The 56,630-nt window shown below is 49.7% G+C and carries 56 protein-coding genes and 1 pseudogene (2 of these 57 running past the window's edge); 30 read left to right on the top strand and 27 right to left on the bottom strand.

What is annotated here, in order from left to right:
• Positions 1–156, bottom strand: the beginning of a protein-coding gene (locus tag ACLD3P_RS05690; RefSeq protein WP_366540699.1) for a reverse transcriptase. 156 nt of this gene lie to the left of the window's left edge; only the first 156 of its 312 coding nucleotides appear in the window; its start codon is at positions 154–156; its stop codon lies beyond the left edge, outside the window.
• Here ACLD3P_RS05690 and ACLD3P_RS05685 point away from each other — a divergent pair.
• On the top strand, positions 60–326 hold the full coding sequence (locus ACLD3P_RS05685) for a DUF333 domain-containing protein (RefSeq protein ID WP_001200680.1): 267 nt from the start codon (positions 60–62) through the stop codon (positions 324–326). The genes ACLD3P_RS05690 and ACLD3P_RS05685 overlap by 97 nt on opposite strands.
• A gap of 43 nt (positions 327–369) precedes the next feature.
• On the opposite strand, the gene hslJ is transcribed toward ACLD3P_RS05685, so the two are convergent.
• Together hslJ and ldhA are read right to left on the bottom strand one after the other, a co-directional pair.
• Positions 370–780, bottom strand: coding sequence for an META domain-containing protein (gene hslJ, locus ACLD3P_RS05680; RefSeq protein WP_411006421.1), 411 nt, complete (start codon positions 778–780; stop codon positions 370–372).
• A gap of 110 nt (positions 781–890) precedes the next feature.
• Positions 891–1,880 carry a D-lactate dehydrogenase gene (gene ldhA, locus ACLD3P_RS05675; protein WP_000762206.1) on the bottom strand — a complete coding sequence of 330 codons (990 nt, stop codon included), beginning with the start codon at positions 1,878–1,880 and terminating at the stop codon, positions 891–893.
• Positions 1,881–2,146: 266 nt separating this feature from the next.
• On the opposite strand from ldhA, the gene ACLD3P_RS05670 reads away from it, so the two are divergent.
• The 4 genes from ACLD3P_RS05670 (at position 2,147) to ACLD3P_RS05655 (ending at position 5,898) form a co-directional block, all read left to right on the top strand.
• On the top strand, positions 2,147–4,783 hold the full coding sequence (locus ACLD3P_RS05670) for a YdbH family protein (protein ID WP_023224037.1): 2,637 nt from the start codon (positions 2,147–2,149) through the stop codon (positions 4,781–4,783).
• Positions 4,783–4,974: a YnbE family lipoprotein gene (locus ACLD3P_RS05665; protein ID WP_000784063.1), complete on the top strand. Its 192-nt coding sequence runs from the start codon at positions 4,783–4,785 to the stop codon at positions 4,972–4,974. Before ACLD3P_RS05670 ends, ACLD3P_RS05665 begins: the two co-directional genes overlap by 1 nt.
• Before the next feature lie 7 nt (positions 4,975–4,981).
• On the top strand, positions 4,982–5,305 hold the full coding sequence (locus tag ACLD3P_RS05660) for a YdbL family protein (protein WP_000760345.1): 324 nt from the start codon (positions 4,982–4,984) through the stop codon (positions 5,303–5,305).
• A 143-nt stretch (positions 5,306–5,448) separates the two neighbouring features.
• On the top strand, positions 5,449–5,898 hold the full coding sequence (locus ACLD3P_RS05655) for a GFA family protein (RefSeq protein WP_001518898.1): 450 nt from the start codon (positions 5,449–5,451) through the stop codon (positions 5,896–5,898).
• Here the strand turns inward: ACLD3P_RS05655 and azoR are convergent.
• Positions 5,895–6,500: an FMN-dependent NADH-azoreductase gene (gene azoR / locus ACLD3P_RS05650; protein ID WP_000048924.1), complete on the bottom strand. Its 606-nt coding sequence runs from the start codon at positions 6,498–6,500 to the stop codon at positions 5,895–5,897. The genes ACLD3P_RS05655 and azoR overlap by 4 nt on opposite strands.
• Positions 6,501–6,700: 200 nt before the next feature.
• On the opposite strand from azoR, the gene hrpA reads away from it, so the two are divergent.
• From hrpA to cybB, 3 genes are all read left to right on the top strand, one after another.
• On the top strand, positions 6,701–10,603 hold the full coding sequence (gene hrpA, locus ACLD3P_RS05645; protein WP_411006422.1) for an ATP-dependent RNA helicase HrpA: 3,903 nt from the start codon (positions 6,701–6,703) through the stop codon (positions 10,601–10,603).
• Positions 10,604–10,666: 63 nt separating this feature from the next.
• The gene (locus tag ACLD3P_RS05640) at positions 10,667–11,467 is read left to right on the top strand and encodes a YdcF family protein (RefSeq protein ID WP_411006423.1); all 801 of its coding nucleotides are present in this window, start codon (positions 10,667–10,669) and stop codon (positions 11,465–11,467) included.
• Between the two features lie 116 nt (positions 11,468–11,583).
• The gene (gene cybB, locus ACLD3P_RS05635) at positions 11,584–12,114 is read left to right on the top strand and encodes a cytochrome b561 (RefSeq protein WP_000527279.1); all 531 of its coding nucleotides are present in this window, start codon (positions 11,584–11,586) and stop codon (positions 12,112–12,114) included.
• A 271-nt stretch (positions 12,115–12,385) separates the two neighbouring features.
• On the opposite strand, the gene ACLD3P_RS05630 is transcribed toward cybB, so the two are convergent.
• The 6 genes from ACLD3P_RS05630 to ACLD3P_RS05605 all read right to left on the bottom strand — a co-directional run bounded on the left by ACLD3P_RS05630 (position 12,386) and on the right by ACLD3P_RS05605 (position 18,047).
• Entirely contained in the window at positions 12,386–13,048 is a 663-nt protein-coding gene (locus ACLD3P_RS05630; protein WP_131046305.1) for a class I SAM-dependent methyltransferase, read from the bottom strand.
• A gap of 463 nt (positions 13,049–13,511) precedes the next feature.
• Positions 13,512–15,062, bottom strand: a complete 1,551-nt coding sequence (locus ACLD3P_RS05625) for a glycosyltransferase family 39 protein (protein WP_131046306.1) — start codon at positions 15,060–15,062, stop codon at positions 13,512–13,514.
• A gap of 136 nt (positions 15,063–15,198) precedes the next feature.
• Positions 15,199–15,879 (bottom strand): amino acid ABC transporter permease, encoded by a 681-nt coding sequence (locus ACLD3P_RS05620; RefSeq protein WP_076935273.1) that lies wholly within the window; start codon positions 15,877–15,879, stop codon positions 15,199–15,201.
• Positions 15,876–16,607 carry an amino acid ABC transporter ATP-binding protein gene (locus ACLD3P_RS05615; RefSeq protein ID WP_076935272.1) on the bottom strand — a complete coding sequence of 244 codons (732 nt, stop codon included), beginning with the start codon at positions 16,605–16,607 and terminating at the stop codon, positions 15,876–15,878. The genes ACLD3P_RS05620 and ACLD3P_RS05615 overlap by 4 nt, the downstream gene beginning before the upstream one ends.
• Positions 16,608–16,631: 24 nt before the next feature.
• Positions 16,632–17,279, bottom strand: coding sequence for an amino acid ABC transporter permease (locus ACLD3P_RS05610; RefSeq protein ID WP_076935271.1), 648 nt, complete (start codon positions 17,277–17,279; stop codon positions 16,632–16,634).
• A 6-nt stretch (positions 17,280–17,285) separates the two neighbouring features.
• Complete coding sequence (locus ACLD3P_RS05605; RefSeq protein ID WP_131046307.1) at positions 17,286–18,047, bottom strand: transporter substrate-binding domain-containing protein; 762 nt, start codon at positions 18,045–18,047, stop codon at positions 17,286–17,288.
• A gap of 909 nt (positions 18,048–18,956) precedes the next feature.
• Between ACLD3P_RS05605 and ACLD3P_RS05600 the strand changes: the two genes are divergently transcribed.
• The gene (locus ACLD3P_RS05600) at positions 18,957–19,301 is read left to right on the top strand and encodes a DUF1294 domain-containing protein (protein WP_000281190.1); all 345 of its coding nucleotides are present in this window, start codon (positions 18,957–18,959) and stop codon (positions 19,299–19,301) included.
• 120 nt (positions 19,302–19,421) lie between these two features.
• Here ACLD3P_RS05600 and sseJ read toward each other — a convergent pair whose 3' ends face one another.
• Positions 19,422–20,648: an SPI-2 type III secretion system effector SseJ gene (sseJ, locus tag ACLD3P_RS05595; RefSeq protein ID WP_131046308.1), complete on the bottom strand. Its 1,227-nt coding sequence runs from the start codon at positions 20,646–20,648 to the stop codon at positions 19,422–19,424.
• Between the two features lie 424 nt (positions 20,649–21,072).
• Here sseJ and ACLD3P_RS05590 point away from each other — a divergent pair, with 424 nt between their 5' ends.
• Entirely contained in the window at positions 21,073–21,789 is a 717-nt protein-coding gene (locus tag ACLD3P_RS05590; RefSeq protein WP_001527697.1) for a hypothetical protein, read from the top strand.
• Positions 21,790–21,917: 128 nt separating this feature from the next.
• On the opposite strand, the gene ACLD3P_RS05585 is transcribed toward ACLD3P_RS05590, so the two are convergent.
• Positions 21,918–22,319, bottom strand: coding sequence for an effector protein (locus tag ACLD3P_RS05585; RefSeq protein ID WP_131046309.1), 402 nt, complete (start codon positions 22,317–22,319; stop codon positions 21,918–21,920).
• A gap of 522 nt (positions 22,320–22,841) precedes the next feature.
• Between ACLD3P_RS05585 and ACLD3P_RS05580 the strand changes: the two genes are divergently transcribed.
• The 3 genes from ACLD3P_RS05580 (at position 22,842) to ACLD3P_RS05570 (ending at position 26,061) form a co-directional block, all read left to right on the top strand.
• Positions 22,842–23,117: a metal/formaldehyde-sensitive transcriptional repressor gene (locus tag ACLD3P_RS05580; RefSeq protein ID WP_001120770.1), complete on the top strand. Its 276-nt coding sequence runs from the start codon at positions 22,842–22,844 to the stop codon at positions 23,115–23,117.
• A gap of 31 nt (positions 23,118–23,148) precedes the next feature.
• Positions 23,149–24,267: an S-(hydroxymethyl)glutathione dehydrogenase/class III alcohol dehydrogenase gene (locus ACLD3P_RS05575; protein ID WP_131046310.1), complete on the top strand. Its 1,119-nt coding sequence runs from the start codon at positions 23,149–23,151 to the stop codon at positions 24,265–24,267.
• Between the two features lie 168 nt (positions 24,268–24,435).
• Positions 24,436–26,061: a methyl-accepting chemotaxis protein gene (locus ACLD3P_RS05570; RefSeq protein ID WP_024797925.1), complete on the top strand. Its 1,626-nt coding sequence runs from the start codon at positions 24,436–24,438 to the stop codon at positions 26,059–26,061.
• Between the two features lie 60 nt (positions 26,062–26,121).
• Here ACLD3P_RS05570 and ACLD3P_RS05565 read toward each other — a convergent pair whose 3' ends face one another.
• Positions 26,122–27,045: a LysR substrate-binding domain-containing protein gene (locus tag ACLD3P_RS05565; RefSeq protein WP_000414259.1), complete on the bottom strand. Its 924-nt coding sequence runs from the start codon at positions 27,043–27,045 to the stop codon at positions 26,122–26,124.
• Positions 27,046–27,337: 292 nt separating this feature from the next.
• Here ACLD3P_RS05565 and ACLD3P_RS05560 point away from each other — a divergent pair, with 292 nt between their 5' ends.
• The 5 genes from ACLD3P_RS05560 (at position 27,338) to ACLD3P_RS05540 (ending at position 34,098) form a co-directional block, all read left to right on the top strand.
• Positions 27,338–28,681, top strand: coding sequence for a VOC family protein (locus ACLD3P_RS05560; RefSeq protein WP_024797926.1), 1,344 nt, complete (start codon positions 27,338–27,340; stop codon positions 28,679–28,681).
• A 48-nt stretch (positions 28,682–28,729) separates the two neighbouring features.
• Positions 28,730–30,238, top strand: a complete 1,509-nt coding sequence (locus ACLD3P_RS05555) for a carboxylesterase/lipase family protein (RefSeq protein ID WP_411006424.1) — start codon at positions 28,730–28,732, stop codon at positions 30,236–30,238.
• Positions 30,239–30,457: 219 nt separating this feature from the next.
• On the top strand, positions 30,458–32,113 hold the full coding sequence (locus ACLD3P_RS05550; RefSeq protein ID WP_001081947.1) for a glucan biosynthesis protein D: 1,656 nt from the start codon (positions 30,458–30,460) through the stop codon (positions 32,111–32,113).
• A 195-nt stretch (positions 32,114–32,308) separates the two neighbouring features.
• Positions 32,309–32,884: a YceI family protein gene (locus ACLD3P_RS05545; protein WP_001024319.1), complete on the top strand. Its 576-nt coding sequence runs from the start codon at positions 32,309–32,311 to the stop codon at positions 32,882–32,884.
• A gap of 11 nt (positions 32,885–32,895) precedes the next feature.
• On the top strand, positions 32,896–34,098 hold the full coding sequence (locus ACLD3P_RS05540) for a lactate oxidase (protein WP_411006425.1): 1,203 nt from the start codon (positions 32,896–32,898) through the stop codon (positions 34,096–34,098).
• Positions 34,099–34,144: 46 nt separating this feature from the next.
• Here the strand turns inward: ACLD3P_RS05540 and aac(6') are convergent, their stop codons facing one another.
• The 8 genes from aac(6') to ACLD3P_RS05500 all read right to left on the bottom strand — a co-directional run bounded on the left by aac(6') (position 34,145) and on the right by ACLD3P_RS05500 (position 40,142).
• Positions 34,145–34,582: a cryptic aminoglycoside N-acetyltransferase AAC(6')-Iy/Iaa gene (gene aac(6'), locus ACLD3P_RS05535; RefSeq protein WP_000354847.1), complete on the bottom strand. Its 438-nt coding sequence runs from the start codon at positions 34,580–34,582 to the stop codon at positions 34,145–34,147.
• Positions 34,582–35,373, bottom strand: coding sequence for a DeoR/GlpR family DNA-binding transcription regulator (locus ACLD3P_RS05530; RefSeq protein ID WP_023197658.1), 792 nt, complete (start codon positions 35,371–35,373; stop codon positions 34,582–34,584). The genes aac(6') and ACLD3P_RS05530 overlap by 1 nt, the downstream gene beginning before the upstream one ends.
• Before the next feature lie 15 nt (positions 35,374–35,388).
• Positions 35,389–36,021 (bottom strand): ribulose-phosphate 3 epimerase family protein, encoded by a 633-nt coding sequence (locus ACLD3P_RS05525; protein ID WP_023195772.1) that lies wholly within the window; start codon positions 36,019–36,021, stop codon positions 35,389–35,391.
• Between the two features lie 11 nt (positions 36,022–36,032).
• Positions 36,033–36,470, bottom strand: a complete 438-nt coding sequence (sgcA, locus tag ACLD3P_RS05520; protein ID WP_000606454.1) for an SgcA family PTS sugar transporter subunit IIA — start codon at positions 36,468–36,470, stop codon at positions 36,033–36,035.
• A 131-nt stretch (positions 36,471–36,601) separates the two neighbouring features.
• On the bottom strand, positions 36,602–37,408 hold the full coding sequence (sgcQ, locus tag ACLD3P_RS05515; protein ID WP_000118615.1) for a BtpA family protein SgcQ: 807 nt from the start codon (positions 37,406–37,408) through the stop codon (positions 36,602–36,604).
• A 13-nt stretch (positions 37,409–37,421) separates the two neighbouring features.
• A complete protein-coding gene (gene sgcC, locus ACLD3P_RS05510) occupies positions 37,422–38,735 on the bottom strand; it encodes a PTS sugar transporter subunit IIC SgcC (protein WP_000460835.1) in 1,314 nt (437 codons plus the stop codon).
• Positions 38,736–38,745: 10 nt separating this feature from the next.
• A complete protein-coding gene (gene sgcB / locus ACLD3P_RS05505) occupies positions 38,746–39,027 on the bottom strand; it encodes a PTS sugar transporter subunit IIB SgcB (protein ID WP_000976132.1) in 282 nt (93 codons plus the stop codon).
• Positions 39,024–40,142: a M42 family metallopeptidase gene (locus tag ACLD3P_RS05500; protein WP_000144623.1), complete on the bottom strand. Its 1,119-nt coding sequence runs from the start codon at positions 40,140–40,142 to the stop codon at positions 39,024–39,026. The genes sgcB and ACLD3P_RS05500 overlap by 4 nt, the downstream gene beginning before the upstream one ends.
• Positions 40,143–40,358: 216 nt before the next feature.
• On the opposite strand from ACLD3P_RS05500, the gene rimL reads away from it, so the two are divergent.
• Complete coding sequence (gene rimL / locus ACLD3P_RS05495; RefSeq protein WP_000229306.1) at positions 40,359–40,898, top strand: 50S ribosomal protein L7/L12-serine acetyltransferase; 540 nt, start codon at positions 40,359–40,361, stop codon at positions 40,896–40,898.
• Here rimL and ydcK read toward each other — a convergent pair.
• Positions 40,895–41,875, bottom strand: coding sequence for a YdcK family protein (gene ydcK / locus ACLD3P_RS05490; RefSeq protein WP_000170584.1), 981 nt, complete (start codon positions 41,873–41,875; stop codon positions 40,895–40,897). The two genes, rimL and ydcK, sit on opposite strands and share 4 nt — an antisense overlap.
• 106 nt (positions 41,876–41,981) lie before the next feature.
• Here ydcK and tehA point away from each other — a divergent pair, with 106 nt between their 5' ends.
• The 3 genes from tehA (at position 41,982) to ACLD3P_RS05475 (ending at position 44,402) form a co-directional block, all read left to right on the top strand.
• Complete coding sequence (gene tehA, locus ACLD3P_RS05485) at positions 41,982–42,995, top strand: dicarboxylate transporter/tellurite-resistance protein TehA (protein ID WP_001243996.1); 1,014 nt, start codon at positions 41,982–41,984, stop codon at positions 42,993–42,995.
• On the top strand, positions 42,982–43,578 hold the full coding sequence (gene tehB / locus ACLD3P_RS05480) for a tellurite resistance methyltransferase TehB (RefSeq protein WP_000218278.1): 597 nt from the start codon (positions 42,982–42,984) through the stop codon (positions 43,576–43,578). The genes tehA and tehB overlap by 14 nt, the downstream gene beginning before the upstream one ends.
• A 155-nt stretch (positions 43,579–43,733) precedes the next feature.
• Entirely contained in the window at positions 43,734–44,402 is a 669-nt protein-coding gene (locus ACLD3P_RS05475; protein ID WP_017441324.1) for a DUF3313 domain-containing protein, read from the top strand.
• Between the two features lie 53 nt (positions 44,403–44,455).
• Here the strand turns inward: ACLD3P_RS05475 and ACLD3P_RS05470 are convergent, their stop codons facing one another.
• Positions 44,456–45,634 (bottom strand): benzoate/H(+) symporter BenE family transporter, encoded by a 1,179-nt coding sequence (locus ACLD3P_RS05470; RefSeq protein ID WP_078057583.1) that lies wholly within the window; start codon positions 45,632–45,634, stop codon positions 44,456–44,458.
• A gap of 91 nt (positions 45,635–45,725) precedes the next feature.
• On the opposite strand from ACLD3P_RS05470, the gene ACLD3P_RS05465 reads away from it, so the two are divergent.
• Together ACLD3P_RS05465 and ACLD3P_RS05460 are read left to right on the top strand one after the other, a co-directional pair.
• Positions 45,726–46,262 carry a helix-turn-helix domain-containing protein gene (locus ACLD3P_RS05465; protein ID WP_000369547.1) on the top strand — a complete coding sequence of 179 codons (537 nt, stop codon included), beginning with the start codon at positions 45,726–45,728 and terminating at the stop codon, positions 46,260–46,262.
• Positions 46,263–46,340: 78 nt separating this feature from the next.
• A complete protein-coding gene (locus ACLD3P_RS05460) occupies positions 46,341–48,305 on the top strand; it encodes a peptidase U32 family protein (protein ID WP_023218168.1) in 1,965 nt (654 codons plus the stop codon).
• Here the strand turns inward: ACLD3P_RS05460 and ACLD3P_RS05455 are convergent, their stop codons facing one another.
• Together ACLD3P_RS05455 and sifB are read right to left on the bottom strand one after the other, a co-directional pair.
• Entirely contained in the window at positions 48,306–48,536 is a 231-nt protein-coding gene (locus tag ACLD3P_RS05455; protein ID WP_000956438.1) for a DUF2554 family protein, read from the bottom strand.
• Between the two features lie 271 nt (positions 48,537–48,807).
• Complete coding sequence (gene sifB / locus ACLD3P_RS05450; protein WP_131046317.1) at positions 48,808–49,758, bottom strand: SPI-2 type III secretion system effector SifB; 951 nt, start codon at positions 49,756–49,758, stop codon at positions 48,808–48,810.
• A 516-nt stretch (positions 49,759–50,274) separates the two neighbouring features.
• Here sifB and ACLD3P_RS05445 point away from each other — a divergent pair.
• The 5 genes and pseudogenes from ACLD3P_RS05445 (at position 50,275) to patD (ending at position 55,088) form a co-directional block, all read left to right on the top strand.
• Positions 50,275–50,673, top strand: coding sequence for a hypothetical protein (locus ACLD3P_RS05445; protein WP_024797933.1), 399 nt, complete (start codon positions 50,275–50,277; stop codon positions 50,671–50,673).
• 32 nt (positions 50,674–50,705) lie between these two features.
• A pseudogene (locus ACLD3P_RS05440) lies at positions 50,706–50,938 on the top strand (hypothetical protein).
• Positions 50,939–51,197: 259 nt separating this feature from the next.
• Positions 51,198–51,968 (top strand): M15 family metallopeptidase, encoded by a 771-nt coding sequence (locus ACLD3P_RS05435; protein WP_131046318.1) that lies wholly within the window; start codon positions 51,198–51,200, stop codon positions 51,966–51,968.
• A 135-nt stretch (positions 51,969–52,103) separates the two neighbouring features.
• Entirely contained in the window at positions 52,104–53,528 is a 1,425-nt protein-coding gene (ycdR, locus tag ACLD3P_RS05430; RefSeq protein WP_076935257.1) for a GntR family transcriptional regulator YdcR, read from the top strand.
• A 114-nt stretch (positions 53,529–53,642) separates the two neighbouring features.
• On the top strand, positions 53,643–55,088 hold the full coding sequence (gene patD / locus ACLD3P_RS05425) for an aminobutyraldehyde dehydrogenase (protein WP_000158093.1): 1,446 nt from the start codon (positions 53,643–53,645) through the stop codon (positions 55,086–55,088).
• Positions 55,089–55,192: 104 nt separating this feature from the next.
• Here the strand turns inward: patD and yncL are convergent, their stop codons facing one another.
• Entirely contained in the window at positions 55,193–55,288 is a 96-nt protein-coding gene (yncL, locus tag ACLD3P_RS05420; RefSeq protein ID WP_001103198.1) for a stress response membrane protein YncL, read from the bottom strand.
• A 198-nt stretch (positions 55,289–55,486) separates the two neighbouring features.
• Between yncL and ACLD3P_RS05415 the strand changes: the two genes are divergently transcribed.
• On the top strand, positions 55,487–55,660 hold the full coding sequence (locus ACLD3P_RS05415) for a GhoT/OrtT family toxin (RefSeq protein WP_000171943.1): 174 nt from the start codon (positions 55,487–55,489) through the stop codon (positions 55,658–55,660).
• Positions 55,661–55,704: 44 nt separating this feature from the next.
• Here the strand turns inward: ACLD3P_RS05415 and srfC are convergent, their stop codons facing one another.
• Positions 55,705–56,630, bottom strand: partial view of a virulence-associated effector SrfC gene (gene srfC, locus ACLD3P_RS05410; protein WP_411006426.1) — the end only. Its footprint extends 1,219 nt past the window's final position; only the last 926 of its 2,145 coding nucleotides appear in the window; the start codon falls outside the window, past its right edge; it ends in the stop codon at positions 55,705–55,707.

Here is a 56,630-nt window from a genome sequence, read left to right as displayed (position 1 = left end):
TTTCTGCTGCCTATTATTTAGGGCGGTGTCGTTTGGATGAATAAACAGAGGGGAGAGAAATGCGCGCAGCGTTTTGGGTGGGATGTGCCGCGTTATTATTGTCGGCTTGCAGTAGCGAGCCTGTTCAGCAGGCAACTGCGGCGCATGTTTCGCCAGGGATGAAAGCGGCGATGTCCAGCGCCGGCGAAGCGAATTGCGCTATGATTGGCGGTTCGCTTTCAGCGGCCCGGCAGCTTGATGGTTCAGTAATTGGTATGTGCGCGCTACCCAACGGCAAACGTTGTAGCGAACAGTCGCTTGCCGCCGGAAGCTGCGGGAGTTATTAAGCGCGGCGTTTCGCCTGACGCGTATAACTTTTCACTTAATGGCTTAGTGCGCTAAATCCGCCAGTTTATACATTAGCGTTGTTTCTGCCGTCGCCAGCGTTAATTGGTTCGCGGTTAAATCGACCTGTGCGCCTTTGCTGAAGAGCTCGCTGAGGGTACCGTCCAGCGCATTAAGCTGCTGATCGGCGCACATCATTCGGGTCATCGCTAAATTTTTCACTTTTAATTCGCCGTCCGACAGTTTTCCTTCGCCGGTGAATTGATTGCACATTTTGCCAGATACCGTCATGTCCTCGCCAAAGCTGAGCTCCGGGCCGGTGACCGTTTTACCGTTTACGCTTTCCAGAACAAAGCGGTGGTGCTCCAGTTGCTCGCGTTTGACGGACACTTTTCCACTGCTCACGCACCCTGTGATTATGATGCTCAGGGCGACCAGCGTGACGATTTTCTTCATTGATATTCTCTGTAATCTGATAGTTAACACTGACTATAGTAATGATATGACCGGATAGATCTTCAGGGGTTATCCGAAAATGCTCCCCTGAGCGCAGGGGAGCGACAGGATTAGAACAACGCGTTCGGGCAGGCTTCGCCCTTCTCAAGCTGGCTTAAGTTTTGTAGCGTGGTTTCAGAAATGCTAATCAGCGCTTCTGCGGTCAGGAATGCCTGGTGCCCCGTAAACAGTACGTTATGGCAGGCCGACAGACGGCGGAAAACATCATCCTGAATAACATCGTTTGATTTATCTTCAAAGAACAGGTCGCGTTCGTTTTCATACACATCCATCCCCAGCGAGCCGATTTTCTGATTCTTCAGAGCTTCGATAGCCGCCTGGGAATCAATCAGCGCGCCACGACTGGTATTAATGACCATAACGCCATTTTTCATTTGATCGAATGCCGCATGGTTCAGCAAATGGTAGTTTTCCGGCGTGAGCGGGCAGTGCAGGGAAATGACATCCGATTCGGCAAACAACGTTTGCAGATCCACATACTCGACGCCGAGGTCAAGCGCGGCGGTGCTGGGATAGGGATCAAACGCCAGTAAACGCATTCCAAAGCCTTTCAGGATACGCAGCGCGGCGACGCCGATTTTACCGGTACCAATGACGCCAGCGGTTTTTCCGTGCATGGTAAAGCCGGTCAGTCCCTCAAGGGAAAAGTTAGCGTCACGGGTGCGTTGATAAGCGCGGTGAATACGGCGGTTCAATGTCATCATCATGCCAATCGCATGTTCAGCGACGGCTTCCGGAGAATAAGCCGGTACGCGCACCACCTGCAAACCGAGCTCTTTAGCGGCATCCAGGTCGACATTATTAAATCCGGCGCAACGCAGCGCGATGTATTTCACGCCGTGTTTTTTCAGCTCTTCCAGTACCGGTCGGCTCCCGTCGTCATTCACGAAGATACAAACTGCTTCACATCCGTTGGCGGTTTTCGCCGTTTTCTCGGTTAGCAGAAAATCAAAAAACTCCAGTTCAAAACCGAACGCTTCGTTCACTTGCTGTAGATATTTCTTGTCATACTGTTTGGTACTATAGACGGCGAGTTTCATATGACCTTCTCCAGTGATGTTAGAATCACACAAATATGCTTAAAATTATCTTACAAAAAATCAAAAATAATTGATAGTCATACATATAATGAATAATTTTAGGTTATCATTCTCCACAACGCCTCAAATAGCCGGAGGGCGCCCCTGCAACAGGCATAACGCATCACCCGCTTGCAACATGAACTATTAGGCTATGTACGGGCAATCATGCCAAAATAAAGAGATAGCCAACTGAATTTTTCGTTAAATCAGGAAATTAATGGCCCATGAAGGGTAAATATAAAGCCGCCCTTGCGCTACTGTTACTGCTGATTCTTGTCCCTCTGACGCTACTGATGACCCTCGGGCTGTGGGTTCCCACTCTGGCGGGAATTTGGCTACCCGTCGGTACCCGTATCGCTCTGGAACAAAGTCCACGCCTGACACGTCATGGGTTAGTGATTCCCGATCTTCGCTATCTGGTCAATGATTGTTCGTTAGCGCATATTACCCAGGCGGAACTGACGCATCCCAGCCGTTGGTTGCTGAATATTAAAAGCCTCAAACTGGATGCCGCGTGCCTGGCGAAACTGCCCGCTACGGAAGCCTCTCCCGCCGCGCCGCGTACGCTGGCGCAGTGGCAGTCAATGCTGCCCAATACCTGGATTAACATCGATAATGTCATTCTCGCGCCCTGGCCGGAATGGCAGGGCAAGCTGGCGATCTCTATGACGCCGGTCATTCAGCAGATACGTTATCAGGGCGAAAAAGTAAAATTTCAAGGGCAGCTACGCGGTCAGGCATTGACGGTGAGCCAACTGGAGATCGCCGCGCTGGCCAACCAGCCTCCCGTTAGCCTGGCGGGGGAGTTTATGTTGCCGCTGGTACCGGATGGCCTGCCGGTCAGCGGTCATGCGGCAGCGACCTTGCGTCTGCCGCAGGAACCGTCGCTGGTGGATGCGGAACTGGAGTGGCGTGATAACGCCGGACAGCTCATCGTGATGGCGCGAGGTAATCCTGACCCGATTCTCGATCTCCCCTGGGCGGTAACGCGTCAGCGGCTTACCATCAGCGATGGCCGCTGGAACTGGCCATATCAGGGATTCCCCTTGAGCGGACGTCTGGCTTTTAATATCGATAACTGGCAAGCCGGGCCGGATAATGCACGAGTCAGCGGACGCCTGAATATTCTGACCCAGGGCGATGCCGGTAAAGCGAACGCTGTACTGACTATCGGCCCGGGAAAACTCAGCATGGACAGCAGTGAGATGCCTCTACAGCTTACCGGCGAGGCTAAACAGAAGGATTTAATCTTTTATGCCGTATTGCCCGCTATGTTCCGCGGCAGTCTGGCCGATCCGCAGCTCACCTTTGCACCTGGCGCATTGCTACGCTCGCGCGGACGGGTGATTGATGCGTTAGATATTGATGAAATTCGTTGGCCGCTGGCGGGCGTTAAGGTGACGCCGCGCGGCGTTGATGGTCGATTACAGGCTATTTTACGGGCGCACGAAAATGAGATGGGCGATTTCGTTCTTCATCTTGATGGCCTGGCGAATGATTTTCTCCCTGATGCTGGTCGCTGGCGTTGGCGCTATTGGGGGCAAGGAAGCTTTACACCAATGCGCGCCCGCTGGGATATTGCCGGACAGGGCGAATGGCATGATAACACCATCAGGTTGACCAGTTTGTCCACCGGCTTTGATCAGTTGCACTATGGCGCAATGACCGTCACATCGCCAAGACTGGCGCTGAATAAACCTATTGTCTGGGTTCGCGACGCCACAACGCCGTCGCTACAGGGCGCGCTGTCTCTGGAGGCGGGAAAAACCGTATTTACCAGCGGGAGCGTGCTGCCGCCTTCTACCATTAATTTTAGCGTTGAAGGGCGCGAGCCAACCCTGTTCCAGTTTAAAGGCGACCTTCGGGCGGGGGCGATAGGGCCGGTACGGCTGAATGGGCGCTGGGATGGCGAACGCCTTCGCGGACAGGCCTGGTGGCCGAAGCAGTCGCTTATCGTTTTCCAGCCGTTGCTTCCACCAGACTGGAAAATGACGCTGCGCGAAGGCTCACTGTATGCGCAGGTGGCTTTTTCCGCCGCACAGGGGCAGGGGTTTGAAGCAGGTGGACACGGCGTGTTAAAAGGCGGTAGCGCCTGGATGCCGGATAACAAAATCAACGGCGTCGATTTCATTCTGCCATTTCGCTTCCACAACGGCGCGTGGCAATTGGGGACGCGCGGGCCCGTCTCGCTGCGTATTGCCGGGATAGTCAACCAGGTCACGGCGAAAAATATCACTGCTGATTTACAGGGCGGTTATCCCTGGAGCGAGTCGAATCCATTACTGCTAAGCGATGTCAGCGTAGACGTGCTGGGCGGTCAAATCATTATGAAACAGTTGCGAATGCCGCAGCACGACCCGGCGCTTTTGCGGGTGCAAAATATTTCATCCAGCGAATTGATTAGCGCCATAAATCCAAAGCAATTCGCCATGTCTGGTCCGGTCAGCGGCGCGCTGCCTCTGTGGCTGAACAATGAAAAATGGATAATCAAAGATGGCTGGCTTACGAATCCCGGGCCAATGACGTTGCGTATCGATAAAGATACTGCGGATGCGGTGGTGAAGGATAATGTCACGGCAGGCTCGGCGATTAACTGGCTACGTTATATGGAGATTACGCATTCGTGGACGAAAATTAACGTTGATAACCTGGGCGTACTAACGATGCAGGCGGCCATTACCGGCAAAAGCCGGGTAGATGGTAAAACCGCGATCGTTAACTTGAACTATACCCATGAAGAAAATGTGTTTACGCTGTGGCGCAGTTTGCGTTTTGGCGACAATTTACAGGCATGGCTTGAACAAAATACAGCGTTGCCGCAACCTCCTTGCCGGAAAGACAAGGACTGTGAGGATAAATAATGAAAATGAGTATTGCCATGCTGTCAGCGCTTGCGTCATTTATCGTGGTGGGCTGCACGCCACGTATTGAAGTCGCCGCGCCGGAACAGCCGATTACCATCAACATGAATGTAAAGATCGAGCATGAAATACATATCAAAGTCGATAAAGACGTTGAAGAACTCCTGAAATCACGCAGCGATCTATTCTGAGGCCATAATGAAAAAGTATTTAATACTATGGGTGCTGACGCTGAGCTTGCTCACACCTTCTGTGTGGGCCTTAACCCTGGACGAAGCGCGCACGCAGGGCCGGGTCGGGGAAACGCTGAATGGCTATCTGGTGGCCTTAAAGAATGATGCCGAAACCCAGAAGCTGGTGCTTGATATCAATCATGCCCGCCGCGCCAGTTATCAGCAGTTAGCGGATAGCAATCATCTTCCCGTGGACGAGGTGGCGAAGATGGCAGGGCAAAAACTGGTTGAGCGCGCCAGGCCGGGAGAATATGTCCAGGGAATTAATGGCAAATGGATGCGTAAATAACCGCTTCCCGACAATTTTTTTACCGCAAAATGCATTTTTATATTGGTAATTTCTGAATATGAAGGTCGTATTTATATTAGGCGAACCGGAAACGCCATTTCTATACTGTTGACTGGTATCACTATTCGCGAGAGTAACCAGGTATGACGTCTGAAAAATTATCTGCTGCCTGCCATTGTGGCAGCGTCGTGTTTACCGTTCAACTTAGCGATGGCTTTCATACCGCCAGACGCTGCAACTGTTCGTTTTGTCGGATGCGCGGAGCGGTGGCAGTGTCTGCGCCGCTATCGGGTATTAAAGTGCTAAAAGGGCAGGATAAGCTTACCGAATATCGCTTCAATACGGGCAAGGCGGTGCATTTTTTCTGTTCGGTATGCGGGATATATACTTTTCATCAGCGCCGATCCAATCCCGATCAATATGGGGTCAATGTGGCGTGCATCGAAAATGTGTCGCCTTTTGATTTCGCCTGCGTTGAAGTCAATGATGGGGTAACGCATCCCAGCGATGGGGGCAGTAGCGGCGTGGTAGGATATTTGCGCTACGAACCTAAGAAGTCACCTCCCGTCGAAACGGGAGGCAAAAATATTTAAGCGGCTACTACGCTGTCAATCGCGGCTTTTGCATCGGCCTGGGCTTTAGCCGCCACTTCCGGCCCGTAGGCGATGCCTTCGGCAAAGACAAAATTCACGTCGGTAATACCGATAAAACCAAGGAACACTTTCAGGTAAGGCGCAATCAAATCCGTCGGGGTGTCTTTATGGATACCGCCGCGGCTGGAGAGAACCACCGCGCGTTTACCGGTTACCAGACCTTCCGGGCCTTTTTCGGTATAGCGGAAAGTGATACCGGCGCGGGCAATCAGATCAAAGTAGTTTTTCAGCTGCGTCGGGATATTGAAATTGTACATCGGCGCCGCAATAACGATGACGTCGTGGGCTTTCAGTTCAGCAATGAGTTCATCAGACAGCGCCAGAGCGTCCTGCTGACGTGGCGTTAAAGGCGCATCGCCCGGACGCATCGCGCCCACCAGCTCGCCATCCAGCACCGGAACAGGGTTGGCCGCCAGATCGCGGACAGTAATTTCATCTGCGACGTGTTTTTCGCGCCATTGTTCAATAAAATAGTCAGTCAACTGACCAGACTGAGAGTACCCTGCCAGAATACTGGATTTAAGAACTAATACCTTGCTCATGGGTGTTTCCTTTTATGTGTTTGAAGGGGCGAGCCCCGTTGCTTGTTGACACTTTATTCACAAATATGTCGCAGGGATAGCGCAATATATCGAACCCTTTGTTCGAAATTATTGAACAACACAAAAAAAGCCCCAATGTGGTACTCTATACCTATCATTTAAAACGATTTTAAACAGGCAGAATGCTGCCCAAGAGCTTTATGACTGAACAATCTATGTTGACGCTTCAGGTGTTACAGCAGCGGCTGGATGCACTGATGCTGCGCGACAAACAGCGCTTTGCGCGCCGCCTGCATGGCGTAAAGAAAGTAAAAAATCCTGATGCGCAACAGGCCATTTTCCAGACGATGGCGAAAGAAATTGAACAGGCTGCGGCGCAGGTCGCCCTCCGCGAAGCGGCGCGCCCCTCAATCACTTATCCGCAAAATCTGCCTGTTAGCCAGAAGAAACAGGACATTCTGGAAGCGATCCGCGATCATCAGGTGGTGATCGTAGCAGGAGAAACCGGTTCCGGTAAAACCACCCAGTTGCCGAAAATTTGTATGGAACTGGGACGCGGAATTAAAGGACTTATTGGACATACTCAGCCGCGTCGCCTGGCGGCGCGCACCGTCGCTAACCGCATTGCCGAAGAGTTGCAAACGGAGCCTGGCGGCTGCATCGGCTATAAAGTTCGTTTCAGCGATCATGTCAGTAGCAACACCATGGTCAAACTGATGACGGACGGTATCCTGCTGGCGGAAATCCAGCAGGACAGGCTGCTGATGCAGTACGACACCATCATTATTGATGAAGCGCATGAACGAAGCCTGAATATTGACTTCTTGCTCGGCTATCTGAAAGAGCTTCTGCCGCGTCGCCCCGATCTGAAAGTGATTATTACCTCTGCGACCATCGACCCGGAACGCTTCTCGCGCCACTTTAATAACGCGCCGATTATCGAAGTCTCTGGCCGAACGTATCCCGTAGAAGTTCGTTATCGCCCCATCGTGGAAGAGGCTGACGACACTGAACGCGATCAGCTACAGGCAATTTTCGACGCTGTTGATGAACTGGGGCGTGAAAGTCCCGGCGATATCCTGATTTTTATGAGCGGAGAGCGGGAAATCCGCGATACCGCCGACGCCCTGAACAAGCTGAACTTACGGCATACCGAAGTGTTGCCGCTGTATGCACGCTTGTCGAACAGCGAACAGAACCGCGTTTTCCAGTCGCACAGCGGACGCCGTATCGTGCTGGCGACTAACGTGGCGGAAACCTCGCTGACGGTGCCGGGTATCAAGTATGTGATCGATCCTGGCACTGCGCGCATCAGCCGCTACAGCTACCGCACTAAAGTGCAGCGCCTGCCGATTGAACCGATCTCACAGGCTTCCGCCAACCAGCGTAAAGGGCGTTGCGGACGCGTATCGGAAGGGATCTGCATTCGTCTGTATTCGGAAGATGACTTTTTGTCACGTCCGGAATTTACCGACCCGGAAATTCTACGTACCAACCTGGCGTCGGTTATTTTGCAGATGACCGCCCTGGGGCTGGGTGACATCGCCGCCTTCCCGTTTGTTGAAGCGCCGGATAAGCGCAATATTCAGGATGGCGTGCGTTTGTTGGAAGAGCTGGGGGCGATTACCGCCGACGAACAGCAAACGGCATATAAGCTGACGCCGCTGGGCCGACAATTATCTCAGCTGCCGGTCGACCCGCGCCTGGCGCGTATGGTTCTGGAAGCGCAAAAACATGGCTGTGCGCGCGAAGCGATGATCATTACTTCCGCACTCTCTATTCAGGATCCGCGCGAGCGCCCAGTGGACAAGCAGCAGGCTTCCGATGAGAAACACCGACGTTTCCATGATAAGGAATCCGATTTTCTGGCGTTTGTTAACCTGTGGAATTACCTCGGCGAGCAACAAAAGGCTCTGTCGTCGAATCAATTCCGCCGTCTGTGTCGCACCGACTATCTGAACTATTTACGCGTGCGTGAGTGGCAGGATATCTATACCCAACTGCGTCAGGTGGTAAAAGAACTGGGGATTCCGGTAAACAGTGAACCCGCAGAGTACCGGGAAATTCACGTTGCGTTGTTAACGGGGCTGTTGTCGCATATCGGGATGAAAGATGCCGATAAACAAGAGTACACCGGCGCGCGTAACGCCAGATTCTCTATTTTCCCCGGTTCCGGTTTATTCAAAAAACCGCCGAAATGGACAATGGTCGCAGAACTGGTGGAGACCAGCCGTTTGTGGGGGCGCATCGCTGCCCGCATTGAGCCAGAATGGGTGGAACCGGTAGCGCAGCACCTGATTAAACGTTCATATAGCGAACCGCACTGGGAGCGGGCGCAAGGCGCGGTGATGGCGACGGAAAAGGTTACTGTCTACGGTCTGCCGATTGTCGCCGCGCGCAAGGTGAATTACAGCCAGATTGACCCGGCGTTGTGTCGCGAGTTGTTTATCCGCCATGCGCTGGTGGAGGGGGACTGGCAAACCCGTCACGCCTTCTTCCGTGAGAATCTAAAATTGCGTGCGGAAGTCGAGGAACTTGAGCACAAATCTCGCCGCCGCGATATCCTGGTGGATGACGATACCCTGTTTGAGTTTTATGACCAGCGTATTAGCCATGACGTTATTTCCGCCCGCCACTTTGATAGTTGGTGGAAAAAAATCAGCCGCGAGACGCCGGATCTGCTCAACTTTGAAAAAAGTATGCTGATTAAAGAAGGCGCGGAAAAAATCAGCAAACTGGATTACCCGAACTTCTGGCACCAGGGCAATCTCAAGCTGCGTTTGAGCTATCAGTTTGAACCGGGCGCGGATGCTGACGGCGTGACCGTCCATATTCCGTTGCCGCTACTTAACCAGGTTGACGAGAGCGGTTTTGAATGGCAGATCCCAGGGCTGCGCCGTGAATTAGTTATTGCGCTGATAAAATCGTTGCCAAAACCGGTACGTCGCAACTTTGTTCCGGCGCCAAACTATGCTGAAGCGTTTTTAGGTCGCGTAACGCCGCTGGAGCTGCCGCTGCTGGACGCTCTGGAGCGTGAACTGCGCCGGATGACCGGCGTCACGGTCGACCGGGAAGACTGGCATTGGGATCAGGTGCCCGAGCATCTGAAAATCACGTTTCGCGTGGTGAATGACAAAAACAAGAAACTGCAGGAAGGGCGTTCGCTCGCCGAGCTTAAAAATGCGCTGAAAGGCAAAGTGCAGGAGACGCTCTCGGCGGTGGCGGATGACGGCATCGAGCAGAGCGGGCTGCATATCTGGAGTTTCGGCGAGCTGCCGGAAAGCTACGAACAGAAACGCGGTAATTATAAAGTGAAGGCGTGGCCGGCGTTAGTGGATGAGCGTGACAGCGTCGCTATCAAATTGTTTGATAATCCGCTGGAACAACAACAGGCGATGTGGTGCGGTTTACGCCGTCTGCTGTTGCTCAATATTCCTTCACCGATTAAGTATCTGCATGAGAAATTGCCTAATAAAGCCAAGCTGGGGCTGTACTTTAACCCGTACGGCAAAGTACTGGAGTTGATTGATGACTGTATCGCCTGCGGGGTAGATAAGCTGATAGATGCCAACGGCGGACCGGTGTGGAGCGAAGCAGGTTTCACCGCGCTGCACGAAAAGGTACGCGCCGAGCTGAATGATACTGTGGTGGATATCGCGAAGCAGGTTGAGCGCATCCTGACGACCGTATTCAATATCAATAAGCGTCTGAAAGGGCGGGTGGATATGAGCATGGCGTTGGGGCTTTCCGATATCAAGGCGCAGATGAGCGGTCTGGTATACCGTGGTTTTGTGACTGGCAACGGCTTTAAACGTCTCGGCGATACGCTGCGTTATCTGCAGGCAATTGAAAAGCGGCTGGAGAAACTGGCTGTCGATCCGCACCGCGATCGGGCGCAAATGCTGAAAGTCGAAAGCGTCCAGCAGGCGTGGCAACAATGGATAAATAAATTGCCTCCAGCGCGTCGCGAAGATGATGATGTTAAAGAGATCCGTTGGATGATTGAAGAACTGCGTGTCAGTTATTTCGCCCAACAGCTCGGTACGCCTTATCCTATTTCCGATAAGCGTATTTTACAGGCCATGGATCAGATTACGGCCTAAAAAGCCAGGCGACGATGTCTTTCAAAGAGATCCGGTACAAGTTCGGAACAAAAAGGAGGAATTATGAATACAACGCCATTTCCGGTGCTCTCTGCGGAAACATTGCTGGCGGTGAATACCGTCGGACAGTGGCTGGCGCAAAATGATTTTTCCGGCGAACAACCTTATTCGTCGGATTGCGTCGTCCTGGCGGGCAATGCGGTGATCCCCACTATCGACGCGGCCTGTCGCATCGCCAAAGCGCAAGGCGTTCCTTTACTGATTAGCGGCGGTATAGGTCATTCGACGCCGTTTTTGTACGCCGTGATTGCCCGGCATCCGCGCTACCATACTATTCGCACAACCGGACGCGCTGAAGCCGCTATCCTCGCGGATATCGCGAACCAGTTCTGGCATATTCCGGCTGAGAAAATTTGGCTGGAAGATCGGTCAACTAATTGCGGCGAAAATGCCCGTTTCTCCTGCGTACTGATCCGTCAGGCGAAAGAAAACATTAACACGGCTATCGTTGTGCAAGACCCCACCATGCAGCGGCGCACTATCGCGGCGTTTCGGCGCGTGACAAACGACGACACCGATGCGCCGCGCTGGCTGAGTTTTCCTGGTTTTGTTCCGGTACTGCGCCACCTTAACGGCGGTACACGTTTTGCCAACGTTGAAGAGGGCATCTGGACGGTGGAGCGTTATCTGTCTCTGATTGCCGGCGAGCTGCCACGTTTGCGTGACGATGAAACAGGGTATGGACCGCGTGGTAAAGATTTTATCATTCACGTTGATATCCCACGCGATATTGAAAAGGCATGGCAGGTATTACAGGCAGATACGACGCTGCGCAGTGCGTTAGAACAGAGAGCTTTACGCTAAAAATCGCCCGTTTGCGAGGGTGAACGGGCAAGTGCGACTACCATTTCATAAATTTGATGAATTATTTATAAAAGCTGGTTATGTTGTCGCTTTACGGTTTTCATTCAGGACGCGCTATGGGCAATAAGTATTCCGGCCTGCAAATTGGTATTCACTGGTTAGTCTTTTTTCTGGTTATTGTGGCTTACGCCGCGATGGAGCTACGCGGTTTTGCGCCGCGTAGTTATCGGCCCTGGTTTAATATGACGCATGTTTCATGTGGCATCACTATTTTGCTTTTAATGGTGGCGCGCTTGATTATTCGGCTGAAATATCCCACGCCGCCCATTGTTCCTCGTCCAAAACCGATGATGACCGGAATGGCGCATTTGGGACATCTGGTGATTTACCTGTTATTTATCGTGCTGCCTGTTATTGGTCTGGTCATGATGTATAACCGCGGCAATCCTTGGGTCGCATTTGGCATTACTATGCCCCATGCCGCCGAAGCTAACTTTGAACGCGTAGATATGCTGAAATCCTGGCACGTCACGCTGGCGAATCTGGGCTATTTTGTTATTGGACTTCATGCCATCGCTGCTTTGATGCATCACTATTTCTGGAAAGACAATACGCTGTTACGGATGATGCCGCGTAAGCGTGACTGACCGTCCTGTATGACGTTTGTCGCAGGTGGGGTTAACTGCTTCAGGCAAACAAGGCATCCATCAGAGGGGATGGCGTATTCCATACAGAAAACGCCTGCGTCTAACCAGGACCCGTGACGCAGGCGAAGGAGGACGGGTCTACATCGGAAGCGGGTATTATACTTATTTGTATGACAAATAAAATAAGCAATTGCTATTCCGTAATCCAATGTTTAATCAACGGGTTAAACCCACATGATCGCGCTGCCCGACCGCTCGGAAGTGCCTACACTTACGATGAACGTGGCATAGTGGCGGAAAATAGCGCAACGGCGCCATGTTGCTCCAAAGTCACCTTAGCGAAATGTTCGTCCAACACGCTGCGTAACGTATCGGCTGAATCATTGGTATTACTGAATATTCCTTTCTTGTTATAAACAGCCATTAATTTCTTACCAAAAGCATTGTGAGGAACCTCTTTGCCCAGAATCGTGGCACCAAAAAGTGTGCCGCCGGGTTTAAGCGCCACACCGGCATTTTTAATTGCCTTCGCTTTTGTTGTCATCTCACCAGGTAAGCAGTGCAGAAGATAGTACATCGAAACGGAATCGAAGCGCCCGTGCCAGTCCGCCGGGAACGTGTCGAAAACATCGTGTTGTAGTATGTCGCGGATTTTCGTATTACCCACTCGGCTGGCGGCTATTTTCAGGCTATCCGGATTTAAATCCATCAGCGAAATGGCATGAGTCGCAGGTGCATGTTTCAGGTAATAACCTGTACCTACGCCAATATCCAGGTGAGTCTCGCCCATGTGATGCAGGAAGAAAGGAAGTAGTCGCGTATCAGTAGGACACTTCCAGGCATATTTGTTTGAGATATTGAGTACCCACCAGTCATATAAGCTAAGCGTGAATGGGTTATAGACTTTTGCGCCTGATTGTTGTGTATGCTTCATTGTTCTCTCACTAAATAATTTCGCGCTGGAATTAAAACAACGAAGCAATCGTTAGGCAAGCATTAATCAGGTGAGTGAGTAATTTAATGCGACGAATAAAGGCGATATTATGAGTTAAGCGGTTATCTTAAAGAAGATAGAGGATAATAATAGCTGATAAATGAATTGATCAGTCATATTATTATAAGCTGATAATTAATAATCGTTAATATAAATATATTAAGCCTTATGATAATAGCAATGCAATTAAAAGCATGAGGAACAATATTTATTCATACACATAAAGCGATTATTGCACATTAATTGATATTTTAAATGTTACGCTGAGATAGCCATCGTGATTTAATATCACCTACCTGGAGGCGATATGATTGAGGTTTTTGAAGCGTTTGGCTGGACCTTACTTTTAGGCGGTCTGGCAGTGGCAGTACTGTTTATCACTGCACTGGATAGAAAACGGTAGTCATTGCATTTGACGCGCCTGTTGAGTCGGTATTACAAATAATTGTACCTGAAATCTACCACTTCTGAAGTTTGCGATATTTTGCCATTCTGACGGCAAGGGGTAATCCTGACTAAAGTTACCGCCGCTTATCAACCAGACACGATGGTAACTTTTTGAAAGCGTTGTCAGAGTATCAATATATGTCTGATCGGCTTGCGCATAAAACAGTGATCCAAAGCCATAGGCATTCGGTCTGCCTGATGTTCCGTGTGCGTTAGGCGGTGTATAAAGAAACGTACGATAATCTCGCTTATTATAATACACATAACTTAAATAATCGAACATTTTACTGACCACCACGGCATCATTAGGCTGGTGACGGGTATTAATATAGTTTACCAGTGGTTTAAACTCGTCTATGTGCTCAGGGTTATTATGATATGAACCATAGCCGAATAATAAGGTGAATAAGATAAACCAGAAGCCACAAACCGCTTTTTTTGCGCGGGTAAGTAATACCGCGAGCAGGGGAGGAATGCTCAGCGATGAGAAGAAGAAATAACGATCGATAAATAACGGCATCCACCAGGAAATGATGAAGACCAGCATTACAGGGATGACCAGATTACAAAATAATATCAGCTGATATCTTTCATATTCTCCGTTGCATAAAGATATTCGCCCCACAGTACCGATAAAACTTCCCACAGCCAGCCACAGAATGATCGACGGAAAACCCTGTCCGTTGTTTCCGGTAAAGAAATGCCAGTACATTGCAGGCAGATCACGCCATGTTACGGGGGGAATCCAACCGATATCATTACCGGCTCTCAACTGCGCCAGATGAGTCAGTAAATTAAACAATACGGGTAACCAGGGGAGATAAGCGACAGCAATTGCCAGGTTAGCAAACCACCAGCCAGGAAGTTTAAGGTAGCAGGCCGTTTTATGGCTTTGGCAGGATAATTTTGTTACTGCGATCCAGTGGGCAATAAGTGCAAATAGAGTGAAATAATGGGTGTAAAAACTGAACGTCATAAGTAAAGCATACGCGATAAGATAGCGATTATGGGTGGGGGTTTTTATCCACATCATCAATGCTAACGCGGCAGCGAGCGTTAGCATTCCCATTAACGCGTACATGCGCGTTTCTTGACTGTAATGGACTGCCATCGGCATCAAGGCGGCGAACCATCCCGCCAATAAGGCTGTACGCTCATTTGCCAGCCATCGCGTAAGCGCGATAACCAGCACAACTGTCAGGATCCCAAAGAGTAGACTGAGAGAGCGTACCGCTGCAATGCTATCACCCCATAATATCATCCAGTCATGCAGTAACAGATAATAAAGTGGAGGATGCACGTCAAAAGCGGCATGGAAGAGCAGATTGTTTACGTTATGGCGACTAATCAGCACGCTGGACGCTTCGTCACACCAAAGGTAGCGGTCAGTTAAAAATAGCAACCGCATAAGGGCGGAGAACATGACAATGAGACAAACATGATATTTATATTTTATTTTTCTTAACCCATCGCCGGGCTGCCATATTGATAGTTGTGGTAGCGCCATAATATCCTCAATGGAGTAAGATTTAGACCAGAATGGACACCTGACGCAATAATGAAGGTTAAAATCTTAACCAACACTAAATAAAAATAACTTTGATAATGTCAGCGGTGAATTAATCAGAATAGTGCAGTGCAACTCAGTAATCCTGACCGTAATGGCGAAGCAGTCTATGCTCTAAAAACCGGGTCAAGCCGACAATAAAGGTAACGCCAATAAGATACACTATGGCGGCAAAAAGGTAAGCATGGAAGAATTTAAAGCTAGTTGCAGCAACCTCCTGAATTCGCGCGAAAAACTCAGTATATTGGATAAGAAAAACGATGGTGCTGTCTTTAAGATTATTAATCACCTGATTCGTTAAGGCTGGAATGGAAGACAGCAATACCTGAGGCAGTATAATCCACAAAAAGACCTGCCGTTTGTTCAACCCCTGAACGACTGCGGCCTCCGTTTCATACTTATTTAATGCGTTATAGGCCGTTGTCATGTACGCGGCATTATATGCGCCGACATTTAAGGTAAACCCTGTAACCGCCACGGTAAAAGAGGACAGGTGAATGCCAGATTGAGGTAAACCATAATAGATAACAAACAGAATAAGAATGAGTGGCGTACCGATAAAGAAATCCATGTACAGTCGAGTTAAGGCTTTTACCACGGGTCGATGGCTCAGGCTCAGAAAAAAAATGATAATTCCCCACAAAAAGCCGGTGATGGAAACAATCAGCGCAAGTTTACAGGTTTCTTTAATACCATCCACAACAAGTGGCAGTTGTTCAGTCAGGTCATTAAAGAAGAGAGACCAGCCAGCGATCATCGTTGTGCCTCGCTAAAAAAACAGTGGATATCTGGATCCGTTTCTCGTAAGGCAAGATCGGTAAAAGCACCTTCTGCACGAATCTTGCCATGATTAAGAAACGTTACGTTATCGCTTAGTAATCTGGCGAGGTGAACATCATGAGTGACGCATAATATAGTGACGCCATTGTCGTGAAGTTGCTTAATCAACATTCCGACTTCACGAGTCATGAGCGGATCAAGCGCAGACGTCGGCTCATCAAAAATAATGAGTTCTGGGTCGGTGACCATTGTGCGGGCCAGGGCGACGCGCTGTTGCTGCCCGCCCGATAATTGCGAAGGGTATTTCGCGCTATGCGAGACCATATCAAGTTTTTGTAGCTCATGTAAGGCTTTCTCCCGGGCTAGTTGTCCCGACATGCCAAACACTTTACATAGGGCAAGGGTAATGTTATCCATGACGTTAAGATGGCGATACAAAGCGTAATTCTGGAAGACACAACCAACTTTTTTTCTGAACTCAAGAAGAGTAAATTCCTTGTCATAAATATTTCTCCCGTGAAAATAAATATCACCATAATCAGGCTCTTCTAATCGAAGCAGACAGCGTAAAAGCGTCGTTTTTCCACTACCGGATGGCCCCATGACTACTTTCATGTCTCCCGATTGAATTTTCAGACTAACCGTATCAAGAACCTTTTTTCCTGAATATTCCTTACTTATCTCTTTTAGTTCCAGTAAAGCCATGAGTATCACCTCTATTTTTATGCTTCAACTGATGCGATATTTTTTCTCAAGCACTCCGGCCAGAAGAGTAAAAACTTTATAAATAATGAAATATAATACCCCGGCAAGAGTATAGATCTGTAACCCGTTCAGCGTGATGGCTGTCAGTGACATTGCCTGCTTCGTTATTTCAGCGATACCTACAGTATAAGCAAAGGGCGTCGCTTTTAATACAGAAGAAAACTCATTGATAATACCGGGCACAGAAAATCGCAACATCTGTGGCAACTCAATATTTAATATAATCTGTAATTGACGCATTCCTGCTACTTTCGCTACCGTGATTTCGAATGGCTCAACTAATTTAAGCGCCCCTCTGAACACCTCGGCAAGATAACTTCCGCTGATTAAGCCGACGCTGAGGTTCATGGCCACCAGAGGTGAAACATATATGCCAATCGATGGCAATCCAAAATAAACAAGAAAAACAGCAATAAGTATTGGAATTCCCCGAAGAATAAAGACCAGTACATCGAGTATCTTCTGTAGTGGAAGGGGGGATAGTCGCCGTAATACGGCGACTGTAAGCCCGGTCAAAAACGCTGAGAGAAAACAGGTAAAGGTTACAAGCAGCGTATTACCAATCCCTTCCAATAGGAAATAAAAGATAGCCAGCATATTACCTGATGACATAGCTTACTATTTCATCCAGCTATCGACGATGCCAGATATTTTTTGTGGCCCTTGCTCTTTAAGCCATAAGTTAAAATCATCGCGCACGGGGGAGCCTTTCTTAAAGGCAATGCCAAGTTGATCAACATTCTTGAAAACATAACGACTTTCTATCGGCATCTTTTTCTTATTTTTGAAGGTAAAATAAACCGGCTCTTCTATAAAAGCCAGATCAAGATTACCATTTTTTAGATCAGTCATCGTCTCATTATAGGTTGGATATAATTTTACTTTACTTAACGAGTAGTATCCTTTGGGCTCCAGATCGTTTTTGATAAGGTCGGAGTAAGCCATTCCTCGAGGGTATCCAATAGAATATTGATTTAATTCATTGAGGTTATTGAGCGTTATTTTATGATTGGCCATACTGACCAGATAAAAAGAGTTGATGTAATAAGGTTCAGAAAAATCAATAACTTTCTTACGTTTATCTGTGATTGAAATTCCCGAAAATGCGACATCTGCCTGACCACTCGCCACTGCGCCAAGCATTCCATCCCAGGCATATTCGGTGATGTTTAGCTTACAATGCCGTGACTGACAGTAAGACGTAAAAAGCTCCAGATCTATCCCCTGCAATTTGCCATCAGCACTTTTAAATAACATAGGGGGAGAGGCCGGTGATACTGCGACATTGAGTGTTTTCCCTTCAACGATGCTATCAGCAAAAGCTGAAGACGACATTATTCCCAACACTATCATCGATAAGCCAATTTTTTTGGATAACATGCTATCTATTTCCTGTGGTAAGGTAATGCGTATTATAAATTAAGCATTAGGGCGTGAACCTGACATTTGCAGGCGTAAAGTACTTAACGTTATGTATTCCATCGCTGTTAACTAATTTAATCAGGAGGTTTGACAGGAATCATCAAAGGGAATGGATTGAATATACCATGAGATATCAACTGGATATGAGTGCAGCGACCCCATGAAAGGTGAAAATGTAAAGATACCATAGACATTAGTATACTGGACATAGTTTATGCTCCATTTACGCATACATATTTACATGATAAGCAGATAAATGCTTCAGTGACGGTGCCTTTAATGTCTCTAAGTATCATCTTACCACTCTATTCACGGCCAATATAAAGACTTATCTTTGCTTGTCAAATACATTTTCTGAGCTAAGTTGATTTGCGTGCTATCTATATTTGCAAGCATATAAATTATTTGTCTTATGAACAAGCGACAACAAATCAGGAGTTCTGACGATGTTGTTATGTTTATCAAAACGTTAACTTGTTTTAATCGATAATAATCTTAATTCAGAAATATCTTAATATATACGGTTTTCGAGATAAAATTCTCAAATTAACATCGTACATCTTATGTAATAAATATAAATACGATAAATAAATCCAAAACTAAGACTGCCAACCGGATAACAAACAGCAATAAAGAGGGTTCTTCATTAAGTTATCCTGGCAACGGTTAAGGTGGTAACATTTTCGGTGGCTCTACCCATTTTAATCGTGTTCACAACACGTTAATTACCTTATGATTACCATGGTAATTAAAAATGAATCCTTGATGACTCGTTGGCTGAGTGAAAAGAAAATTCTACATCACATAGGCGCATGTATCGCGTATAATGGGCTTCGATGCCCCTAATCATTGCTATGACATAATAATATGTATCTTAACCGCTTTTGTTATTTGCTCCTGATCTCCGCTGCGGTCGGAAGCATTTTTACATCGCATCCCGTCGCGATGTGGTTCCTGCTTGCCAATGTGCTAACGCTGGCGATCTACGGTATAGACAAAACGGCGGCACGTAAAACCTGGCGCAGAGTGCCGGAATCCACTTTATTGGTGTTTGGGGTTGTCGGTGGGTGGCCTGGTGCGATTGTTGGTCAACAACTCTTCCGTCATAAAACGCAAAAGCAGCCATTCAAAACATACTTTATCGTCAGTGTGATAGTGAGTATTGTAGTTACGGTGGCGATCTATCGACTCTATCCATTTTTGTCTTACTGAACATAGAGTATGTATCACTCATTGACCAACCGGCAGCAAAGACAGCATCATATTTTCATGCCACTGGCACTATGATATTGAACGATGTTTTACTCACGGCGTACCGCAGCCGATGGAACATTATTCAGTGGAATAATGATGAGCTATAAAACTTTCTAACATTGTGGCAAAACAATGATGGACCTCCTGGGTTGGATGGACCAGGTCGTTGAAGACGTATTGTGGACGTATATCCAGCTGAGGGTCTTTAGCCCCGGGAACATGTACATAGCCGTGGTGAGTATAAGGGTTTTCCGTATCATAACCAATATTACTGGCCACATCCATTATCACCTTAAATGCATCGGCAGTCTCGTAATAGCATATTTTGTGCTGGGGGTATTTTTCTTTTAATTCTTCAACATTAGTTTTTAACAGGGCATTGTGAGCGATGCTTTCATCCTTAAGTTTTCTTTTTTCATCAGAATGTTTGCCATAGGGTGTTAAAGACAAATCGGGAATTCCCAAGACCAATACATTATTAACTCCACCGGAAATTATTTTTTCAATATCATCAATTTGTTTCTCAACGACCATCATTACATTGTCTTTGTGTAGTGTCATATAGTCATTAGCCCCCAATAAAAATATCGCCAGGTCCTGGTGAGAAGGGGTGTAAGATGCGATTTGTCTGTCCGTATTTGATACAAAGTCGCCGAGGCAATTAAAGCATGAATAGCTTGCCGATGTACTTCCCCCTTCAGCAAAATTAAGCATCTCTTTACCTAAGAAGTGTGGGGACGATAAAAACTCAGTCCAGGTAAATCCATTAGTAAACCTTCCGCCAAAGTATTGACCATAGGAGGGTAAGATATGATGTGTTTTTTCAAACATACGCCCCATGGAGTCAGATAAACTGTCGCCAAAAAATACCAGTCTGGTAATATCACCCAAAGAAATATTTTTTGGCTTGGGATGTAAGTTATTGATTTCTTTGGCAAGGCCAAAAGCTTCCGGATGACATTCAACCTCAATAGATAGAATATCTTCACCATTATCACCTTTAATAATCAACTTGTCGGCGTGTTCCTGTGATTCTATAATAAACTGTTCTTTACATCCCTGAGACGCTAAGGCTCGAAGTTTGATGTAGGCTCCACGAACCTGTACCGGTGTTAGATTCAGTTCCTGATAGTGGTAAAGTTTAAAGATACATTCGAGCGCCTCTGCATGGTGGGTGGTGAAGAAGTACGCTTTGATTTTCTCCCATAAACTTAATTCCGGAAGGCGTGCGCTTTCTTTTATCGCATTAAATCTTTCAGCACTGATAGATGATGTGAAATAACCCTGTCCAACACTCAATGGCATAGTGTCCTCCTTACTAATTAATCACGCTTTAGCAAAACATTAATTAACAAATATTAGCAAGAAAAGTAATCAGGTAAATGGTGTATATAGAATTGCGCTTCTTTAACAGTTTGTCGCCGCCAAAAAACACATGCAATATTTATTATTTTTCAACGAAGTAAATATATCATCAACAACGTGAGGTTAATGCCGGGTACATATTATCTGACTGCTATCATTATTGACTGTGCGTCTGGTTAAGGCAAACCTCTAAAAAAAGTAGCCACTCCTGATTTTAGTGTGCTGGCGTGGGTATGAGCTGGCTTGATACTCAGGAAAATTAGGTAAGCTTATCATCAAGCTATTATTTCCAAGGGGGTGGTGTTTTATATAACGTGTTGATTTCTATTTTCATATTAAATATTTCTTAAGTGAGTTAACTATAATGAGTGATGATTCAATTATTAAAAACTCTTCAATGCTTTTGGCCTATTTAGGTGGTCTGGGATGGGGGAGCGCCTATTTTTATGGCTGGGGCGTCTCCGCGTACTATGGTTTCCCGTGGTGGTATGTAGGCGTCGGCCCTGACAACATTGCCCGAAGTCTATTCCATGCGATTAGCCTGATGGCTATATTCATAATAGCGTGGGGAGTGGGTATTCTATTATTTTTTTTAGTAAAGCAAAAAGCACGTATTCACGACCTTAGCTTCTTACGCCTTTTTTTGGCAGCGGTCTTGTTCTTTATTCCAATTGTTATCGAGTTTTCTCTCTTAACAGAATCGTTTTTGTGGGAGCTTTTTTTTATCATTTTACTGGTGGCTTTATGCCTATCGGTGGGGATGCGTTTTTATAGTAAATTGATGCCAGTGATTTGTTTTACGCAACTCAGTTGGGTGCGAAGACATTGTTTCACTATAGTTATGATTGGTTTTATTATATATTTTTTTATATTTTCTTTTTTTGTTGGGATCTATAAGCCACAATTAAAGAAAGAATACGAAATGATATTGTATGATGGAGGCTGGTACTACGTCCTGGCCAGGTATCATGATAGTTTTATTTTGTCGAAATCCTTTACTAAAAATAACAATAGATTTATTATTTTTAGACCAGAAGATGGACACTCTTATGAAATTACCCTGGTAAAAGTCAGACTTTAATAAAATACTGGTTGGCAAGAGCGTGAAATGACGCCAGAGCTTCCCATGGCAGAGATTAGAGAAAGAACTGAGCGCCCATATCTGTAGGCTGTGGAATAGCAATGCCGGGAAGGGCATGGCATGACACTTTATCTGACATTACCATCTGAGTGGCAGTTTAGCAGATGTTTCAGGCCAAACCCAAGTTGAATTGGACCGCTCAGAAGCCGATTACCTACATAACAAATCCTGGCCGCAAGCTTATGCTGTGGGCGGAATATACGACCGCTATTATCCAGATTGGCTGTTAACTTATTTATTTTCCCATAGTAACCTATAACAGGGCTCCCTGAGGCATTGGCTAGCATCTGTGCATTGGAAAAACAGCTTCCATTTGCACTATAGCAACTTATAAAGTTTATTGCCTCATGAGAGTTGCTAATATGGCGGATTGATTTGAAAAGTGATGATGACTGACTTGCACCGGAACCGTACCCATTTTCATGTTGAACAACAAAAGGAGCACCATGTTTACAAATCGAAATAGGCATGGATTATTACCTGAGATTGATTTCAAATTAACAATAATGATGACGCTTTTGGGTATTAAAAATCTTTCAAATAACGCTCATTTGATTTTTTGTCCACATTGACTAAGCCAGGAAAGACACAGGGTTGAGATATTTTCGCTAGCCGTCGGCGGTGTATCGCAGTTGTGATGTTACGTTCTTACAAGACTGACATCTGCATATCATAACCTTTATTCATTACCACCTGGTGAGTAAATAAAAACTATTGAGCAAATATTTACTTCTGGGTAATGGGACTGGATTCACCGGCATTACCTCTGTACTCCAGTCGGGCAAAACATTGCAGCATATAAAAGAAGCTTTGGCGTTTATTGTCTGTAGCCTGAAAAAGTTCTCGTGAGCTGAATATGCTGAATGTGAACTGATTCTTGATGGTCTATGCCGGAAATCTATAAGCTATTGATTTTTATATTGTGTGTAATTTTACAATTACATAAATATAAAATTCTGATAGTATACCCCCCTATAGTATATGGAGGTCGAATGCCGCATTCACCTGAAGATAAAAAACGTATCCTTACCCGCGTTCGTCGCATTCGCGGGCAGGTCGAAGCGCTGGAGCGAGCGCTTGAGTCTGGCGAACCTTGTCTGGCTATTCTGCAACAGATTGCCGCCGTGCGCGGCGCGTCTAATGGCCTGATGAGTGAAATGGTTGAGATCCATCTGAAAGATGAGCTGGTCAGCGGGGAAACTACGCCAGATCAGCGCGCGGTTCGGATGGCGGAAATCGGCCATCTTCTTCGCGCTTATCTAAAATAACAATTTCCCTCACCGTAACAGGAAGAGATATATGAAATCACGTGCAGCAGTTGCTTTTGGTCCCGGTCAGCCGCTAAAAATTGTCGAGATTGACGTTGCGCCGCCGAAAAAAGGCGAAGTTCTGGTCAAAATCACCCATACCGGCGTTTGCCATACCGATGCTTTTACCCTTTCCGGCGATGATCCGGAAGGCGTATTCCCGGCAGTCCTGGGTCACGAAGGCGGCGGCGTGGTAGTCGAGGTCGGCGAGGGGGTCACCAGCCTGAAACCCGGCGACCATGTTATTCCACTGTACACGGCGGAATGCGGCGAGTGTAAGTTCTGTAAGTCAGGTAAAACTAACCTTTGCCAGGCCGTACGCGCCACTCAGGGAAAAGGGCTGATGCCGGATGGCACTACCCGCTTTTCTTATAACGGCGACCCCGTTTATCACTATATGGGAACCAGCACGTTCAGCGAATATACCGTTTGCGCGGAAATTTCTCTGGCGAAAGTGAACCCGCAGGCGCCGCTGGATAAAGTGTGTCTGTTGGGCTGCGGCGTGACGACGGGTATTGGCGCCGTCCATAACACCGCTAAAGTGAAAGCGGGCGACACCGTTGCCGTTTTTGGTTTAGGCGGTATTGGGCTGGCGGTTATTCAGGGCGCGGTTCAGGCTAAAGCCGGGCGTATTTTAGCTGTCGACACGAATCCGGAAAAATTTACGCTGGCGGGCGAAATGGGGGCTACGGACTTTATTAATCCGAATGATTACGACAAACCGATCCAGGACGTTATTGTTGAGCTTACTGATGGCGGCGTAGATTTCAGTTTTGAATGTATCGGCAACGTTAACGTGATGCGAGCGGCGCTGGAATGTTGTCATAAAGGCTGGGGCGAAAGCATTATTATTGGCGTAGCGGGAGCAGGGCAGGAAATCAAAACCCGTCCCTTCCAGCTAGTGACCGGTCGCGTCTGGCGTGGCTCCGCCTTTGGCGGCGTGAAAGGGCGCACGCAGCTGCCAGGGATGGTCGAAGATGCGATGAACGGTAAAATCCGTTTAGATCCTTTTATTACTCACCGCCTGCCGCTGGAGCAGATTAACGATGCCTTTGAACTGATGCATCAGGGTAAATCCATCCGTACTGTTATCCACTTTGGCGATAACTGATTCATCCGCCAGCGGATTTTCCGCTGGCGCTTTTCTGAATTTTCTGGAATGAATGTTGTGAAAATGTGACGAAGGCGATGCTTTTCGCGATAAGCAAACGTTACGAAGTGCCGATGACTATCTAACGGGCGTGTTTTACGCATAAAACTTACAAGAGAGTCGACGGTCATGGGCAACACATTCTCGATGCAAGCCTCGCATAAACTGGGCTTCCTGCATCATATTCGGCTGGTTCCGCTGTTTTCCTCCATTCTCGGTGGCATCCTTCTTCTTTTTGCTTTGAGCGCCGGGCTGGCAGGCTATTTTCTGTTACAGGCCGATCGCGATCAGCGTGATGTCACGGACGAGATTCAGGTACGGATGGGATTATCCAACAGCGCTAACCACTTACGTACCGCACGTATCAATATGATCCACGCTGGCGCGGCGAGCCGGATTGCTGAAATGGATGAAATGAAAGCCAATATTGCCGCTGCGGAAACGCGGATCAAGCAGTCTCAGGACGGCTTTAACGCTTATATGTCCAGAGCGGTGAAAACACCCGCCGATGACGCGCTGGATAACGAGTTAAACGCCCGCTACACCGCCTATATCAACGGCCTGCAACCGATGCTGAAATTTGCCAAAAATGGCATGTTCGAAGCGATCATTAATCATGAAAACGAGCAGGCAAAACAACTGGATGCCGCATATAACCATGTCCTGTTGAAAGCGATTGAACTGCGCACCGAGCGGGCAAGACTACTTAGCGAACAGGCTTACCAACGTACCCGGCTCGGTATGATGTTTATGATTGGCGCATTTACGTTGGCGCTGGTATTGACGTTAATGACCTTCATGGTGCTGCGTCGCACGGTGATACAACCCTTGCAGCAGTCTGCGTCACGTATCGAACGCATTGCGGCGGGCGATCTAACCATGGCTGACGAGCCCACAGGACGCAGTGAAATTGGTCGTCTGAGTCATCATCTTCAGCAAATGCAGCATGCGTTGCAACAAACGGTAGGGGCGGTTCGTCAGGGGGCGGAGGAAATTTATCGAGGCACCAGCGAAATTACCGCCGGTAATACGGATTTATCTTCTCGTACTGAACAGCAGGCTGCCGCCATTGAACAGACCGCAGCCAGTATGGAACAGTTGACGGCAACCGTTAAACAGAATGCGGATAATGCGCATCACGCCAGCAAACTGGCGGAAGATGCTTCCGGTAAAGCCAGTCGCGGAGGCCAGATGGTTTCCGGGGTCGTACAAACGATGGGGAATATTTCCACCAGCTCGAAAAAAATCTCGGAAATTACCGCCGTCATTAACAGTATCGCTTTCCAGACCAACATCCTGGCGCTAAACGCGGCGGTCGAGGCGGCACGCGCCGGGGAACAAGGACGCGGTTTTGCGGTGGTCGCCAGTGAGGTTCGTACCCTCGCCAGTCGCAGCGCGCAGGCGGCAAAAGAGATTGAAGGCTTGATCGGCGCATCGGTCAGCCTGATTGAACAAGGCTCCGAAGAGGTTATCGCTGCAGGGAGCACCATGAATGAGATTGTGGATGCCGTCAAACGCGTCACCGATATTATGCTCGACATCGCGGCAGCTTCTGATGAGCAAAGTCGCGGTATTGTTCAGGTCAGTCAGGCGATTTCTGAGATGGACAAGGTTACGCAACAAAACGCGTCGCTGGTCGAAGAGGCGTCCGCGGCGGCGGCTTCGCTTGAAGAACAGGCCGCCCACTTGACGCAAGCCGTTGATGCGTTTCGTTTACAGAATACTGGCGCGACGATGCGATCATCCTTCCTTTAATAAGCGTTGCGCCAGCGGGCTATTTTAGCCGCGGGCGCGCTTAATGTCCGACTGCCGCTATCACAGCGGCATCGATTTACGGATCGCCGCAATCAGCATTTGCGCCCCGGTTGAGAGCGGGATATCAACTCGCGTAAGAATACCTATCGGTTCGCCTGCGCTCTGGGTCGGCACGGGTAATGAGACCAGTGTCGCCTGGCGAAGATCTTCTTTAACCGCGCCAGAGGGGACGAACCAGACGTAATCGTAATCTACGGTCAGTTGTCGTGATAACGATGCGGATAGCGTTTCGATACATCCGGCAGGCATTTTACACCCCTGGCTTTGCAACAGGGCTTCCGCATTCTGGCGCGGTACCGTGCCTTTTGGCGAGACGACTACCGGCCACTCCATAACCCGACTGAGCGTGATCGTCTCCTGTAACAGGGGATGACCGGGGCGTACCACTAATTTAAGCGATTCTAAAAACAGCAGTTCGTAATTTAAACCGCCCATTAATTCCGGGTCTGACATGCGGCCAATACCCAGATCGATCTCGCCTGATTTCAGACCTGCAAGCAACATCGTATTGTTCATGGTCGCGACCTGTAACGAGGTCGATTTTTGCTGTTGATGGAACCGCCCAATAGCCGCCGGGAGTATACCCAGCGCAGCGGTGGGGAGCGCGCCAACACGCACCACATCGGCGCTGGCGTCCTCTTTGCGATTCAGCGCCTGCCCGGCGGTATTCAATGCATCTAATACTTTTACCGCATGAGTCAAAAATTGTTCGCCAGGAACCGTTAATTGCGCGCCCAGTCGCCCGCGTTCGAACAGACGGGTTCCGGTGAGTTGTTCCAGTTCGTTCAGCGTTTTAGAAAGCGCTGGCTGGCTCAGGTTAAGGGTTTCAGCCGCGCGCCCCAGAGTTCCCTGTTGCGCAACGGCGACAAATGTATGAAGGTGGCGCAACCGAATGCGCTGACTAAACAGACCATTTTTTTCCATAAGCGATGTTAAAAACAGAGCCGTGCGGGTGACAAGTAAAGTTGTTTGTTTTTGATAACCTGATAGCAAAATATTATTAACATTTTACCATTTCAAGTTACAACTGTTTTATTTTACTGATGATTCAACTGCCGTTAAGCGTGTTAAGCCGCGATCTGGTTGGGGATACGCCAGCTCATGTCAATCCGTCCTACACAATGAATTCAGGCCGGATCACAGTTTGTAAATTCTTCTCCCCGGAATGGATGAGGTTTTCTACACTCCAGGTAACATTCACTGGAGGCATGACATTATGGCGAACACCATCACGGCAGATGAGATTCGGGAACACTTTTCGCAGGCAATGTCGGCAATGTACCAGCAGGAAGTTCCGCAGTACGGTACGTTACTGGAACTTGTGGCTGACGTGAATCTGGCGGTGCTGGAAAATAATCCCAAACTGCATGAGCAGTTGGCTAATGCCGATGAACTGGCGCGATTGAACGTGGAACGACATGGCGCCATTCGTGTTGGCACCGCAGAAGAACTTTCTACCTTGCGTCGGATATTCGCCATCATGGGGATGTACCCAGTAAGTTATTACGATCTCTCTCAGGCGGGCGTGCCTGTGCACTCCACGGCATTTCGTCCCATTGACGAGGCTTCGCTCTCGCGTAATCCCTTTCGCATGTTCACTTCACTATTACGCCTGGAGCTCATTGAAAACGCGGCATTACGCCAGCGGGCGGCGGAAATCTTATCGCAGCGGGATATTTTTACATCGCGCTGCCGACAATTGCTGGATGAGTACGACGAGCAGGGCGGTTTTAGTGCTGCTCAGGCCGAAGAATTTGTCCGTGAAACGCTGGAGACTTTTCGCTGGCATCGTCAGGCTACCGTTGATGAAGAAACGTACCGCAGCCTGCATCGTGAGCATCGTTTAATTGCCGACGTGGTCTGTTTTCCGGGATGTCACATTAACCATCTGACGCCGCGTACTCTGGATATCGACCGGGTACAGGCCATGATGCCGGAGTGCGGCATTACGCCTAAAATTCTTATCGAAGGTCCGCCTCGCCGCGAAGTGCCTATTCTGTTGCGGCAAACCAGTTTCAAAGCCCTGGAAGAGCAGGTGCTCTTCGTTGATGAAAAGCAGGGTACGCACACGGCGCGCTTCGGCGAAATTGAGCAACGTGGCGTCGCGCTGACGCCAAAAGGTCGTCGATTATATGATGAACTATTGCACAAGGCGGGAACGGGTAAGGATAACTTCACGCATCAACTCCATTTGCAGGAGGTCTTTAACGCCTTTCCGGATAGCGAATTTCTGCTTCGCCAGCAGGGGCTTGCCTGGTTCCGCTATCGCTTAACGCCTTCCGGCGAGGCGCATCGTCAGGCGATTCATCCTGGCGACGATCCGCAGCCGCTTATTGAACGCGGTTGGGTGATCGCGCAGCCGATTACCTATGAAGATTTTCTTCCGGTCAGCGCAGCCGGCATTTTTCAGTCGAATTTGGGAAATGAAACGCTGGCCAGAAGGCACGGTAATGCCAGCCGCGACGCCTTTGAACAGGCGCTGGGATGTGCAGTACGGGATGAATTTTCGTTATATCAGGAAGCGGAAGAACGCAGTAAACGCCGTTGCGGTCTGCTTTAAAAGCGGTAAGCTTCACAGGCTGTGAGGATACTGTAAAAGGAAGGCGTTATGTTGAATCCCTCCATCCCGCTGGTGGCGACGCGTCACGGTAAAATCGTGGGCGTCGTACAGGAAGAAATCCATATCTGGCGCGGTATACCTTATGCCGCGCCGCCAACAGGGGAGCTACGCTGGCGTGCGCCGCAGCCTGTTACGCCCTGGCAGGATGTGCGCCAGGCGGATTGTTTCTCCTGCGCCAGTTGGCAGGATATTACCTGGTGTCGTGAACTCGGCGGCGGCGATCCGGGAAATTTTTCCGAAGACTGTCTCTACCTGAACGTCTGGGCTCCCGCCGTACGTCATGAACCGTTGCCGGTCATGGTCTGGCTACACGGCGGCGGTTACACTATTGGCGCGGGAAGTTTGCCGCCCTATGACGGTCAAGCGCTGGCGAAGCGCGGCGCGATCGTGGTGACGGTCAATTATCGGCTTGGCCATCTGGGCTTTTTCGCGCATCCGGCGCTGGAAGGCGAAGAGGCGGAGTGTATTCATAATTTCGCTTTACTCGATCAAATCGCTGCGCTGCGTTGGGTGCAGGACAATATTGCCGCATTTGGCGGCGATACGCAGAATGTGACGTTATTTGGCGAATCCGCCGGCGCCCGCAGCGTGCTGTCGTTGATGGCTTCGCCGTTGGCGAAGGGGCTTTTTCATAAAGCGATTATTCAGAGTGGTTATACGCTGCCGGATACGCCCCGCGAGGTGGCGCTAAAAAAAGGCGTTGTGCTGGCGGAACATCTTGGTTTAGCCAATGCCACTGCCGAACAGCTACGCGCTTTACCGGCAGAGACGTTTTGGCCGCTGGACGCGCCTTTTAAAATTGCGCCGACACCGATTTCCGGCGACGTCGTGCTGCCGCATCCGATGCTGGAGACCTTCTTTGCGGCGAAACAGCATCCGATACCGGTGATGATCGGCTCGAATAGCGATGAAGCCAGCGTATTGGCAGTTTTTGGCGTCGATATTGCCGGTCAAATTCAAAAAATGCGCCGTGAGCGGCGTGTTGGTCTGGGGTTAATCCGGCTGCTTTATCCTGGAGTGAAAGGCGACGAAGCGCTAGGGCGGCAGGTCTGTCGGGATATGGTATTTACCACGTTGGGTTATGTCGTCATGCAAGCGCAGCAGCGGATCGGCGAACCGTGCTGGCGTTACTGGTTTGATTATGTCGCCGAAGCGGAGCATAACACCTACGCGAATGGCGCCTGTCATGGCAATGAAATACCGTATGTATTCGATACGTTAACGCGGTCTGAGCCCACATGCCATTATGTGAATGAGAATGACCTGGCCTTTGCCTCGCAGGTGGCGGATTACTGGGTGAATTTCGCTCGTCATGCCAGCCGCACGCGCGACGTGCTGCACGGCCCGGTTCGCTGGCCCGCCAGCATTCGGGGGCGAGATCGTCTGTTGCGGATTGGGCTGAACAAACTTGCCGGTTTTAAAGTGGAAAACCGCTTTATGCGTGCGCGTCTGGCGCTGTTTAAACGAGTCATGAAACATCACGTTAGTCTGGAATAAACTTTTCATAACCTGAAGAATGCTGCGTGAGGTTTACATCCGATTCGGTCGGTTCTTATCGACATAAAATATTTACGCTTTTGCACAGTTTCCAGGCGACCAACAATTGGATTATTAATGAATTTTGTCTAGAGTGAGCGGTCAGAAACGGGCACATTCTTGCTGCTGAAAAAACCAGCGCGGGACCATTCACAAGACCAGAAGGACTCATTTTCAGGTATGAATCGTAGACGATTTATTAAAGGTTCAATGGCAATGGCCGCCGTGTGCGGTTCCAGCGGTATTGCTTCCCTCTTTTCTCAGGCGGCGTTTGCCGCGGAATCCGATATTGCGGATGGTAAAATTGTCCGTTTTGATTTTGCTGGTCTGCAATCAATGGCCCAGGCGTTAGCGAAAAAGCCCTGGGGCGGCGCGCCGGGCCCCTTGCCGGATACGCTCGCCAATCTGACGCCGCAGGCCTATAACAGCATTCAGTATGATGCGGCGCATTCACTCTGGAACGGTGTTGCCAACCGGCAGCTCGATATTCAGTTTTTCCACGTAGGGATGGGCTTTCGTCGTCGCGTACGCATGTTTTCCGTTGATACGACGACGCATCTTGCTCGCGAGATTCATTTTCGCCCGGAACTGTTTAAATACAACGATGCCGGCGTCGATACGACGCAACTGGAAGGGCAGAGCGATCTCGGTTTCGCCGGTTTCCGTGTCTTTAAAGCGCCGGAACTGGCGCGGCGCGATGTCGTCTCCTTCCTGGGCGCCAGTTATTTCCGGGCGGTAGATGATACTTATCAGTATGGCCTGTCGGCTCGCGGGCTGGCGATAGATACCTATACTGACGGTCAGGAAGAGTTCCCTGACTTCACCGCATTCTGGTTTGACACCGCGAAGCCGGGCGATACTACGTTTACCGTTTACGCTCTGCTGGACAGCGCCAGCGTGACGGGCGCGTATAAATTTGTGATTCATTGCGAAAAATCGCAGGTGATCATGGATGTAGAAAACCATCTCTACGCCCGTAAAGATATTAAGCAACTTGGCATTGCGCCGATGACCAGTATGTTTAGCTGTGGGAATAATGAACGCCGGGTATGCGACACCATTCATCCGCAAATTCACGATTCCGATCGGCTGGCGATGTGGCGGGGTAACGGCGAGTGGATTTGCCGCCCGCTGAATAATCCGCAGAAATTGCAGTTCAATGCATATATGGACGATAACCCGAAAGGGTTCGGCCTGCTGCAACTCGATCGCGATTTCTCGCATTATCAGGATGTGATGGGCTGGTACAACAAACGTCCGAGCCTGTGGGTGGAGCCGCGCAGTAAGTGGGGGAAAGGTGCAGTTAGCCTGATGGAGATCCCAACCACTGGTGAAACTCTGGATAATGTGGTCTGTTTCTGGCAGCCGGAAAAAGCGATCAAAGCCGGGGATACGCTGGCGTTCAATTATCGTTTGTACTGGAGCGCGCAGCCGCCGGTACAATCGCCGCTTGCGCGGGTCATGGCGACCCGTACAGGGATGGGCGGCTTTCCCGAAGGTTGGGCGCCGGGCGAACATTACCCGGATAAATGGGCGCGCCGTTTTGCTATTGATTTTGTCGGCGGCGATCTGAAAGCGGCCGCGCCAAAAGGCATTGAGCCGGTAATTACGCTCTCCAGTGGCGAGGCGAAGCAGATTGAGATCCTCTACGTAGAGCCTTTCGACGGTTATCGTATCCAGTTTGACTGGTATCCGACCTCGGATTCTACGGCACCGGTGGATATGCGTATGTTCCTGCGCTGCCAGGGGGAGGCTATCAGCGAAACCTGGCTGTATCAGTATTTCCCGCCTGCGCCGGATAAGCGCCGTTATGTCGACGATCGTATCATGCGTTAGTCAGTTTGCCTTCTGTACCGCCACAACGGCGGTACAGGTTGCGGAAATTGCCCTGGCATAAATTCATTCGTGAGCCGCTGTTTTTGTGACACGGCCTTTCCATCGTTCTATTTTTGCAACAGTCCTTCCTGTTTATCCCTCTCGATCCTGCGGACAGGGGACATTAAGATAGCTTCACCTTATTTAAGATATAAAGTGAATATAATGAAAAAGAGTTTTCTTGGTGCTGTCCTGTCTCTGGGTTTATTAAGTGCTGCTCATGCAGATGTATATAAATTTGATAATACGCATACCAATGCGGTATTTAATATCGATCATTTCCAGACCTCAACCAATCATGGCGGGTTTTATGCTATTAGCGGCGAACTGAAATATCAGCCGGAAAAGCAAGTCGCAGAGATGCGTGTGACGATTCCTGTGAGCGCCTTAAATACCGGGGTGGATGCGTTTGATAACCATATCCGCAGTAGTGATATTCTGGATGCGGAAAAATATCCAGAAATAGTATTTAAATCGACAAAATGGCATTTTGAAGATAATAAACCGGTTTCTATTGACGGTTTGCTAACAATGAAGGGAGTAACTAAGCCCGTTACCTTAACCACCACCAAGTTTGGCTGTTATATGAGCCCGATATTCAAGGCGCAGGTTTGCGGTGGTGATTTTGTCACGCAAATAGATCGCACCCAGTGGGGTGTAGATTATCTGGTCGATATGGGGATGACGAAAGTTGTCGATATAAAAATCCAGGCAGAAGCGGTTAAGCAATAAAAGGAATAATGATGAAAACTCATCACCTCATTCGGGTAGTGGCCTCGCTGGCGATGTTGGCAACGTCAGGCCTGGCTTATGCTGAAGAGTACAAAGCCAGCACGGACGAAAAAGCAATAAAAATGACGAACGTAGCCTCTCTGGAAGCGCGCGTTCAGGCCAGAATGGAGAAAGGGGCATTTGGTTATATTCGCGGTGGAGCCGAAGATGAGAATAACCTTCGCAGCAACACCGAAAGCTTTGACAAAAAATATATTATGCCGCGCGTATTACAGGGCATTGAGTTAAAAGAGATCGATTTATCAACGCAGCTACTGGGTATTCCGCTTAAAACGCCTATAATCCAGGCACCGATGGCAGCGCAGGGCCTGGCCCACGCCTCCGGAGAGTTGGCGACGGCGAAAGGCATGGCGCAGGTCGGTTCGATTTTCTCGTTGAGCACTTATGGCAACAAGACCATCGAAGAGGTGGCTAACGTTTCCGGGAAAAATCCGTTCTTCTTCCAGCTTTATATGAGTAAGAATAATCAGTTTAACGAATTTATTCTTGCACAAGCGGTAAAGCATGGCGCTAAAGCGATTATTCTGACCGTAGATTCGCCTGTCGGTGGTTATCGGGAAGAAGATATTAAAAATAACTTCCAGTTCCCGTTGGGCTTTGCAAACCTGGAAATGTTCGCCAGAAAAAATGACGATGGTTCAAAAACCGGCAAAGGGGCAGGGATAAGTGAAATTTACGCGCAGGCTAAACAAGCCTTTACGCCGGAGGATATTGCCTATGTACATCGTATTTCCGGTCTGCCGGTTATCGTAAAAGGCATTCAGTCGCCGGAGGATGCTGAAATTGCTATCCAGGCCGGGGCCGCAGGAATATGGGTTTCTAACCATGGTGGCCGTCAATTAGACAGCGGGCCGTCCTCATTCGATATGCTTCCTGCGATTGCAAAAGTCGTCAACAAGCGAGTGCCTATTATTTTTGACAGTGGAGTACGCCGTGGTTCGCACGTATTCAAAGCGTTAGCCAGCGGAGCGGATATTGTGGCGGTTGGCCGGCCTGTATTATACGGTCTTAATCTTGGCGGCGCTCAGGGTGTGGCATCAGTGATTGAACAGCTAAACAAAGAGCTGACAATTAACATGATGTTGGGTAGCGCCAGGAATATTGAACAAGTGAAAACGACACGCTTGTTAACTGAAAAAGAGCTGCCCCAGTAATATAAAGGTCGGGTACTATACCCGACCTTTTCCTGTATGATTTTCCTCAACAACGCTTCCGGTAGAAAATGACGCGCTCTGTTTCCTCAAATCCTAACGCCTGGTGAACTTTCTGGGAAATTGTATTTTCCGGCGATGTATCAGAGGCCATTTCCCGACACCCTTTATTCGTTCCCCATCGTTGCACCGCTGCAATCAATTGTTTCGCTACGCCGCGTTGACGGAATGAGGGGAGAACAAAAATACCTTCAAGGAAAACCACGGGCGAACTGTCACAACCATTGACATAATCGTGGCGGATTGAGGCATCCGCAAAGCCAATCGCCACCCCGTCTGCCATCGCAATAAATGATGCCAGATGATCGGCTTGCAGAATTTCTTCGCCGTCCGCCAGATGGGCGTCGTCCGGGTGATCAGGCCAGAGCTGTTTTCGCAATCCGCGCCAGTGCTCCAGATGGGTTTTGTTCATTTGCCTGATGTCCATTAACGCGCTCCTGATGAGGGGGTTGACATGATGAGACGGCATCCCGCTTGCTGATAACGTCGGGCGATAGCAGACGGGAGCGCACTGTCGCTAAGAATGGTAGTAATACAGGACAGCGTCGCCACCGCATGGGGTTCTACAGTATCAAACTTTGAGTGATCGGCCATCAATATGACCTCGCGTGAGCGCTGAATAATGCGCGTTTTAACGCCCACTTCAAACATGGTAGCGTTGGTGATGCCCGTTTCAATCGACAGCGCATCGCAGGAGATAAAGGCGCGTTCAACGGCAAAGGCGTTAATCATCTCCAGCGCCAGGCTCTCGCCCACCGAAAAGTAGCCGGGGCGGATCAGTCCGCCAATAATGTAGCTCTCTACGTGTGGGAAGCCACCCAGTTCATTAGCGATTTTGATGTCATTGCAAATGACTTTTACTTTGGCGTCAACCAGACATTTTGCCAGTTCCAGACAGGTGGAGCCGGAGTCGAGAAAAAAGCAGTCTCCATCCTTGATGAACGTGCGGGCGAGGGCGGCGATTTCGCGTTTCGCCTCACTTTGTAACGTTCGCTTAACGTCGAAAACATATTCTTTATCTTCCGTACTGTCGTCGAAGTCAATACAACCATGGCCGCGAACCATTCCGGGATAACGGCTGGCGATATAGTGAAAATCCCGGCGCACGGTTGCCTCTGCATAGCCAAAAAGCTCAATAGCTTGTTGTGTTGAGAGGTGCCTGTGTTGCCAAAGGTAATGCAACATCTGTTTGATACGGTCGGGGCGCTGTTGGCTCATCAGCATATGACTCCTTTATAGCGCGGTGAATTGTGACAACGTCACATCATAGTTCGCCGTCGTGAACAACGCCCGGCCAATCACCAGATGCTGTGCGCCTGCGGCGGCAAGCAGCCGTGCGGCGCGAAGTGTAATACCGCCGTCCGCCCAGCATTCCGCAGCAGGGAAATGCTCTCTGCTCTGACTCACTTTTTCACACATCGCGGCGATAAATTGCTGCCCGCGCCCGTCGGGTTCGCTGGTCATGATCATCAGCGCATCCAGTTGCAATGCCAGATAACGATAGGGCAATAGCGGCGTTGCCGGGTTAAGCGCCAGTCCTGCTTTCGCCCCGATAGCGCGAATATCCGCCAGAATCTCCGAGGGGTTTTGCACGCTTTCGGCATGAATGAAAATCCAGCCGGGGCGGATAGCTGCAAGCCAGGGTAGCCAGCGTTGCGGTGATGAGACCATCAGATGAAATGAGAGCGGATGGCGAGTGTATTGTGCGACTGCCTGAATGGTTTTCATACCGAAGGTAATATTGTTGATGAAACTGGTATCTTCGATATCCAGATGCAGCGAGCCGAGAGGCGCATCGTGTAAAGCGGTCAACGCCTCGGCATAGCGCAGCGGATCGGCGGAGGCCAGTGAAGGGTGCAGGATCATCGAAACCTCCATCAGCGCAATGCGGTTAATTGCGCGAAAAGCGCGGCATCATTTGGCGCATCTTGCAGCATCGCGACGCTTTCCGGCGAGTCGAGCCACTGGCTGATGCGTTGAATGGTGCGAATATGTGCTTCGGCATCCGTGGCGCTGGCGCAAAGCAACAGCCAGATGGGATCGCAATCCGCATTGCCGAAAGCGACCGGCGTTGCTAACGTAGTGACGCTGATTTGATTATGGTTGGCGCCTTGCTCCGGTCTGGCATGGGGCAGCGCAATCCCCGGCGCGATAAGATAATATGGCCCCCATTTTAGGGTGTTCTCAATAATACCGTCCAGGTAGCAGGGGGCCGCCGCGCCGAAGGTAATCAGCGGACGAACGGCGATATCCAGCGCGTGTCGCCAGTCGCTGGCATGGCGTTGCGCCTGAACCCACTTAACATCATTAATCATCGATCGTTGACTCCTTGCCGGTTCGGGTTACTCTGAAACCGATCCCCGGCGTGTCTTTTGGCGAAGGCGACGGAGATCGGCAGAAGAGTTATCGCTCTCTGCAGGGGATAAGCGTTTTGCTTATCCCCATTTTATTGTCGGATATGGCGTACTTTCTCCATAAACTTCGCCACGCGCGCCTGGTCAACAAAGTTGGCGAAGACGCCGTCTTTTTTAAACGTGGTTGCCGTTACGCATCCGTCGGCAATGCAGAGCTGCTCCTCGACGTTTTCCAGACACACCCCGGTATTCGCCAGCACGACCGTGTCGGGGACAGTCTCTTTTACCCGCTTCAGTATGGCGCTATCCGTGCGAGCGCCCGCCGTCAGCCCCGAGACGCACAGAGCATCGGGGTTATTGTTAAATACGGTCGATTTCGCAATTGAACAGACATCCCGGTTTCCCAGATACACCGCCGCTTCTGGAACGATGTTAAACAACGTTTTCACGTGGCCTGCGCCGATGCGATGTTGATGGCGAATGGTTTCGCCGACATTCGTATCCCAGACGCCAAAATCGCTGGCGTAAGCGCCGGTGAAAATTTCGCGAATAAATTTTGCGTCGGTTGCCATCGCCAAATCAAACGAGGCCACAGGGTCCCACAACACGTTTACCCCAAACGGTACGCGGATTTCACTCATTAACTGACCGATGATTCTTGCCATCGCGGCGGTCGTTTCCGGTCTGACTTTCGTTAAATAAGGCAGACTAAATTCGTTGGAGAACATCACCGCATCCACGCCGCCATTTTGTAGCGCCATTAAATCGTCATGGGCGCGGTCAATTACCCAGTTCATGCCTTTCCTGGTATCGAACCCGGGATCGCCCGGCAACGCCCGTAAATGGCACATGGCGATAACGGCTTTTTCTGTTCCTATTACCTCTTTTAGCCAACTCATTCTGGGTTGCTCCTTATTCCGGTAGTTCACGTTTACGTAAGACAAGTATGATGCTGGCGACAATGCCGACCACAATAACCACGCCAATCATGCCCAGCGACATCAATTCAGATATTGACCAGCCAAACATATTTCCCACCGACAGCGCGGTAATTTGCGCGTTTTCAGCGGCGAAACTAAAGCCGCCTTTGAGCGCCATATCGGTAAAGTACGGTGCAAACTGGGTGGCGATCAGCAGAACGGTAATCATGACAATGATGCCGCTGAGCAGAGTACGAATCAGATCGCCGCGATGAATAACCGTGGCCATGCAGATAAAAAACGGCGCAACCGGTAAATCAGCCAGCGGCAGGACTTTATTGCCCGGCAGTATGCTCGCCAGAATTAACATGATGGGAATTAACAGCAGTCCAACCGCGATGGTGGTCGGGTGGCCTAACGTCACTGCGGTATCCAGACCGATAAAGACTTCGCGCCCTTTAAAGTGTTTCTGGAAGAACTTACGCGCGCCGTCGGAAATGGGCATTAATCCCTCAACGATAAGGCGAATCATGCGCGGAAACAGCACCATAATCGCCGCTACGGTAATCATTAAGGTTGCGCACCCTTTAAAGCCTTCGCCTGCGGCAAGTCCGAAGATCAGCCCGAGAACAACGCCAATGATCACCGGGTCGCCGACCATCCCATACCGTTTTTGGATCTCCTGAGCGTCAATATTGCGTCCTTTCATAAACGGTATTTTTTCGTATATCGCATCCAGCAATACGAACAACGGCACGGAACTGGAGCCATACCCTTGCGGAATAGAAATCCCTTCCAGACCCACAATGTTCTGTACTCGTTTCGCCGTCCAGTCGGCCATTTTCAACGACAAGGCGGCGTGACAAATCGCGCCCAGTACGCCATAAATCAGACTGCCGGTCATCAACTGGACGACCGTTCCGGTAATGGCGTAGTGCCAGTAGTTATAAATATCAACGTTCATGGTTTTGGTCAGACGAGTCACCAACATACCGACGTTGAGCAGAAAGATAACGGGAATGATCATCGCGCCGATGGCCGTCGCATAGCCGACGCCGGACGCGGGCCCGGCGCCGACGTCAAACACATGCAGCGTCAGGCCAAAACGCTCAATCATCACTTTAATCGGCGGACTGAGACTGTCGATCGCCATGACGATCACCAACCCCATGCCGACAAAACCGATGCCGACCGTCACCCCGGCTTTCACCGCCTGCAGCCAGGGAATACGAAAGATTAAGCCGATGATAATCATAATGATGGGCACAAAGACGGTGCCGCCGAGAGACAGGATGTAATCAAACATAATGCCCCCTTTATTGTGTTAACAGCGCCTTGATTTCTTGTTTTAATGCGTCGTCGTTGATGCCTGTCAGCAGGGCGGCGCCGTTGAGCGTCGGGATGCCATAGTCACTGTGCGTACGCATGGACGTTACGATGAGATCCATACCGTTACAGTTCAACGGGATCTCATTCAGACAACATTGCGCCGTGGTTGCCGCAATGCCTTGCTCCGCAAGAAAGTCCTGCAGTTTTTGTGCAATCATGGTTGATGTCGACATGCCGGTACCACATGCCACAAGGATCTTTTTCATCATGGTCGTGCCTCTTGTGTTGCGCCTGTTTCAGGCTCAATGGGAAACTGTTCTGGCGACATATTGGCCAGCGCAGTCAGTAAACGGATACAATCAGCCAGGTCGCGCAGGCTGGCGACTTCGGCTGGCGAGTGGGTATAGCGGCAGGGAATAGAAAGACTGGCGCAGGGAATACCGTCCAGTTCAACCTGAATGTAGCCGGTTTCGGTGATGACGCCTGGCGCGACTTCTCGCTGTACGGGAATATTATTTTCGTGCGCGGTGGTCTCAAGCATCCGCAGCAAACGCGGCGGCGTAATCAGTCCCGCCAACGTACCGCGTCCGTGATAGTTCAGACAGGTGATGCCGACGCCGTGGTTGACCCGCACATCTGAGTAATCCTGCAGGTCAGGCGTGTCGCAGGATGGGGTGATATCAATACCAATCGCCAGGTCGGGGCGCACGCGTCGTAAAACGGGAATAATACCGCGAATATTGAACTCTTCCTGTACCGACGCGACCAGGAATACCGCGATATCAAGCGGTGTGGAGGCGAGGGCCTCGGCGACGCCCAGTAGCGCCGTACACCCCAGCCTGTCATCCAGCGCCTTACTGCATACCAGGTCGTTGCCCAGACAGTGCGGCGGGTTGTAAAGGGTTACTGGCGTCCCCACCTGAATACCCATTCGTTCGGCATCCGCTTTATCTTTTGCGCCGATATCAATCCAGAGTTTATCGAGCGCGGGTGGCTGGGTGCGCTCGTCACCCTTCGCGAAGTGATATGCTTTAATACCGATACAGCCCATGATATCGCCTGAACGTCCGGCAAGCGTCACAATCGAACCGGGCATAGTAATTTGCGCCGGGCCGCCCACGCGTTCAAAACGTAAAAAACCGGAGGGTTCGATCTTGCGTACCATAAAACCCACTTCATCCATATGCGCAAAAATCATCAGGCGAAGCGCGTCGGATTTATCGCTGCCATAACGGGCGACGACATTACCTAAGCGATCCCGCCAGACGTCTTTGGCCTGCTGTTCAAACGCGTGCTGCATAACGTTTGCAATACTGCTTTCATGTCCTGAAATCCCGTTTAGCCGCAGTAAAGAAAAAAGCGTTTCCTGCACAGAAAAGGTCATTGGCGTCTCCGTGGTGATAAAACAATCAGTCGTTGAGCGTTTTATAGGTGGAGAATGGTTGGATAAGTGTGAAATGTGTCACGCGGAAATACGCTAAATATGGCCAATAAAAAATAATGTGATGGCGATACAATAAAAACGCTCATATCACCTGCGGGTTATCGGTAAACCAGGCTATTTATGTGATCACGACCAACAACGAAGAAGGGCAACGCAATGGTGGAAATTATTCCTGTTAGCACGACGCTGGAACTGAGAGCGGCAGATGAAAGTCATGTTCCGGCGCTGCACCAACTGGTACTCAAAAACAAAGCGTGGCTACAACAGTCGCTCGACTGGCCGCAATATGTCACGTCGCAGGAGGAAACGCGTAAGCATGTGCAGGGTAATATACTGTTGCACCAGCGTGGTTACGCCAAAATGTACCTGATTTTCTGCCAGAATGAGATGGCGGGCGTACTCTCATTTAATGCCATCGAACCGGTAAACAAAGCCGCCTATATCGGTTACTGGCTGGATGAGTCCCTCCAGGGACAAGGGATAATGTCGCAATCATTACAGGCGCTGATGACACATTATGCCCGGCGCGGCGATATTCGGCGCTTCGTCATTAAATGCCGCGTTGATAATCAGGCCAGTAATGCGGTCGCACGGCGCAACCATTTTACGCTGGAGGGCTGTATGAAGCAGGCGGAGTATCTTAACGGCGACTATCACGACGTTAATATGTATGCCCGCATTATTGATGCGGATTAAAGGGAACCGACTAAGGGGGTACGCGTAATACGATCCTCGCCATTGATCACTTTTGGGCCGCGCAGGTGAATAGTATTGCCGTCAAAGGCTATCACCGCCGCCCGTCCGCTAATCTCGACCTGGTGCTCAATCAGAATTTCGCCCTGTATACAGGCATGGCCTTCAATCAGCACGCGGTCGTCCAGTAAAATCGGGCCTCCGCGTACTTCAGCATGTCCGCCTACCAGCACATGATGTTTTAACACACAGTTGCCTTCGATTAACGCATGTTCCGCTACCTGCGAGCTGTAGCGAAGGGTAGGGATAGCATCTTCCTCTGTACCGGCGATAACCCGCGCATGGCCATAGACTTTGGCGCAGTCACAGATCCAGACATTATTGTCTTTGTTGCCTTCGATGAGCGCGAAATCAAAGACCTCCGCCCGGTGCTCAATAAAAGCGTGTGTGATAGTGGCGTCGCCATAAAGCTGTACCTGATGGACAATCCGCGAATGGTTCACGGTGGCGCGATCGTAAATTTGTAAAATCTGCGCATGTTCATGCGTTAGTCCCTGAACGGCGAGAATTTCTGACTGGTTTAACACGCGGGCATCGCCATAAATCGCACACTCTCCGCGCACGGAAGAGGACTGAATGGTGACGTTGTCACTTATCCGTGCGCCATCGCTGATATCAGCGCGATCAATCCAGACGTTATCGCCTATTCGCACGTTATTGTAGAGCGTGCACGGCTGCGTGATACGCGCGTTACCTGTAATTTCCGTGCCCGCAAAGGCCATCGCGTTTTCATCATAAATCCAGCAATCCCCCTGTTGTGACAGCACATTATCGGCATCAACCCAGCCGCCGGAGGTTCCGGCTTTAACATCGTTAAAATCCGTTACGGCAATAACTTGTCGTAATAAGACGCTTTTCTTCTCACCGTCTACCTGATAAGTAAAAGCACGAGGTTCTTCACTCAGTCGATATTTGGTCATAGGGAAATTCCGTGTGAACGATTAAGATAACCGTAGCAAAGGTACTGGCGAAACAACCAGAAATTCCATAAAATGCATTTCAAATATACTTTATAAATTAAACAAAATGCGTAATCACAAGCAGAGCGATCGCGTGCTCAATCTGCCTGCGGGCTATTTTGGCATCGTCCTTGGCACTATCGGTATGGGATTCGCCTGGCGTTATGCCAGCCAGATATGGGCAATAAGCCACTGGCCCGGCGACATCATGGTGATCCTGGCGATGATTATTTGGGCACTCTTGACCCTGGCGTTCCTTAGCCGTCTGGTGCGCTTTCCCCATAGCGTGATGGCTGAAGTGCGACATCCGGTAATGAGCAGTTTTGTCAGCCTGTTTCCCGCCACCACGATGCTGGTCGCGATCGGCTTCGTTCCCTGGTATCGCCCGTTGGCCGTTGCGCTATTCAGCGTGGGGGTCGTCATACAACTGGCGTATGCCGCATGGCAGACGGCGGGACTTTGGCGCGGAGCGCATCCGGAAGAAGCGACAACCCCGGGGCTTTATCTGCCCACGGTAGCGAATAATTTTATCAGCGCCATGGCCTGTGGAGCGCTCGGCTACAATGATGCCGGACTGGTGTTTTTAGGCGCAGGCGTCTTTTCGTGGTTAAGTCTGGAACCGGTTATTTTGCAGCGACTGCGTAGCTGCGGCGAATTACCGGCGGTGCTGCGTACGTCGTTGGGTATCCAACTGGCGCCCGCGCTGGTCGCCTGTAGCGCCTGGCTGAGCGTCAATGGCGGGGAGGGCGACACGCTGGCGAAAATGCTATTCGGCTACGGTCTGTTACAGCTTTTATTTATGCTGCGATTAATGCCCTGGTATTTATCACAACCGTTTAATGCTTCCTTCTGGAGTTTTTCGTTCGGCGTTTCCGCGCTGGCGACCACGGGGTTACATCTTGGTCACGGTAGTGAATCAGGGCTTTTCCATATTCTGGCCGTCCCGCTGTTTATTTTCACTAACGCTATTATCGCCTTATTGCTGGTTCGTACATTTCTATTGCTGGTGCAGGGGACGTTGCTTATTCGCACTGAGCGCGCTGCACTGTTGAAAACGGAGGAAAAAAATGACCGTTCGTGACGAAAATTACTTTACTGAGAAATACGGATTAACCCGCACGCATTCGGATGTGCTGGCGGCGGCAAAGGTTGTCGCGCCGGGCCGAACGCTGGATTTGGGATGCGGCAATGGCCGCAATAGTCTGTATCTGGCCGCGAACGGTTATGACGTTACCGCGTGGGATAAAAATCCGGCCAGTATGGCTAACCTTGAGCGTATTAAAGCGGCAGAAGGGCTGGATAATCTGCAAACCGACCTTGTCGATCTGAATACATTGACCTTTGACGGCGAGTACGATTTTATTCTCTCGACGGTGGTTATGATGTTTCTTGAGGCGCAAACCATTCCCGGTTTAATTGCCAATATGCAACGCTGCACAAAACCCGGCGGGTATAATTTGATTGTTGCGGCAATGGATACGCCGGATTTTCCCTGTACGGTGGGATTCCCGTTTGCTTTTAAAGAAGGCGAATTACACCGCTATTACGAAGGATGGGACATGCTGAAATACAACGAAGATGTCGGCGAGCTTCACCGCACGGACGAAAACGGCAACCGTATCAAACTGCGCTTTGCTACGATGCTGGCGAGAAAACCGGCCTGACCGATGCAAGTTCTGTAAGTCTCGCTGCGTTCGGCATTTTTTTGTCGGGCGCCGCGTTCAAATTGTGCTGTCGTTACCATTTTTAGTGCATCCAGAATGATTTCGTTTTGCTATTATTTCCTTTGCATCATTGCGAAGACTAAAGGGATCGTTTCATGCGTACTCATACTTTATTTAAAGTTGCAGTGCTTACTGGCTTGCTGGCGTTATCCGGCTGTGCGTCCAAAGTCACACAGCCGGATAAGTATTCTGGATTCTTAAAAAATTATTCGGACCTGCAGGAAACTACCTCCGCCACGGGAAAACCGGTGTTGCGCTGGGTAGATCCACATTTCAATGACTCTAACTATGACAATATTGTTTACAATCCGATAACGTACTATCCCGTCCCCAAGCCAACGACCCAGGTCGGGCAGCAAGTTCTTGATAAACTGCTGGCTTATACGAACAGTAAAGTAAAATCAGCAATTGAACAGCGCAAACCGCTGGTTACGACGCCAGGGCCGCGCAGTTTGATTTTCCGCGGGGCGATTACGGGCGTGGATACCAGCAAAGAAGGGCTACAATTCTATGAGGTAATCCCTGTAGCGCTGATTGTGGCGGGCACGCAAATGGCGACGGGTCACCGGACCATGGATACCCACCTCTATTTTGAAGGTGAGCTGATAGATGCCGCGACCAACAAGCCGGTCGTCAAGGTAGTACGCCAGGGTGAGGGTAAAGACCTGAGTAATTCCAGTACGCCAATGGCGTTTGAGACGTTGAAACAGGTCGTGGATGATATGGCGACGGATACCTCTATGTTTGACGTTAACAAAAAATAATTCTGCGGCGCCATCGCAAGATGGCGCAAACCCCGGCAGATTAGCGGTCACCATCAGCCAGACAACGATGGGCGGCGCGTTCTCGTTAATACTGCGTAGCCTATCCCGCCAGCGATCAACCCCCAGAATGCCGATCCGATGCCCATCAGCGTTAGCCCGCTGGCGGTGACGAGAAATGCGATAACTGCCGCGTCACGCTCACTTTCGTGGGTAAGCGCCTGATACAGGCTACCGCTAATCGTACTTAACAGTGCCAGACCAGCCAGCATTTGCACCCAGCTAACCGGCAGGGCGACCATCAGCGCGGTTATCGAACCGCCAAACCACCCGGCAAGTAAATAAAAAACGCCTGCGGCGGCGGCCGCTAACCAGCGACGCGTTGGATCGGGGTGTGCGTCCGGGCTTTGACAAATGGCGGCCGTAATGGCGGCAATGCAGATAGAATAAACGCCAAATGGCGAAAGCAGCAGCGCCAGCAATCCGGTAAAAATCATTAACGGAGAGACAGGAAGCTGATAGCCAGACGCCTTCATTGTGGCGACGCCGGGGGCGTTTTGCGATGCCATCGTCACCAGGAAGAGCGGTACCGCGACGCTCAGGCTTTGAGCGAATGAAAAGTGGGGGGGAACGAAGGTGGGCCACACCGGCGCGAAATGAATACCGCTCATCGCCACCTTACCCTGGATGAGCGCCACCGTTATTCCCATCACCATGGCAGCAATAACGGCATAGCGGGGCGCGAATACTTTAAAGTGTAGCCACGCCAATAGCATACCGCCGCACATGACAAATTCTCCATTGAGCGTCCCGAACGCCTGCAGGCCGAAGCGTAGCAGTATTCCCGCCAGCATTGCGGCGGCAAGAGAATGGGGGATTATCCGCATCAAACGCGCAAACAATCCCGTGACGCCGCACAGCACAATCAGGGCATTGGCGACAATGAATATGCCCACGGCATCTGGCAACGATAATCCCTGAAGCCCTGTCACCAACAGGGCGGCGCCAGGCGTTGACCAGGCGGTTAAAACCGGCGCACGATACCACAAGGTTAACGTTAGTGTGCTTATGCCCATGGCTATACCGAGGGCGGTCATCCAGCCGGCGATCTCTGCGGGTGTTGCGCCAGCGGCAAGCGCCGCCTGCCAGATAATGGCGGCGGAACTCGCATAGCCGACCAGAACGGCGACCAGACCAGATAATACAGTAGGTAACGGCAGTGATAACAGACGCATGATCGCCTCTTGTGCGTTATAACGGTCAGTCAATGTAGCATTGTGCGTTATAGCGTACAAGTGATACGCTATGGTCTTACAGGGGGGGAAAATGGATAACCTGACACACTATCTGGCGACCACGTTAAGAACGTTACGCCATCAGCGAGGCTGGAGTTTATCGCGTCTGGCGGAGATTTCCGGCGTCTCAAAAGCCATGTTGGGGCAGATAGAGCGTAATGAATCCAGCCCGACAGTCGCAACGCTGTGGAAAATTGCGACGGGCCTGAACGTTCCATTCTCAATGTTTATTTCGCCTCCGCAGGCCGAATTTCCGCCAACCTTCGATCCCCAGCAGCAAGCGATGGTAATTACACCGCTGTTTCCGTGGGACCCTGAACTCTGTTTTGACTATTTTTCTCTATTGCTGGCGCCTGGCGCGGTCAGCGAATCAACGCCGCATAAAGCCGGCGTTATCGAACATGTGGTGGTGATTCAGGGTCGGCTGGACATGTGTACTGGTGGGGTATGGCAAACCATAGACGCCGGTAAAGGTTTGCGTTTTGCCGGCGATACGGCGCATACCTATCGCAACAGTAGCGACCAGACGGTTCATTTTCACTCGCTGATCCATTACCCGCGTGATTAAGCGGGAAAACTATTTCGTTAGTTTGCGCTTCTGACTACAATAGCCGCCATTTCGCTGCTATTGGATAAGAAAGACTGTATGCGCCAGCAACCTCACTATCTCGAATTGTTAAGTCCGGCCCGTGACACCGCAATTGCTCGCGAAGCGATTTTGCATGGCGCAGATGCCGTCTACATCGGTGGACCCGGTTTTGGCGCGCGTCATAACGCCAGTAACAGTCTGCGCGATATCGCCGATCTGGTCCCGTTTGCTCACCGCTACGGCGCCCGGATTTTTGTCACGCTGAATACTATCCTGCATGATGATGAGCTGGAGCCCGCGCAGCGGTTAATCACCGATTTGTACAACACCGGGGTGGATGCGCTGATTGTGCAGGATATGGGCATTCTGGAGCTGGATATCCCGCCGATTGAGCTTCACGCCAGTACACAGTGTGATATTCGTAGTGTGGAAAAAGCGAAGTTTCTTGCCGATGTCGGTTTTTCACAGATTGTACTGGCGCGCGAGCTTAATTTGAGTCAGATAGCGGCTATTCATCAGGCTACTGACGCCACGATTGAGTTCTTCATTCATGGCGCGCTGTGTGTCGCTTATTCTGGGCAGTGTTATATCTCTCATGCGCAAACCGGGCGCAGCGCCAATCGGGGCGACTGTTCGCAAGCCTGTCGCTTACCGTATACGTTAAAAGACGATCAGGGGCGGGTGGTCTCTTACGAAAAACATTTGCTATCGATGAAAGATAACGACCAAACGGCTAACCTCGGCGCGTTGATCGATGCAGGCGTACGTTCCTTCAAGATTGAAGGGCGCTACAAAGACATGAGCTATGTCAAAAACATCACCGCGCATTATCGTCAGATGCTGGACGCGATTATCGAGCAACGTGGCGATCTGGCGCGTGCGTCGGTTGGTCGGACCGAACACTTTTTTGTTCCCTCCACGGAGAAAACCTTCCATCGCGGCAGCACCGACTATTTTGTTAACGCGCGTAAAGGCGATATTGGCGCATTTGATTCACCAAAATTTATTGGCTTGCCGGTAGGCGAGGTGCTGAATGTGGCGAAGGATTATCTCGACGTAGAAGCTACGGAGCCGTTGGCGAATGGCGATGGTCTGAACGTGTTGATTAAGCGTGAAGTGGTGGGTTTTCGTGCCAATACGGTGGAGAAAACCGGTCATAACCGCTACCGCGTTTGGCCAAATGATATGCCTGCCGACCTGCATAAAGTCCGTCCGCATCATCCGTTGAATCGTAATCTGGATCATAACTGGCAGCAAGCGCTGACAAAAACCTCCAGTGAGCGCCGTGTGGCGGTTGATATCATGCTGGGCGGCTGGCAGGAACAGCTTATTCTGACGCTGACCAGTGAAGACGGTGTCTGCATCACGCATACGCTTGATGGGGTATTTGAGGAAGCCAATAACTCTGAAAAAGCGTTGAATAACCTAAAAGCCGGACTGGCGAAGCTGGGACAGACGCCTTACTACGCGCGTGATATGCAGGTGACATTACCGGCGGCGTTGTTTGTGCCAAATAGCCTGCTCAATCAGTTCCGTCGGGAGGCGGTTGATATGCTTGACGCGGCGCGGTTGGCCCATTATCAACGAGGTCGTCGGAAACCCGTGGCGCAGCCTGCGCCGGTCTATCCGCAAACGCATCTCAGCTTTCTCGCTAATGTCTACAACCACAAAGCGCGGGAATTTTATCACCGTTACGGCGTACAATTGATTGATGCGGCCTATGAGGCGCATCAGGAGAAGGGCGAGGTACCGGTCATGATCACCAAACACTGCCTGCGTTTTGCGTTCAACCTTTGTCCTAAGCAGGCGAAAGGAAATATTAAGAGCTGGAAAGCCACGCCGATGCAGTTGGTGCATGGCGATGAGGTACTGACGCTAAAATTCGACTGCCGCCCTTGCGAAATGCATGTCATTGGCAAAATTAAAAACCATATCTTAAAAATGCCCCAGCCCGGCAGCGTTGTCGCTTCAGTGAGCCCTGAAGCGCTGATGAAAACGCTGCCGAAGCGCAGGGGCGTTTAATTAACGAAAATAGCTTTCTGGTTTGCGCGATTTCTGCCAGTTGTGGTGCTCGCGCAAGCCTTCCGCTGATTCTTCCGCTGCCGCCCGTAATTCATCGCTGTCGGCTTCATGTCTAAGTTGGTGCCCTCCCGTCGCAAACCATACGAACGCATGGTCTTGCTGTTTCGCCAGTAACTGGCCTGAAAACAGCGCACAGGTCAGTAAAACTACTGATAACGTTTTTGTAAGCATCATGCCACCTTCCAGTTACGTCGTGAGGCTATGATGCCAATAATTTCTTTGAGTTATTATTCAACACTTCAAATTAGCGAAAACGGTTTGTCAATAAGTGCGATAAGTTGTATGAGAAAATATACTTATACTCAGTATATCAATTATAAAAATAACGAGCCAATTCGCTCCATAGTAAATCCATTATTCCATGGAAGTATATTTTAAAGGTATTGTATTAGATGGTTTTGGTATTGCCAGGGGATTGTAAGCCATAATATTTATGGTGTGGTCAACGCTGGTGATGAGCCTCATTTTTTGCTGTTTCAACGAGTGAAGATAAATCTTCAGAAAAAAGGCTGTTATGAACTTGTAACGCTACATATTCAACAAGGTCGTTTAAACATAGCAGGTCATGAGAGGAATTTTCCTCAAGCATATTCATTAATATCTCATTCTTAAACAAACATGAATAAACTAGTTGAGTAACTGAGCTTTGTGTATGATTTGCATGAAATGTTGCATTCTTTAAGTTAGTATTCTCAATAACCTTTGCGGCTATTTTGTTTTTAATAGCGTCGTCAATAGGTAGTACACCTGCCTGGGCGATGCCCAGATTAATCCTGGAGGAGATGGCGGCTTTTCTTTCCTGTTCCTTCCAGTCACATAAATTACCCTTTTCTGCCATGTCGATAAGCGTCTCTTTTATATTTTTTAGGTCAACGGAAAATGTTATACCGCCGGATAGCGAGAGTAGTAACCGCTCAGGGAACAAGCAACATAGTGGTTCACAAACATAAGTGCTAGCTTTTATATTAATATCAGAATATCTTTTCAGGTGGGTAGACTGAGTATCAACACAGAGCACTGTTCTATTCATTATCTCATAATAGTAGTGATCCTGACGTATCACAATGCATAACGGAATATCTTCGTCATCTTTAATGCAGAGATTTGTATATTGATACTCAGCATCTTTATAGTGCTGAAAATGGAAATTTCCTCTGCATGATGGTGATGATAATTCATATAACTTGCAAAATAAATCAAATAAACGTTGCGCGTCAGGCGGAGAGGCAACATCACATAATTCCTTTATATATTGATCGGCAGCGGATCTTCGCGTGCTACAGAAAAAATCTTTAATCTTTTCCCATAGTAACGTAAAGAAGGAGCGTTGAGAGATGGCACTTTGAGAAAACATCTCACTCTTTAAAAACCCTCTCCCGATAGTAATTGGCATAATTTAGACCACAAGTGATTATATAATACTTCATTACTGGAATAGGTGGTATTCAAAATATTATCCCATGTTGCCCATCGGTTTGCCTATCGGTGAAACACCTGATTTTTGCTTTGTCCTGAACGTTCAAATCGACCCGTAGCTTTAGTCATGCCCATGCCTCCTGGACATGAAATATGTCAGGTAAAACGAATGAAACTAAAACGGTTTTCTTAATTTTTACATTATCATGTACCATAAGTAATGTTTAATTACACGCTATATTATTTTTAGAGAAAGTAAATTGTTGCTCAACCGTGTAGAAATTGTCTTATAAGAAGTTAAACTGAAAGTATTATTAGGCTAACAACAATGAGATATTTAGCGGTAGGGCAGAGAAGGCCAATGCTGATGGTACTTTGATATAAATATCTTACTCTTTAATTTCTGTCTTAATTATATTTGTTGTAACGATTAGCTGACAGGTTTATTTCCAGTTTGGCGATAAAATTATAAAAACCTGCGAGGAGGCTCAAAATGAAAAAATCAGATGGTGAAATTCACGAAAAAACAGCATCCTGGGGCATTCTGCAGTCAGAATGGCTAAGAAAATGTGGACGGCTATTATTGTTGTTACTTTACCGTTTCGTTATCGGATGGGCTTTTTTTCAGTTACTCGCCATGATTGTGGCAGGGTTATTTTTGTTAGGCGTCTTATTATTTCACCCTATAATATTTGTACAGACTATCGCAATCACCGAGAAGTTAAATCATGCTTCTCTTGATTTATGGCATATCCTTAAGTTATGCCTATGGCATTACGGTATCATCGCCGGGTTTATTTTTATGGCGGAGTGTACGTTAAGTAAAAGTATACGGCAGGTTCAGCGCTTGTCCAAAAAGTTTGGGGCACAGGATTTTTCTTCACGCCCGTGATCCGCCGTTGCAACCTGCGTTCTTACTGAATAATGGCTATGACCAGCAGACCGAATTATCTCGGTTTGAGGGGGGATTCTATGTGTTTGAACAACCGCGGTGAGTCGTAATTAAAGATGCCTTATCGCCGACAATCGAAGCGTTCCTCGCTAATTGCCTTCCTGACTATATAGTGGTCTTATCTTTGGCGAAACAATCTTATTTAGTTATGGAAGGCGACAACAACTTTCCTGCTGATTATCAAATAATCTTTCTGGTCCGGTAGACTCGACTTTGTGAAAACACATCGTTATCTGTGCTCCTGGGACTCACTCCCTTGCCGCCTTTAAGCAACTCGAATTATTTTGGGTATAGAACAGGCGGCGTAATGGTCATATAAGCAAAATATAACCTCTCCGTTTGTAATAAGGCACAGATTACAGGGGGGAATGATGTTTATTTTAACCATCTGTTTAAGCGTTGTCCGCTAATCTTTACCTGCTCAAATACATAATCACCCCTGTGACTCTCGCGAGGTGTAACATATGGTAAAATGCGTATCTTCTTTCCTCCTGTTCAGTCTGTTGTCCGTTCAGGCAATATCAGCTGAAAGCCATATTGATCTCCACCAGCCAAAAGACTTTGTCGATATTACTACGGTCGCCCCCGACGTACAGGTAGACATGCGATACTTCACTTCCCATAACTTTATTGGTCGCCCCATTAAAGGCTATAACGCGCCTGTTTGCCTGTTAACACGACCAGCCGCAAACGCAGTGAAGCAGGTCGCCGATCGTCTACGCCCCTTCGGACTTACCTTAAAAATATATGATTGCTACCGTCCGCAAAGCGCAGTGAACGACTTTATCGCGTGGGCCAAAGATCCTTCTCAAAACCAAATGAAAAACGAATTTTATCCGCAGGTAGAGAAAAATCGTCTGTTTGAGGAAGGTTATCTTGTCGCCAGATCCGGCCACAGTCGGGGAAGTACGCTTGATCTAACGATTGTTCCACTCGACAGTAAAATACCGATATACCATCCCGGACGACCACTGGTGAATTGTACTGCGTCAGCGGCGCAACGCTCGCCAGATAATAGTCTGGATTTTGGTACCGGCTTTGACTGTTTTAGTCCGTTATCCCATCCCGATAATGTCATGCTTACCGCTCAGCAACGCGCAAATAGGTTGTTATTACAAACATTGATGCGTGATGCGGGCTTTACGCCACTGGATACCGAATGGTGGCACTTCTCCCTTATCCATGAACCATACCCGAACACCTGGTTTGACTTTCCCGTTAAGCAGAGACCCTGAAACGGCGTTTTGTTGCGAAATCTAATCATTACGCCTGTTGGAAAGCACCATAACAGTTAGCAAATCATTGTTAATTTTAACAACTGATATACACTGCGGTTGCCACCTGCAAGCAGCGCTCAATGAGAACAAATAATGAAAAAATATCAACGTCTGGCGGAGCAAATTAGAGAACAAATCGCCTCTGGCGTTTGGCAGCCCGGCGATCGATTACCCTCGCTGAGGGAGCAGGTCGCCAGTAGCGGCATGAGTTTTATGACTGTCGGTCATGCGTACCAGTTGCTGGAAAGTCAGGGACGGATTATCGCCCGTCCGCAATCCGGTTATTATGTCGCGCCGCATCCGGTTTGTCGGTCAGTCGCGACGGCAGCGCACGTTATTCAGGATGAAGCCGTAGATATCAATACCTATATTTTTGAGATGCTGCAGGCCAGCCGTGATACCTCAGTGGTGCCCTTTGCGTCAGCGTTTCCCGATCCGCGTCTGTTTCCCTTGCCGCAATTGAACCGCTCTCTGGCGCAGGTCAGTAAAACCGCGACGGCAATGAGCGTCATCGAAAACTTGCCGCCAGGTAATGCAGAATTGCGCTATGCGATAGCACGCCGTTACGCGCAGCAGGGGATTACCGTTTCTCCTGACGAGATTGTCATTACCGCCGGCGCGCTGGAAGCGTTGAATCTTAGTTTACAGGCGGTGACAGCGCCGGGAGACTGGGTGGTGGTGGAGAACCCCTGTTTCTACGGTGCGCTACAGGCCCTGGAGCGATTGCGCCTGAAAGCGTTGTCGATACCCACCGATGTTAAAGAAGGTATCGATCTTATGGCGCTGGAACAGGCGTTACAGGAGTATCCGGTGAAAGCGTGCTGGTTAATGACCAACAGCCAGAATCCGTTAGGGTTCACGCTGAGTGCTGAGAAAAAAGCGCGGCTGGTTGCGTTACTCACGCACCATAACGTGACGCTAATTGAAGACGATGTTTATAGCGAACTCTACTTTGGCCGCGAGAAACCTCTGCCCGCCAAAGCATGGGATCGCGACGATACCGTGTTGCATTGTTCGTCTTTTTCCAAATGTCTGGTTCCCGGTTTTCGCATTGGCTGGGTTGCGGGAGGAAGCCATGCCAGACAAATTCAGCGTTTGCAGTTAATGAGCACATTATCCACCAGTTCCCCCATGCAATTGGCGTTAGTGGATTATCTCTCGACACGTCGATATGACGCGCATCTGCGCCGATTGCGAAGGCTGCTTGCCGAACGTAAACAGCAAGCCTGGCAAACCCTTTTGCGCCATCTCCCGGCGGAAGTAAAAATTCACCATAACGATAGCGGTTATTTTCTTTGGCTGGAGCTACCTGAGCAGCTTGATGCTGGTGAACTTAGCGCCAAAGCGCTTGAACACCTTATCAGTATCGCGCCGGGGAAAATGTTTTCAACGTCCGGCGCCTGGACGCGTTTCTTTCGTTTTAACACCGCATGGCATTGGGGAGAACGGGAAGAACAGGCCGTAAAACAGCTTGGCAGCCTGATTCGCGAGATGCTGCGCGCTAAAAGCCTTGTGTGAGGTGGAATGCGTGTCAGCTCACAACCTGACTAAATTTCCCGAGTGTGCCGGGTGAGCATCTGGCGCGCCGTCTATTTTTAGGAAAGCGGCGGCCCGTTCGCCGGAAATCGATTAATGACGATATGGGAAAATGCTATGCAATATCAATTACTGATTAATGGCGTGCTGGTGGACGGCGAGGGAGAAAGGCAGTCTGTTTATAACCCGGCGACAGGCGAGGTCATACTTGAGATTGCGGAAGCGTCGCCCGCGCAGGTTGACGCCGCAGTGCTGGCCGCCGATAGCGCGTTTGCCGAATGGGGGCAGACCACACCCAAAGCACGGGCGGAATGTCTGTTAAAACTGGCGGACAGCATCGAGCAAAACGCCCTTGAGTTCGCCCGGCTTGAATCGCAAAACTGCGGTAAGCCTTTGCACTGCGTAATTAATGATGAAATTCCGGCAATCGTGGATGTCTTTCGCTTTTTTGCCGGCGCGGCCCGTTGTTTGAGTGGGCTGGCGGCGGGCGAATATCTGGAAGGGCATACGTCGATGATCCGCCGGGATCCGATTGGCGTGGTTGCCTCTATCGCGCCGTGGAATTATCCGCTCATGATGGCGGCCTGGAAGCTGGCGCCAGCGCTGGCGGCAGGTAACTGCGTGGTGATTAAGCCTTCTGAAATCACGCCGCTGACGGCGCTTAAACTTGCCGCGCTGGCGAAGGATATCTTTCCGCCGGGGGTGCTCAATGTCCTGTTCGGACGAGGGCAGACTGTTGGCGATGTATTGACCGGTCATGAAAAAGTACGCATGGTCTCTTTAACCGGTTCTATCGCGACCGGGGAACATATTCTGCGCCATACTGCGCCAGCGATAAAACGTACGCATATGGAACTCGGTGGTAAAGCCCCGGTGATTGTTTTTGATGACGCCGATCTGGATGCGGTGGCGCAGGGCGTCCGGACTTTTGGTTTCTATAATGCCGGACAGGATTGTACTGCGGCGTGCCGTATATACGCGCAGCGCGGTATCTATGATGCGCTGGTCGAAAAGCTAGGGAACGCGGTGAGCAGCCTGAAAATGGGCGCGCCGGAGGATGAGTCGACAGAGCTGGGGCCGTTAAGTTCGCTGGCGCACCTGAAGCGCGTCACAGCGGCTGTAGAGGAGGCGAAGGCCCTCAGCCATATCCGCGTGATTACTGGTGGAAGTCAAACGGAAGGTAAAGGTTACTATTTCGCTCCGACGTTGCTGGCAGACGCAAAACAGGAAGATGCCATCGTGCAACGCGAGGTCTTCGGCCCGGTGGTCAGTATAACCGTCTTTGATGATGAAGATCAGGTTCTGAGGTGGGCCAACGATTCTCGCTATGGTCTGGCATCCTCCGTCTGGACTCAGGACGTCGGGCGGGCGCACCGGCTTAGCGCCAGATTGCAGTATGGCTGTACCTGGATTAATACCCATTTCATGTTGGTTAGCGAAATGCCGCATGGAGGGCAAAAACAGTCGGGATACGGCAAAGATATGTCATTGTATGGTCTGGAAGACTACACCCTTGTCCGCCACATCATGGTTAAGCATTAAGGATCATTTACTGTTCAGAAAAATCGTGAAAAAATAGGCGGGTGTCGGCGGAGAGGGGGACCTCCCCGCCAACATGCGCAGCAAGTACTCAAAGGTTGAACACCTCAAGCAAACCAGCCGAATCTCAACGAGATCAGACCCAAAAGTCCTGCAGCAGCAAAGACATTAATCAGCACGACGGTTTTACTGGAAACATTCATTTTCGCCACCTTTCATCATAACCCCTATGGGTATAGTACGGGTTGGCGAGATCCGCAATAATACGTAAACAGGATATTCTGTGAGCGGAGCCGTGTATTGAGAACGTTTTGCTGTTAAGGCTGATAAACCTTGATGTGTGTCAAATAAAAAGAGCATATTGCGCGCGTTTTTTCCTCTGGTTGGCGCGGATGCCTGATATGACCCTCTTTCAAAAGATATTAATTTTTTACGCCGTCATGGCGGTGATATCATCCCTGATCACCTGGTTTTTGACTCATGACAAAAAACGAATTCGTTTCCTGAGCGCCTTTTTGGTTGGCGCGACATGGCCGATAAGTTTCCCCGTCGCATTGCTGTTTTCGCTTTTCTGACCTCAAGCCCGATACAGGTTACCGGGCATGGATTTTCCGCCAGGTCAGGCTATCAGGGCAATTAATTGCGCTCTGTCTACGTCGGTAACGTCCTGCGGATGCCGATATCCTGCGTTCTCATTGGCCAGGGTATACAGCGCAACAAGCCAGTCATAGACATAGCGGCTGGCGGCGTGAACGGGCTGTTCGTCAAGCTTTGTTAGACGCAACATTGTCGAACGCGGTGTTGCGGTGAAAATGGCTGCGCCTTTCTGAACGCGGCTGGCCGGGCGTTGGGCCTCCTCGATATTTGCGTAGCCGAGCCAGGCGATGAAGTTACCAATGATGGCATGGAGTTGCGCACCGCTAACCTCCTCGCGCTGCATGGTTTTCTGTAACTGCTGAGGTAAACCGAGGCGATAGCTGGCGGTAATTAAAATCTCCGCCACGGCGTTGAGCATCTGCGGTTCCAGTCCCAGACGTTGCGCATTATCCCGGCAGTGGGCCCACTGGCGCAGATGATTGATCCACATTTTGTGCGCCTGGTAGCCTGTTTCGTGACCTTCTGACGCTGAAGCGCGCGTTGGTTCGTCGGCAAAGAGATCGATCGCGTCATTAAATAAACCGCTGACCTGTTCTTCTCGTGACTGTCGGGTGCGCAGCAACGCGTCGAAGTTCTGTACCGGCGGTAACAGTCCGGCCAGCAGGTCGCCATGTCTGGCGGCCTGGGCCTGAAGACGCCGGATCACGGTTTCAACCGGTAGCCGCGCGTCATCAAACATCGGTAACAGATCGCGCACGCGGCCTCGCAGTTGTTCGCGTAACGCCTGTAAGCGCGCCTGTCGCTGTGGTGCCGATGTCGCCTGCGATAACCACTCCACCAAACGCTGCATACTGTGTTTATCCAGCGCCTGCAACGTTCCCCAATGCACGCCAGGTTTACCCATCAACTGCTGGACGGCTTCATCCAGATTTTGCTGGGTGGCAAAAC

The sequence above is a fragment of the Salmonella sp. 741265073_HBA genome (assembly GCF_046569105.1).
Lineage (GTDB): Bacteria > Pseudomonadota > Gammaproteobacteria > Enterobacterales > Enterobacteriaceae > Salmonella > Salmonella enterica.
This window is presented reverse-complemented; position numbering and strand designations above follow the sequence as displayed.

Bases quoted from the DNA above. Each gene is read 5' to 3' on its own strand.
- ACLD3P_RS05685 (WP_001200680.1), top strand. From the start codon at position 60: ATGCGCGCAGCGTTTTGGGTGGGATGTGCCGCGTTATTATTGTCGGCT.
- hslJ (WP_411006421.1), bottom strand. From the start codon at position 780: ATGAAGAAAATCGTCACGCTGGTCGCCCTGAGCATCATAATCACAGGG.
- ldhA (WP_000762206.1), bottom strand. From the start codon at position 1,880: ATGAAACTCGCCGTCTATAGTACCAAACAGTATGACAAGAAATATCTA.
- ACLD3P_RS05670 (WP_023224037.1), top strand. From the start codon at position 2,147: ATGAAGGGTAAATATAAAGCCGCCCTTGCGCTACTGTTACTGCTGATT.
- ACLD3P_RS05665 (WP_000784063.1), top strand. From the start codon at position 4,783: ATGAAAATGAGTATTGCCATGCTGTCAGCGCTTGCGTCATTTATCGTG.
- ACLD3P_RS05660 (WP_000760345.1), top strand. From the start codon at position 4,982: ATGAAAAAGTATTTAATACTATGGGTGCTGACGCTGAGCTTGCTCACA.
- ACLD3P_RS05655 (WP_001518898.1), top strand. From the start codon at position 5,449: ATGACGTCTGAAAAATTATCTGCTGCCTGCCATTGTGGCAGCGTCGTG.
- azoR (WP_000048924.1), bottom strand. From the start codon at position 6,500: ATGAGCAAGGTATTAGTTCTTAAATCCAGTATTCTGGCAGGGTACTCT.
- hrpA (WP_411006422.1), top strand. From the start codon at position 6,701: ATGACTGAACAATCTATGTTGACGCTTCAGGTGTTACAGCAGCGGCTG.
- ACLD3P_RS05640 (WP_411006423.1), top strand. From the start codon at position 10,667: ATGAATACAACGCCATTTCCGGTGCTCTCTGCGGAAACATTGCTGGCG.
- cybB (WP_000527279.1), top strand. From the start codon at position 11,584: ATGGGCAATAAGTATTCCGGCCTGCAAATTGGTATTCACTGGTTAGTC.
- ACLD3P_RS05630 (WP_131046305.1), bottom strand. From the start codon at position 13,048: ATGAAGCATACACAACAATCAGGCGCAAAAGTCTATAACCCATTCACG.
- ACLD3P_RS05625 (WP_131046306.1), bottom strand. From the start codon at position 15,062: ATGGCGCTACCACAACTATCAATATGGCAGCCCGGCGATGGGTTAAGA.
- ACLD3P_RS05620 (WP_076935273.1), bottom strand. From the start codon at position 15,879: ATGATCGCTGGCTGGTCTCTCTTCTTTAATGACCTGACTGAACAACTG.
- ACLD3P_RS05615 (WP_076935272.1), bottom strand. From the start codon at position 16,607: ATGGCTTTACTGGAACTAAAAGAGATAAGTAAGGAATATTCAGGAAAA.
- ACLD3P_RS05610 (WP_076935271.1), bottom strand. From the start codon at position 17,279: ATGTCATCAGGTAATATGCTGGCTATCTTTTATTTCCTATTGGAAGGG.
- ACLD3P_RS05605 (WP_131046307.1), bottom strand. From the start codon at position 18,047: ATGTTATCCAAAAAAATTGGCTTATCGATGATAGTGTTGGGAATAATG.
- ACLD3P_RS05600 (WP_000281190.1), top strand. From the start codon at position 18,957: ATGTATCTTAACCGCTTTTGTTATTTGCTCCTGATCTCCGCTGCGGTC.
- sseJ (WP_131046308.1), bottom strand. From the start codon at position 20,648: ATGCCATTGAGTGTTGGACAGGGTTATTTCACATCATCTATCAGTGCT.
- ACLD3P_RS05590 (WP_001527697.1), top strand. From the start codon at position 21,073: ATGAGTGATGATTCAATTATTAAAAACTCTTCAATGCTTTTGGCCTAT.
- ACLD3P_RS05585 (WP_131046309.1), bottom strand. From the start codon at position 22,319: ATGCCTATTTCGATTTGTAAACATGGTGCTCCTTTTGTTGTTCAACAT.
- ACLD3P_RS05580 (WP_001120770.1), top strand. From the start codon at position 22,842: ATGCCGCATTCACCTGAAGATAAAAAACGTATCCTTACCCGCGTTCGT.
- ACLD3P_RS05575 (WP_131046310.1), top strand. From the start codon at position 23,149: ATGAAATCACGTGCAGCAGTTGCTTTTGGTCCCGGTCAGCCGCTAAAA.
- ACLD3P_RS05570 (WP_024797925.1), top strand. From the start codon at position 24,436: ATGGGCAACACATTCTCGATGCAAGCCTCGCATAAACTGGGCTTCCTG.
- ACLD3P_RS05565 (WP_000414259.1), bottom strand. From the start codon at position 27,045: ATGGAAAAAAATGGTCTGTTTAGTCAGCGCATTCGGTTGCGCCACCTT.
- ACLD3P_RS05560 (WP_024797926.1), top strand. From the start codon at position 27,338: ATGGCGAACACCATCACGGCAGATGAGATTCGGGAACACTTTTCGCAG.
- ACLD3P_RS05555 (WP_411006424.1), top strand. From the start codon at position 28,730: ATGTTGAATCCCTCCATCCCGCTGGTGGCGACGCGTCACGGTAAAATC.
- ACLD3P_RS05550 (WP_001081947.1), top strand. From the start codon at position 30,458: ATGAATCGTAGACGATTTATTAAAGGTTCAATGGCAATGGCCGCCGTG.
- ACLD3P_RS05540 (WP_411006425.1), top strand. From the start codon at position 32,896: ATGAAAACTCATCACCTCATTCGGGTAGTGGCCTCGCTGGCGATGTTG.
- ACLD3P_RS05530 (WP_023197658.1), bottom strand. From the start codon at position 35,373: ATGAGCCAACAGCGCCCCGACCGTATCAAACAGATGTTGCATTACCTT.
- ACLD3P_RS05525 (WP_023195772.1), bottom strand. From the start codon at position 36,021: ATGATCCTGCACCCTTCACTGGCCTCCGCCGATCCGCTGCGCTATGCC.
- sgcA (WP_000606454.1), bottom strand. From the start codon at position 36,470: ATGATTAATGATGTTAAGTGGGTTCAGGCGCAACGCCATGCCAGCGAC.
- sgcQ (WP_000118615.1), bottom strand. From the start codon at position 37,408: ATGAGTTGGCTAAAAGAGGTAATAGGAACAGAAAAAGCCGTTATCGCC.
- sgcC (WP_000460835.1), bottom strand. From the start codon at position 38,735: ATGTTTGATTACATCCTGTCTCTCGGCGGCACCGTCTTTGTGCCCATC.
- sgcB (WP_000976132.1), bottom strand. From the start codon at position 39,027: ATGATGAAAAAGATCCTTGTGGCATGTGGTACCGGCATGTCGACATCA.
- ACLD3P_RS05500 (WP_000144623.1), bottom strand. From the start codon at position 40,142: ATGACCTTTTCTGTGCAGGAAACGCTTTTTTCTTTACTGCGGCTAAAC.
- rimL (WP_000229306.1), top strand. From the start codon at position 40,359: ATGGTGGAAATTATTCCTGTTAGCACGACGCTGGAACTGAGAGCGGCA.
- ydcK (WP_000170584.1), bottom strand. From the start codon at position 41,875: ATGACCAAATATCGACTGAGTGAAGAACCTCGTGCTTTTACTTATCAG.
- tehA (WP_001243996.1), top strand. From the start codon at position 41,982: ATGCGTAATCACAAGCAGAGCGATCGCGTGCTCAATCTGCCTGCGGGC.
- tehB (WP_000218278.1), top strand. From the start codon at position 42,982: ATGACCGTTCGTGACGAAAATTACTTTACTGAGAAATACGGATTAACC.
- ACLD3P_RS05475 (WP_017441324.1), top strand. From the start codon at position 43,734: ATGCGTACTCATACTTTATTTAAAGTTGCAGTGCTTACTGGCTTGCTG.
- ACLD3P_RS05470 (WP_078057583.1), bottom strand. From the start codon at position 45,634: ATGCGTCTGTTATCACTGCCGTTACCTACTGTATTATCTGGTCTGGTC.
- ACLD3P_RS05465 (WP_000369547.1), top strand. From the start codon at position 45,726: ATGGATAACCTGACACACTATCTGGCGACCACGTTAAGAACGTTACGC.
- ACLD3P_RS05460 (WP_023218168.1), top strand. From the start codon at position 46,341: ATGCGCCAGCAACCTCACTATCTCGAATTGTTAAGTCCGGCCCGTGAC.
- ACLD3P_RS05455 (WP_000956438.1), bottom strand. From the start codon at position 48,536: ATGCTTACAAAAACGTTATCAGTAGTTTTACTGACCTGTGCGCTGTTT.
- sifB (WP_131046317.1), bottom strand. From the start codon at position 49,758: ATGCCAATTACTATCGGGAGAGGGTTTTTAAAGAGTGAGATGTTTTCT.
- ACLD3P_RS05445 (WP_024797933.1), top strand. From the start codon at position 50,275: ATGAAAAAATCAGATGGTGAAATTCACGAAAAAACAGCATCCTGGGGC.
- ACLD3P_RS05435 (WP_131046318.1), top strand. From the start codon at position 51,198: ATGGTAAAATGCGTATCTTCTTTCCTCCTGTTCAGTCTGTTGTCCGTT.
- ycdR (WP_076935257.1), top strand. From the start codon at position 52,104: ATGAAAAAATATCAACGTCTGGCGGAGCAAATTAGAGAACAAATCGCC.
- patD (WP_000158093.1), top strand. From the start codon at position 53,643: ATGACGATATGGGAAAATGCTATGCAATATCAATTACTGATTAATGGC.
- yncL (WP_001103198.1), bottom strand. From the start codon at position 55,288: ATGAATGTTTCCAGTAAAACCGTCGTGCTGATTAATGTCTTTGCTGCT.
- ACLD3P_RS05415 (WP_000171943.1), top strand. From the start codon at position 55,487: ATGACCCTCTTTCAAAAGATATTAATTTTTTACGCCGTCATGGCGGTG.